The following is a 57,331-nucleotide window of genomic DNA, read 5'->3' on the forward strand; positions in this document are numbered from 1 at the left end:
ACAATAATTATACAAGAAAAAAGTGAAGGCTTCCTCGATGAATCGAGAAAGCCTTCACTTTTTTAAACCACAAGGACTTTTTCAGTGGCCTCGGCTTGCCGAGGAGGCTCAGGTCTCGCCTCATGGAAAGCGAGCATCCTGTAGTGGAAATCAACATCACTTTACTCCTTTACGGATATTTGGTAATTTAATTGACATGGTTGTTTTTCAACACCACAAAAAAAGTTATCCTACCTAAAGGATAACTTCTTTATTTAAATCGTTATTCAGCAGTTTTTTCATCTCGATGAACTACTTCTAAATTTCCTGTATGTGGGTCAATTACTAAACCATGAATTTCAACCTCTTTTGGAACAAGTGGATGGTTTTTAATAATTGAAACACTGTGATTAACACTGTCGTATACATTCGTAAAACCAGTTAACCATTTGTCTAAATCTAGACCTGAGAAGCCTAAAATTTCTATGTTTTCTTCTTTAATTCCTCGTTCAACCATTTTTTCTTTCATTCGTGTAGGATTTGTATTACCCATTCCACACTCATGGTGACCGATTACTAATACTTCTTTAGCTCCAAGTTCATAGATTGAAACTAGAATACTTCTCATAACTGATCCAAATGGATGCGCAATAACTGCACCAGCCGTTTTAATCATTTTCACGTCACCGTTTCTAATATCAAGAGCCTTTGGTAAAAGCTCAACTAGACGTGTATCCATACAAGTAACAACTACAACCTCTTTATTCGGAAACTTTGAAGCTATGTATTGCTCATATTCCTTATTCTCAACAAACTTCTTATTAAAATCTAAAATTTGATCTAACATATATTCCCCTCCAAACAAAAATAAAGAGCATTTTTCCTATACCTATATTGAAGGAAAAGGTCAAAATATACAACCATTTTGCACTCATTCATAGTATTATTCTAAAATTATGTTTTCATTTATACCGTTTTATTTTTATTATTTAGTTCGATAAATACACGTTTTGAACAAATAACCAATCGAATAGCTTTTTTATTAAATTACCATTAATTGCTATCATTTTTTTTTATTTTGAAAGTTTATATTGTACACTAGACTTAGTCTTTAATAAGGAGGGAATTAAAATGAAGTTTGAACATTCTATTGCATTACATAATGGAGTTAAAATGCCTCAATTAGGTTTAGGTGTGTGGCGTGTGTCACCAGAAGATGGTGTAGATGCTGTACGAACAGCTATCGAAGTAGGTTATCGTCATATTGATACTGCAGCTGTCTATCAAAACGAAGAGCAAGTAGGTGAAGCAATTCGCCAATCTGGTGTTTCCCGTGATGAACTTTTTATTACAACAAAGGTTTGGAATGCTGATCAAGGTTATGATTCAACTTTAAAAGCTCATGAAGAAAGTCTAAAAAAATTAGGCTTGGACTATGTTGATCTTTATTTAATTCACTGGCCAGTAAAAGAAAAATATTTAGATACATATAAAGCATTAGAAAGACTTTACGATGAAAAGCTTGTGCCAGCAATTGGTGTTTCAAATTTTCATGTCCATCACTTAGAAGATATTGCCGCTCATCGCAATATTAAACCAATGGTCGATCAAGTCGAATTGCACCCAATGTTTCAACAAAACGAATTACATGAATATTGTCATAAAAACGGCATTGCATTAGAAGCATGGAGCCCTTTAATGCAAGGTGGCGAAGCTTTAACAAATACAGCTATAAAAGAGATTGCGGATCAATATGGAAAAACAACTGCCCAAGTCATCATCCGTTGGCACTTACAACGCAATGTAATCGTTATTCCTAAATCAATAACACCTTCACGAATTCAAGAAAACTTTGAAGTATTCAACTTCGAGCTATCATCAAATGATATGCAACAAATTGCTACACTAGATGCAAATAAACGTGTAGGTCCAGACCCTGATAATTTTGATTTCTAAGAGGCAAGATTAGGGTAGAGGAAATTTATAATAATGAAGATCGAGACGGCTACCAATCTTTTGAAAGGTAGCCATTTTTTTATCTCTTAGATTCCTATAGCAATAACTTAAAGTTCATTTTTACTAACCTTTAAGAACCTCTTTTTAGATCAAATTAAATAAATTTCGATCCGTTCTTTCCCTCCCCCTATATTGTTTCGTTTTAGCTTTATTCCTTTAATTTCTCCTGTGCGCTTAATATGTGTCCCACCGCACGAAACTTTACCAAAGCCTTTGATTTCCCAATATCTTCTTTGATTTTCTGGGTCATCAAACTCACTATTTATTTCCAAATCTGCATCAATCAGTTCTTTTGCTTTTGTTTCTAAAAGTGGGAAAGTTTCTGAGATTTTTCCATCCCAATAAAAATCAATTCTAGCTTTATCACTAGTAATATTTGCGCCAATTTTTTCAGGTTTATCATAGTTTTGATTCATTAGTTCTAAGATGATTTCCGCAGCGAAATGTAGCTTCATAATTCGATATCGCTTCTCCCAATCAATCGCAACCACTACTTCCTGTCCTTTTTGAAGATCATGATTTTCTGGTAAAGTGTAGCGGATTTCTAATCCGTCCTTCTTAGCTTCAATCACCTCATAATTTCCAATTCTCCCTGAGTCCGATTGTTGCCCACCCGAAAAAGCATAAATAATGGTTTGGTTTATTGTGACCCTTTGATCATCTACTTCCGTAACAATCGCAGAGGTTTTTGTAAGATAAGGATCTTCCCAAAAAAGTTTGTTTACCGCCATCGTTTTACTCCTTTTTAGTTTTTGATTTTGAATTCTATTAACTTTTGTTTTCCTTTCATATGATGATTCCCCTTTTTATTTTTATAAACTACGTATTATACTAAATTAGCTCTAACTCAATTTATTTAATATGAAAGGAGTCTAAATGTTTCTTTCAATTGATTATTTAAATAATGGTAGCCTTAAACAACAACATGCATATGTAACATTAGCACGATTAAATATTCTGAATGAACTAAAGGATTTTAATCCTGTACTGTGTGGAACGATTCCAATTGGGATTGACATAGAAGGATCGGATCTAGATATTATTACAGAGGTACATGACTTAAACTCATTTGAAAAACTATTGAAAAATAATTATGAAAAGCAATTTGGACAACCAGTTCCATCTATTAAACAAAATGCTTATCTTCATTTAATAATTGAACATTTTATTTTGAAACAAAGCCTACTATCAAAGATGAAATCATTAAACTTAAAAAAGAAGGCTATAAAACAGAACCAGCGTTTTGTAAAATTTTAGGCTTAGAAGGCGATCCATATGATGAATTAATTAAATACGAGATTAGAATAGGAGCAATATTAGCGTAAGTATAAGATGCAATAATTGAGTAAAAAAAAGGAACAATTTCTATAAATTGTCCCTCTTCTAGTTGCCACTTTTACTTACTTAGTTACGACTTCACTACTTTTGAGTAATTCAATGCGCACTTTTTTAAGCCCGTCTTGTTCATCAACATATGTACTTAATTTCCAGTTTGCTGCAAGTGTATGTTTTACTAGATTAATTGCTTCTTCAGATAAATGAAATCCTTGAATTGCAGTTCCCATATCTTCATAATCTTTTTCAACTACAATTCCAAATTTATATCTTAATAAAGTCATTAATGAGCCTTTTGTTAGAAATTTGATTTGGTAGCCATCATTAACGATTTTATTAAAATTCTCTTCATTACTTTTGTACAGATTAATTAATGTTTCCCAGTTAGGAAAACCATTACCATATTGATTTAAAAACTCGAAATTCTCTTCTTTTACAGCGTTTATTAACTGAATGTTTTCTACACCAGCATGACGTAGACTTTCAATCATAATTGCATTATTTATAGCAATACTAACAAAGCTCATCTCTGTTCTCCCTCCAAATTACAAGAATTTTCTTTTTATTCAACTTTATCATAAAATACCGGACTAAACTATTAAATTGATGAGATTTACACGGAGATAATGAGGATAGGAATGTTTTGTGAACACGAAAAAAATCACAAGATCCTTTAACAGAACTTGTGATTTTACTTCTTTTAGGAGAATTTAGAATCTCCATCTAAACTAAATCGTGTTTAATGTGATGAAAGCAGTTGTGCCTTCTCCATTTTTACTTTTAATTTCTAGATTGCCACCATAATTTTCAATTAAGTCTTTTGCTATTGATAATCCTAAACCATTACCACCGTTAGCTCGACTTCTCGCTTTATCCGCTCGATAAAATCGGTCAAATATATGATTGATATCTTCTTCTTTAATACCGATCCCGTTGTCTTTCACTTTGATTTCGATCTTGTTTGCAACTTGAGCTGTCGTTATATCGATAATGGTGTGTTCTTTACTATATTTAACTGCATTATCAAACAAAATAATTAATATTTGCATTAAATGCTCTCTTGCGATGTTTGCTTTATCGACAATTTGATTAGGAGTATGGAAGTGAATTTCCAAATCTTCATGCAACAGTTGATAATTGTTTATGATCTCATTTAATACTTCATTAATATTTGTTGGAGCATACTGTTCAATCTTTTCGCTATTTTTCTCTAGCTTCGTCAACTGTAGAAGCTCGTTCGTTAAAATAATCATTCTGTTTGCTTCATTAATACATGTGTTTAATGAGTTTTCTAAAACGGTTTCGTCTTTTTTCCCCCAGCGATTAACTAGTGATAAGTGACCATGAATGATTGCTAAAGGTGTTCTTAATTCATGAGAAGCATCTTCAACAAATCGCTTTTGTCTTGTAATTGAAGCCTCTAACTCATCCATCATTTTGTTAAAGAGTAGACCGAGTTCAGATAGCTCATCTTTTGTTTCTCCTACGTAAACACGCTCTTTTAATTGATTATTTTTAATTTTAATCATTGTTTGGTTTAAATTTTTAATAGGATTTAATATTTTTTTAGATAAGAAATAACCGCTTAAAATACTCAAAATTAACGAAATGGTTGTTCCCAAAATAAGAATCATGAAAGATTCTTTAATTAATGTTGAAAAGATTTCTACATTCATTGCAACTTCTAATACACCGTCAAAATTCTTATAATGTAACACCTTACTATTAATTAAAATTTCTTGATTGTTTTTTCTATATTTTTGAATTTCACCGAAGTCTTTTTTATTAATATGAATTTTAGGCATTGTTCTTGAAACTGTAAATTTTTCTTTTCCATCTATATCTATTAATCGAATCATCTCGTTATTTTGAATAATTTTTTCAAAATATTGTTTGTTTTCTGCAAAAGAAGCCGCATTAGGTCGTTTTGTTTTATATTCTTCATCTAAATAAGCTGCCGTATCATTTAATCTTTTTTCAATTCGATGTTGCTGCTGATTCATTATAGACATTTGAATCAAAGCAGATTGAATAAGATTACATAAAGTAAATATGAAAAACATAAGCACAGCGATTGTAATTGTTATTTTCCATCTAATCGAAAGCTTATTTAACAAGGTAAGATCCACCTCTACATCCTCATTACATACCCAGTACCCCTTACAGTGTGAATATAGGTATTATTTTTATCATCCAGTTTTGTTCTTAAGTAGCTAATATAAACATCCACTACGTTTGTTTCAATTGTAGAGCCATAGCCCCATACAGTTTCTAATAAAATTTCTCTAGTTAATACACGATTTACATTGCTCATTAATAAATACAATAAATCGAACTCTTTTTTAGTTAAATCAATGATCGCTTCATCTTTTTTAACAACTCGAGCTGCAGAATCTAATGATAAATCTTTAAACTTTAAGCAGTGTAAATTTGTTGAACGATCAATTCGTCTAAAAATTGCTCGCATATGAGCTAAAAGTTCTTCAATAACAAATGGTTTTGAAATATAATCATCTGCACCACTATCTAATCCAGAAATTCGATCAAAAACACTGTCTCTTGCTGTAATCATAATAATTGGCGTGTCTTTATGCGCTCTAATTCTTCTGCAAACTTCAATTCCACTTAAATTAGGTAGCATTAAATCAAGCAAGATTAAGTCAAATTCTTGGTCGATTGCTAGGTTTAAACCGTCTCTTCCATCATTTGAAATATGAACTTCATTTCCTTCATACTCTAATTCTAAACGTATAAAATTTGCTAATTCTTTCTCATCTTCTATAATTAATATTTTTTTCATTTATTTTATCCCTCATTTTTTTTATAATAACATCTATAAAATTATTATTTGTATTGTATAAGGATATCTGTTTAAGATGAAAATGGCTTTATGAATATTTTAAAATTCAATTAGAGTTTTATTAGAAATTTTTAATAGTTTAACTTAATAATCTCGATATTACTACCTATTGTGTACATTTTCTAATAATTTCACTTAAAAACGATTAAAATTTATTTAAGAATATATTTAATGCTTTCCAAAAGATAAGGTAAAAGTTTTATTAATTCCGCTTATTTTATGTAATTTTTAAAGTTAATTTCTTGAGATTTCAAAAAAAATGGCTTTAGCATTTGCTAAAGTCATTTTCATACTAAAAAAAATATTTGTCAATGAAGTAAATCGAATCAAATTAATTTCCACTTACCTTATTTGTAATTAGGAAACTGAATCGGAATATTTAGTATATGTTCAGGTTGGCCGTCTTTTGCACTTGCAACATATAGAGTAAGTACCCCATTTGGACTAGTAGGCTGGTCATAATTTATCACTAATTTAAAGTTCCCCCATTCTGGAGCACCCATATCAGCCATTGTGTGACCTTCCGCTAATACATTATGACCATCTTCTATTCGATAAAGAAAGGTTGCTTCAAAAACACTAGCCTTCCCTTCAACAATTAACACATTTTTACCTGTTGAGTCATTTACGACTGAAGTAACTTTAAATGCATCGTTTTCAACTGGTGTAAATACTTTTACTGGTGGCTTAGTTTCATCCTTTTTTGGCGGATTATTATTTCCTTTATCAGTATTATTGTCTTTATCTGGTGTAGTACCCTTATCAGTATTTTTATCCTTATCTGGTTTAGTGCCCTTATCAACATGTGATGACTGATCATCTTTTTTGCCATAACCGTAGTCACTTGATTGACAGCTTGTTAAACAGAATATGCTAAAAATTATAAGTCCAATAGATAAAAATCTTTTCATTCTATTAATCACCCCTAAATTAATTTATTGCCATAGATTAAATATTGTTCTGAATCAAACTATTTATTTTTAATAAAAGATGAAATGCATTTTTACCGAGGTGAACTTCTAGGAATAGGAATGAATTTTTAAACACATTAAAAGAACGTACTAGCAAGCTGTATTACGATTGGTAAAGTTAGACTACTTAATATAGTTGAGGTAATAACAGTTTGTGCTGCAAAACTTGCATGCGGACCTTTGAAGGATAGTAATGCGCTGTTTCTTGAACTTGGAAAGGCACTACCTATAAAGAGGGCTTTGGCAATTACGCCTTCAAAACCGAAAATTTTTATAAGAGCAAACGCAATAATCGGACCACCAATTAATCTTAAGAAGTTACTAATCGCTAAATTGTTCCAGCTAATTTCTTTCCCCGATTCAGCTAATTGAGCTCCAAGTGTAATTAACGCAAATGGGGCGAATGATTCAGTAATAGGATTTAAAATGGTAACTAATTCATGATTTAGTTTCACATGAGATATTTGAAGGATAAAACCAAGTGCTACACTATATATGATTGGTAGCTTAAGCATTTTCATAACTGCTTCTTTCATTTGGACCGAAGCCTCTGCATTATATACACCAACAGTAAATGTCATTATATTTTGAAACAAAACGATTAAAACTCCAATACTCAATGCAAAAGGATCATTTTTAAATACTAACGCATTTACTGGTAATCCAAGATTTCCTGAATTATTTAAAGCGATGCTATTAGCAAATGTACCTTGCATAGATTTTTCAATTCCTCTCCATCTGCATATTAATGTTGAGATTAGGGACATGAAGACAAATTGGATAACCAAGTAAAATAAAACACCACCTGCAACTTTACCAGATAACGGACTATCGTATATTTTAATAAATACTGCTACTGGAAGAAATAAATAAACTAAGAGGGTTGTTAAAGTACGTAAGTGAAGTTTAAAAAGACGATTAAATAAATAACCTAATATCACATAAAAAAATAGAGGTAGCATAACTTCTAGTAGTAATTTTATGACCATTTCTTTTCCTTCTTTCAGATGATAAACCGCTTTTTATTTTTTCTACATATCTCGGTTAAAAACTTTTTCCTTTTGTTTCTGAAATTCATTTTCAGTGATCACCCCGTCATTTTTTAATTTATTTAATTTACGAAGTTTCACTTCAAAGTCCTCATTTTCTCTTGTAATATACTCATCAACATTTACTTCATAATTTGATATACCACGATCACTAAAAACGTTATATCCATTAATAATCGTAATCATTAGAGCAATTCCAGTCCATAACAATCCGAACAAACCAGCTTGTGGTATGACAATTGTAAAACCGAGGATGATAAAAATAATGCCAACCATTAAACCAAAAAATGACTGCCCTTTACTTGGCTTAACTCGAATTTTTCTCAAATTTCCACCTCTTTTCATTTTAAAATTACTTTCAGAATGAAATAGAAGCTTTGACCTTTAAATCTGATAAAATATTATTTTGCTTTCGAAATACTATATTCGACAAATTATGTTTAAATACCTATTGCCAAAATAAAAAACCACCTAATTAGGTGATTTTTTAATTTTTTTTATTAACTTATTTACACAATTTTATATTCAACCTGTCAGGTTTGTATAAAATGATTTCACACTACTTTTCATACAAAAATCAAAAGAGTTATTATGAATATTTTTCTTTCCATTCGCTTAAATAGAGAACTTCATTTGTTTTTACAGATTCTCCATCAAGAAGTGAAATAAATTCTAAACTATTTCCATCAAGATCTCGAAAATAAACACTTGCTGCTGGCATCCAAGTATGTACAACTGGTTCAATTGGATTTAGTCCGAAAAAGTTTTCAGTTGGTTGAATCCCTCTCTCTTTTAGCCATTCAATACTATTCTCTAGTTCATGTAGACTTACTCCAAAAGCAAAGTGACCTTTGTGAAATTCCTTACCTTTTTCTACTTCCCATAGACCGAGCATTTGTTTGTCCTCACCAATTAAAAAGAAAGCTACTCTTCTTTCTTCAATTTTATGAGCAAGCCTAATACCTAGTTTTTCGTAAAACATAATGGATTCTTCTAAATTTCTCACTTCTAAATGAGTTTCATATATACTTTTAATCATCACTTTTTCCCCCTCTCATCAAATGAATTAATTTTGGATTACTTTATCCTATTAATCTTTATTTCTCCACGATCACTTACATTAATTATCTTCTCATTATCGACTGTAATGACGACCGGAAAAATTTCAGCCTGCTTATTTGAAAATAACCATTTTCTATTTGGCGGTCCTAAAAGAATGTAACAACCCTTTGCCCCCATAAAATTCAAACTATTTACCATTTCTTTATTATTTCTTACTAAGATACCATTAGAGATTAATTGCTTACCTACTGGAAATACATCAAGTGTAGTTAGGTTTATCTCACTAATATTTATGATTGATTGAATAGAGAATGGTTTAGCACTCTTCGGTGAAATAGAGTGCCTCGAAATAAACTCCACAATATTTCCAGAAGGATCTTCAAAATAAAACGAATGCGCATCTAAAAATTCAAAGTAAATTTCATCAAGTCCATCTTCTATTGTTAAATTTACAAAAGATTGTGCCCATCTCTTTGCTTCTTGAAAGTGATTTGATGAAATATTGAAAGCGAAGTGATAGAAGGGATTAGTGTCTTCATTTGTTTCTACAAACTCTAATAAACTTTCTCCTACTTCAATTGTGAAGCTATTACTCTTCATGCTTAGCCAGTTGAATTTTAAGTGGTTAATATAAAATTCTTTCGTTTTATTTAGTTGGCTAGTTTGTAAAACTACTTTATTGATTATCATATCAATCACCTACTTATTCATTTAAGTATTTATATTTTAGCACTAAGTTCTTTGATTTTAAAAAATTCTGAATTTTTATCTCTCAAGAATATCTCCATGATGATATGATTTAATTAACTTTAACTCCAAATAGAAGGAGGTTTGTACGTGATTTTCCAAAAAAATAATCTTACTATTCGTCAATTAAATGAAAGTGATGTTCAACTACTTGCAAAATGGCTTTCGAATCCTAAAGTTCTTCAATATTATGAAGGTCGTGATAATCCGTTCAACGCTGAAAAAGTTAAAAGTATTTTTTTTACGAAAGATCCCTTTATTCAAATGTCTATTATAGTTTATGAAAATATTGATATAGGCTATATACAATTTTATAAGTTAGACGAAGAATCAAAAATTGATTATGGATATGAAAATACAAGTGAAGTTATTTACGGAATGGATCAATTTATTGGAGAAACTGATTTTTGGAATCGTGGGATTGGGAGTTTACTTGTCTCATCGATGGTGGATTTCTTAGTTAATAATCAAAACGCAAAGAAAGTAGTAGTAGATCCACAAACATGGAATGAACGCGCGATTAAATGCTACGAAAAATGTGGATTTAAAAAAATCCGATTACTTCCGAAACATGAGTTACATGAAGGCGAATATAGAGATTGTTATGTGATGGAGTACAATTAAATTAGAATAAAAGGCTGCCTAATTAAAATTAGACAGCCCTATTTTTATTTATTTAAAAGATGCATACCCTTCGTCTGCCATTACTACACTACCGTTAATTGCACTTGCTTCTTCTAAAGAAAGTAAGTAAACTGTGTCAGCAATTTGCTCTGGCCCTGTTAATTTATTGCCCATTACTTTTGCTTTCATCATATCAATAATTCCTTTGTCTTTATATCCTTGAATGATTGGTGTATCAACTGCTCCAGGTGCAACTGCAACAACTCGTATACCATATTCAGCTAATTCAAGAGCTGCTGATTTCGTCATCATAATTACAGCACCCTTCGTTGCATGATAAGCAAAAGTACCATGTGAAGCTAAAAATCCAAATACAGATGCTGTGTTTATAATCACACCTTTAATCCCTAACTCTTTCATTTTACGTGAAGCAGCCATAATACCATATGCAACACCGTGTTGATTAACGGCAATCGTTTTGTTATAAACGTCTAAATTCATGTCAATTAATGGTGAATTCGCACCAATCCCTGCATTATTAAACATCACATCGATATGGCCAAATGTTTCAACTGTTTTTTCAACTAAGCCCTCAACATCCTCAAATTTAGAAACATCCGTTTTTACGAATATTGCTTCTCCACCTTCAGCTTTAATTAGATCAACTACTTCATTTCCTAGTTCTTCATTGAAGTCTGCAACAACAACTTGGTCGCCTTTTCGTGCAAATTTTAAAGCTGTTTCTTTCCCGATACCACTAGCTCCACCTGTGATTACTGCTACTCTTTTTGTTGTCATTATGTTTTCCCCCTTAAGATCTAATAAATGATTTTTATATGTGTAGAATTTTATTACAACTTAATTGTATCAACGTTTTATATTAAATAAAATTTAGTTATACTTACTAATAATTCACTTAAACTTAATATAGGAGAAAAACATGAATCTTGAACAATTACAATATATTATTGAGGTTTCAAAATCGGGATCACTAACTTTGGCAGCCCAAAAATCACATATCACTTTATCTGCAATTAGCCAATCCATCTCATTGTTGGAGAACGAACTAGGTGTATCCCTTTTCACACGTTCTAGGGGTCAAAGTGCTATACCTACTCGTGAAGGAAAAGTAATTATTGAGAAAGCAACCGAAATTTTAATGAAAGTAAATGAGTTAAAAGAAGAAGCAAATGATTTTAAAAATACTTTATCAGGTGAACTTAGAATTGCAACGATTCCTGGTCCAACTCACTTACTTATTAATACTGTTTCTCGTTTTAAACAAGATTTTCCAAATGTAAAAATAGAAATTTTTGAAAGGGGACCAAATGAAATTATCGAAAGTATTCAGTCCCACAAAATTGACATTGGGTTAATAGTATCCGAGGATTTAATCCCTAAAAACAGTGGATTAGTATATGAAAGATTACTGGAAGGTAGAATGGTCGTAGGGGTTAGCTCAAATTCACCTTTATCTTCTCTAAAATCGCTCTCTCCCGAAAAACTGCAACAAGAAACGCTAATTCTTTATGACGATCCAATTATCAAAAATTTCGTAGAAGAATACATTTCTAAATTTGGGAAGACAAACATTTTATTTACGACGAATAATACTGTCGCTATTGAAAACGCGGTAATGAGCGGTTTAGGCTTAACAATCGGTTTAGACTTTTCATTTTTGAAAAATAATGGCCTTGTTCCAATTGAAATTAAATTACCTAATCCTTTACCTGTTCATTATGGTTGGGTTCGACACGATGGAAAATTTTCATCACAAGCCGCTAAAACATTTTTGAACAGATTATCTTTAGAAATTTAAGGTTCGGTTGTATTATTGGTTTAAAACAGTATGAATAGGAATGTGAATCTAAACTAATCTAATCTTCTATTTGACCACTGGCTAATAATAATAAGGGATCTCTCACTTTTTGAGAAATCCCTCATAATCAACTATTTAAAAGTTATTGAACAAAAACTTGTTTTAAAGGTTGATCGGCTGGCCCTTCTAATACTTCACCATAAATTGAAAATCTTGAGCCATGGCAAGGACAATCCCATGATTTTTCACCATTATTCCACTCGACTTCACAACCCAAATGAGTACAAGTTGTGTCTACACAATGAACTTTACCATTTACATCTTTATATGCTCCAACTCTTTTCCCATCTAGTGTTACTACTGAGCCCTCATCATTGTATAACTCTTCTATTTTTCTAGAAACAGGTTCTAATTTTCCTTCAATTAAGTGTTTAGCTACATCTATGTTTTGCATTAAGAAATGTTTGATACTTGGATCTGCTTGAAATCTCGAAGGAGTGAATACATCAGCATCAACAGCTTCTTTTCCTAAAATTAAATTACTAATTAACTGGGCAGAGACTGTTCCAGTTGTCATACCCCATTTACGGAAACCTGTGGCAACGTAAATGTTTTGATGTTTTGATGATGATGATAGTCTCCCAATGTATGGCATTTTATCTAAAGTGATTAAATCTTGGGCAGACCATCTGAATTTAACATCTTCAATTCCAAAGGTTTCTTCACCAAAGAGCTTTAAATTTTCATAAAAACTCATTGTACGAGTTTCAACACCAGTTTTATGACTTTCCCCACCAATTAGTACTAATTCTTCATTATTATATTTAAATGATCTTAGTGATCTTTTTGGATTTTCCGCACTTATGTACATGCCTCCTGGATAGGCTGTTTTTACTTTTGCAGCTAGGGCATAGGAACGATCAGCATGTAATTTCGTAAAAAACATTTGATTCCCATCGTAAAAAGGAAAATGGGATGCACTAACAACATGCTTACATTTAATTTTTCTTCCACTTTGAGTGACTACAACTGGACAGTTGCCCGTTTCAACATCAATAACTACAGTTTCTTCATAAATCTTTAATCCATTTTCAATTGAGGCTTTTAATAAATGAATCAAATATTTTAATGGATGAAACTGGGCCTGATCCCTCATTGTAATCGAATATTTTGTATCAAAAGGTAATAATGTTTTTACTGCTCCAAATGAGTCAATTCCTAACTTTTCGTAAGCTTTTAACTCATTTTCTAGATTTCTTACATAATCATCTGAAGTCGTATAAATTGTTGCATCTTGGGTCTCATAATTACATTCTATCTGGTTATCATTTGTATATTTCCGAATAAAATCCATTGCATTTTTAGTAGAATGATAAAAGATTTTTGTCTTTTCTAATCCAAAATGTTGAATTAGTTCATCATAAATTAAATCATGCTGAGCCGTTACTTTTGCTGTCGTATGACCAGTTGTTCCATTTATAATTTTATTCGCTTCAAGTAAAGCAACCTTCATTCCCGCTTGCGTTAAAAAATATGCGGTTGAAATTCCCGTTATTCCGGCACCAACGATTACTGCATCAAACTCTTCGCCATCGTTATATGGTTCAAAAGTAGGGATATTTAGTCCACTTCTCCATATTGGCTTTGAGTGTTTCGGCAAGCCATTATAATCAATCTTTTCATTCATCTTTGAATACCTCCATTTTGGTTATGTGGTTATTATTACCAAATTGATGAATGTTAATTAATCTAACTTTTTAATACTACAAATTAGTAAATATTGTTAAAATGGAGATAATGATGAATGCTCATCTAACAAAGTAAAAAAATAGTTAATAATTAGTAAAGAGGGTAATGTACATGGCTTATAGAATTAAAGACACTTTAATTTCCGAAACAGATTTAAGAAATAGAGTAAAATCACTTGCTAAACAAATTGAACATGACTTTAATAACGAACCCCTTATCCTTGTAGTTGTATTAAAAGGATCTTTTGTATTTGCAGCTGATTTAGTTCGTGAAATGAAGAGTAATATTAATGTAGACTTTATTTCTGTCTCCAGTTATAGTAACCAAACTGAATCAACTGGAAAAGTCCGACTACTAAAGGATTTAGATGAGAATATCACAGATAAAAACGTGGTGGTAATTGAAGATATCATTGATAGTGGTCTAACTTTACACTTTTTACGTGATCATCTTCAAATGCATAAGCCAAAATCGATTAAGATTTGTACTTTATTAGATAAACCTGAAAGAAGAAAAATCGATTTACCGGTTGATTATGTAGGATTTGTCATTCCAGATGAGTTTATCGTTGGTTATGGAATTGATTATGCGCAGCAGTATCGAAATCTACCGTATATCGCAACTGTAGAAGAATATTAATTTTAAAAAAACAAGCCGATTGATTTTTAATCAAACGGCTTTTTAATTTATTCCTCGTTAACTTTTTTATTAATTAAGTTTATTATTAAGTTTCGATCCTCCGGAAAACTAAGCTCTAATTCAAGAATTTCCTCTGTTGATTTCCAAGCAATTTCATATATTAATTGATCAGGGTCTTGGATCTTAGCATAACCTCCAATAATTCTAACCTCAAAATAATGTACTTCTACTTGAAAACCATACGAGATATCTTCTTTAATAAACAATTGCTCCATTACTTCAACTTCATATCCTGTTTCTTCGAGTACCTCTCTTTTACAACACTCATCAATCGACTCATTTTTTTCTAAACCGCCTGATGGAACAGCCCAAAGCTTTTTTTCATCAGGTTTTCCTTGAAGAACCATTAAAATCTGCCTTTTACGATTAATACAAATACCCGCTGCCCCAATCCATTTCTCCATGAAAAGCCACCTCTTTTAGTTACTTTATATAACTTAGCTATTCAATCATTTAATGTATTATCCGGCCTGAAAATGATTGACTTAACAATTTCGCCCTTTTGATATTTATATAATTTCTTGGGAAAAATAAATCAAAATAATTAAACGGGGTGAATTTATGAATCGCAAATTTCTACTCTCTTTCTTGATCATTGTTTGTTTAATTTTTCCGAACTTTAGTTACGCCGAAACGACTACTAACTCATTAAAAATTGCGTTTATTCGCGATGGATATGTTTGGATAAAATTAAATAATAAAGAGGAAAAAATAACAAAAGCAAAAGGGGTTTATTCGAATCAACCCGAGTGGTCATTTAATGGAAATTACTTAATGTACCAAAAAGAAATACCAACTGGTCCTACAGCATCTTATCCTACTCGCTCAGAAATATGGATTTATAATATGAAAACAAAAAAAGAACAAAGGATTATTTCCGATGGTGAGAATCCTAAATGGTCCCCTACTAAAAATATTTTTGCTTTTCTAGATAGTGGTGTGTTGAATGTCTCTGATTTTAAAAATTTTTACAATATTGCACTAGGTGTGGATGATTATAATTGGATTCCAAATGGTAAGGGCTTTATAGCTTCATCACCCGCAGCACTAAATCCGGGCGGTTGGACAAATCCAGTTTTATATAAAATCACCTTACCAAAGGATTTAAAAAATATTACTAGCGTAACAAACAATGTTAAACAATTTTTTGTTGTTCCAAAAACTCTAACAAAAGGCAATACTTCCATTCCGTCTATAAATGCGTCAACATTTCAATTTTCACCTGATCAAAAATGGATCTCTTTTATTGTTAATCCAACAGCTTCTTGGTCTATGGATAGTGACATGCTTTGTATCATTTCTTCAGATGGAAAGGTTTTTGAAGTTCAAGCTGAAATTATTTTACATTTAGATAATCCAAAATGGGCTCAAACTAAAAATATATTAGGATACATTGCAGGTGGGGGCAGATTAGTTTTCGGATACAAAAATAAAAAGATGAATATTACTGAAATGCCAGCATTTACATCCACAAATATAACACCACCACATTATGCTGAATTAGGATTTACATGGTGTGATGATACATCGATCGTTGTTTCAAGAGTAAAAGAAAGTGAGTGGTCAAATGATGAAAAGAAACGACCTAAACCATCATTAAATGTGATTAATCTTACTACTCATAAACAATTAAAAATAACTAGTCCACCAATTGGAAAAGGAGATTATAACCCAGTCTACTCTAAGTCATCCAATAAAATAACATGGACTAGAAAAGGCGAATTAGATGTTGTCGGTAATGTATGGATCGCCAATTTGGATGGCAGTAAACCTAAAATTTTATTAAAAAATGTTAGTTCATATTCTATTTTTGAGCGTAAATAAAGGATGAATTAGTTTCATCCTTTTAGAGTGTAGACAAAGTACAAAAAATTTGAGTTTCAGACTGCTTGCAAGCGCTTGTCTTTCGAGGCGCGAAGCCTGGTGAGGAGCGGAGTTACCCTAGACGGTAATGAGCACCGCAGACTGGCGAAGTAACGAAGAAAGCGAGCGTTTGTCAACAGTCTGAAAGATGAATTAGTTTCATCCTTTTTCTATTTAAGACCATTAACGAAGCAATCATTTTGTAAAACTGGAACTACTTTAAAACGGTTTAACTGACTACAATGCGTAACATCATCTTCAAAGCCCCTCATTCTTAACTCTCTTCCACTTCCACATTCCCAAATCAATTCTTTAATTTTATGTTTCGAATGAAGAAACGCACCAATACAGACTTCCGCTTCAGGTGATTTCGTTCCTTCTAACTCTGCTAAAATTGCTCCTGCTCCTAAATAATCTTCAATTGAAGGTCGAAGTGCGTCCTCATTTTCGTGTAAATCATTCCAAACCTCACCGCACGGAATGACTGTTATATTAACTTTGTTTTCGTTTTTTAGGCGATTAGCCAAACTTGCAACCGAAGATGCATTAAGTAAAGAACCAATTAATAGCGCGGGCACCTTTGAAGCGATCCATGAACAAAATGCCCCATTTAATGAACATAAAACGAATTTATTATTGGCATGACTTTTAGTAAATGAGACCGGAGAGAGAGTTGCTTTCCCTAAACTAGCCGCTTCATTTCTTCCTAAAATATACTCCGCTCCGATCTTTTTAGCATAAGCTTTCCCATCTAAATTTGGTGGATATGGGTAGACGATTGCGTTTTGAACTACTGCTGAAACAACAGTCGATGAAAAACTAAGAACATCAACAATAATTGTGATATCCCCTCTTTCCGCTGCTTCCCTAGCCCCCCTTTTTCCCCACTCGACACGGCATTCATAATTAGATTGATTGAACATTTATCCATCCCCTTTATTAACTTTTAAAATCGTCATCCATAGAAAAAGCAATACTCTTTATAAGTATTGCATCAGTGTGTAGACAAAGAATATTTAGACTGATTCCAAGCGTTTAACGTGCTCTGCACCTGAAATTGAAGCAAAATTCATATTTAAACACGCTGATGTTTTAAATATATAAAGACTATGCGGTATATCATTAATACAAAGAATGCATGTTATAACTTCCTCATTTGGAAATTTAATTTATTCAGGAAAAGAGCACACACCTAAACGATTTCCCTCTATATCTTTAAATTCAAACCATTTAAACGTTCCATCTACATTCAATTGCTCTAATTCTACATCGTGTTCTTTTAAATAATTATAAGCTTGTTCAATATTTGGAGTATAAAAATTAAAACTCATATGCGTATTTGGATTTTCTACTTGATTTGTTTTTCTCACAATCGTTAATGGTGTTTCCCCAATATTTAATGCAGCATATCCATTTATCGGATCGTTCCATCTAATCGTAAAACCCAATACCGAGCAATACCAATCTACTGCTTTCTCAAAATCAGTTACTTGCAGAAAAACTGTATCAATTCTTTTAAAATGCTCTGACATAGCTAAGTCCTCCTTTTTTACTACCTACTATTTATTCAACATTTGTAAACTATTTCCTTTTATAATTTCATGCTTAAAATAAAGGGATTTCATTATAAATAGTCAATTATTTATAAATATTGAAACTAAACATTGGAGGAGAAATTTTGATTAAAATCGTTAAGGTAAAAAAAGAAGAGGAATCAAAATTACACAATTTAATGCAATTTTATATTTATGAATTCACTAAATATCTTCCTGAAATTAAACTTGGAGAAAATGGATTTTTTCATAAGTTTAACTTGGAAAAATACTGGCAGGAACAAGATTATCACGCTTTTTTTGTGTTGTATAAAGAAGAATTAATCGGCTTCGCTTTAATTGAAACTACATCAGAATCCACTTCAAATTGTATAGAAGAGTTTTTTATAATTGAAAAATATAAAGGGCATGGTTTTGGCAAAAAAGTAGCAATAGAACTTTTCAATCTGTTTCCTGGAAAATGGAGTATCTCACAAATTGAAAAAAATGAACCTGCTAAAGCTTTTTGGAGAAATGTAATTCATTATTATACAAAAGGAAACTTTACTGAAAGAGTAGATGAGAATAAAAAGACAATTCAAGAGTTTGATACGTATGAAATTATAGAAAATTAATTTAAGTGGTTTATGAGGTAGTACATAGGATATATGTTGATATTTACTACCTCATAACGGGTTCATGAGGTAGTATATTGGCTTAATGTTGATTTTTACTTCCTCATAACGGGTTCATGAGGTAGCATATTAGCTGAATGCTGATTTTTACTTCCTCATAACGGGTTCATGGGGTAGTATATTGGCTTAATATTGAAAATCACTTACTCATAAATAGTACATTACCAATTTAAAGCCACCATATAGGTGGCTTTATTTTGTAATATAGTTAGAATTAATTTGCTTTGAAATTATAAAGTGGTTTAATGACTTTAATAACATCAATCGCATCCTTTGTATTTTCAATGATTTCTTTCATTTCCTTATATGCCATTGGACTTTCATCTAGTGTACTCTCTAAAACTGAAGTACTCCAAACATCCTTCATTGTTTCTTTAAACTCATCAAGTGAAAGAGTTGCCTTTGCCTTTGTGCGACTGAGAATTCGACCTGCACCATGAGGAGCCGAGTAATTCCAATCTGGATTTCCTTTTCCGATTGCAATCAAACTACCATCTCGCATGTTGATCGGAATCAATACTTTCTCACCTTTTTGAGCAGAAATTGCCCCTTTACGCAGAATCATATTTTCGATATCAATATAATTATGAACAGTTGTAAATTGTTCAACCACTGTTAAATCCATATTCTTTACGATTTCATCCATCATTGCCTTACGGTTCCATAAGGCATATTCTTGGGCAATCGCCATATCGTGCATATATCGATCAAACCAAACTCCTTCTAAATACGCTAGATCCTTTGGAATATATAGCGAAGGAAGGTTTTTTAATGCAGCTTCAATTTCTTTTTCACGGCCTTCATCTCTTAATTGCTGAATGACTTTTGAACGATTTTCGGACTGGCTCTTTGATAATTCATACGCCTTTTTCTGATAAAATTCCGCTACAACTTTACCTAAATTTCGGCTTCCGGAATGTATAACAAAATAAATATTTCCGTCCTCATCAGAATTGCACTCAATAAAATGATTTCCACCACCAAGTGAGCCCAAGCTAAGCTTTGTTCTTGTTTCATTTAATTCTTTAAAGCAGTACAACTGTGAAAAATCAATTTTCTTCACAAAATCATGCTTATTATTTCGAATTGAAAACCCTGATGGAACATGTTTACGAATGACAGCATCTAGTTTTTGAAAATCGATATCTTTTTGTGAAACTCTTATTGTTTCCATTCCGCAACCTATATCGTACGTTAACCTCTAATTTCTTAGAGAGTGGACTATACCTTCTCTACAGTCATCGGAGTATGCAGCTCCTTATGTAGGCTCGCCGTGTTAACTATTCCATCCGAGATTAGCAAGTAGAATAATTCTGCACAATCGTCTGCTAACAACGTGCAAGTCTCTGAACCATTTGATTATGTCACCATAACCTCTGGCTGCTGATTGCCCTCGACTATATTTTACGTTAGGGTTTCCAGCAATTGAGCGAGTTTTTTAACGTTGGAGCCGTTTTAGTTAACCCCAACGAGATTTGGAACGATTTTATCTTGAATCGTCATTGTCGTTCCAATCGTGCATCCCTTACCTGCATGAGTATCTGGCATAATTCTAATTTTAGAACTTTTCACGAACTCTTGATTACATAGTTCAATAATTTGCCCAATTGCTCCTTGTTCCACATTATCTGTAAATATTTTAGCTTCATTAAATGAGCCTTTAACTGTAAGCATTGTCTTCTCCTTCAAGTTAGTTTTATTTTAAGGCCTGACTTTATTAAACTATTTTAAAGCATTTGATAATAGTTCTTAAAGATTCTATTTTATTGATTTTCTAAATTTAATGAATACGAAAGAAATTCTTGATCAACTTGATAGCCATTTTTTTCATATAATGCTTGTGCCGATTTATTATCAATCGCAGTTTGTAAATCCAATGCTTTTGCGTTCGATTCGATTGCAAATTTCTTTGCTGCATTTAACAGCAATTGAGCTACTCCTTTTTGCCTTGCTGTTTCGGTTACATATAAATCATTTAAAATCCATAACTTTTTCATTGATACTGAAGAAAATGAAGGATATAACTGAGTAAATCCTATAGATTGATTTTCTTCTTTCACAAGAAAAATAACAGAATCTTGTGTTTTAATTCTCTCGGTTATAAAATCAATCGCTCCAATTAAATTACTTTCTTGTTTATAAAACATTCTGTACTGATCAAATAAATTTGCTACTTCTGAAATATGCTCTAATTTTGCACGAACTACTTCCATCATGTCACCTCTTCTAACTGTTAATTAATCTATCTAGTTAGTTCGGTACATTTCATTAATTTCCTCTAATCAATACAAAGGTTATAAAACCTACGAAAAATAGTAATTTTTAATTGTAAAGTTAATAATATAAAAATGATCTATTAAATTTCCAAAATTTAGGTTTTCATCTGAATTAACTTATAATAATATTGTAGATGAAAAACTAATTTAATTTTTTCTATTATGTGAAAAAATTAACATTCTTATTATTTGGGGTGATTAATAAATGGATAAAAAAGCGCTCATTATTATTGATTATACGAATGACTTTGTAGCTGATGCTGGTTCATTAACTTGTGGTAAACCTGCGCAAGTTATTGAGCAAAGCATTCTTCAATTAACTAAAAATTTCATAGAAAATCAAGATTATGTTGTATTTGCAGTAGACGTCCATGATGAGAATGATCCGTTTCATCCCGAAACAAAATTATTCCCACCTCATAATATTAGACATACTAAAGGAAGAGATTTATATGGTGGATTAATGGGCTTATACAATTCATCAAAGGGCAATTCAACTGTTCAATGGCTCGATAAAACTCGTTACTCCGCTTTTGCCGGAACAGACCTTGAGATAAAACTAAATGAAAGAGGCATAAACGAACTTCATTTAATAGGAGTTTGCACTGATATTTGTGTATTACATACCGCGGTCGATGCTTATAATAAGGGGTATAAAATAGTCGTTCACCAGCAGGCTGTTGCAAGCTTTAATGCAGCTGGGCATGAATGGGCTTTAAGTCATTTCAAAAATACTTTAGGGGCGGAAATAAGATGAATTACAACTTTCAAGATGATAGCCTTGCACTTCATACAGACCTTTATCAAATTAATATGGCTGAAACTTATTGGGGAGACAATATTCACAATAAAAATGCCATTTTTGAACTTTATTTTCGTAAACTCCCATTTGGAAATGGATATGCAATCTTTGCAGGTTTAGAAAAAATAATCAGTTATCTGCAGAATTTTAAATTTAGTAGTTCAGATCTTGACTATTTAAAAGAAGAACTAGGATATAAGGATGAATATATTCAATTTTTGTCTGGTGTAAAATTCACAGGTTCAATTAGATCAATTCAAGAAGGAGAATTAGTATTTGGGAATGAACCAATTTTAAGAGTTGAGGCCCCACTTCTAGAGGCGCAATTAATTGAAACTGCGTTATTAAACATCGTTAATTATCAAACATTAATTGCTACGAAAGCTTCACGAATTAAACATATCGTTGGTACTGATACGTTAATGGAATTTGGAACAAGACGTGCTCAAGAATTTGATGCTGCCATTTGGGGAGCAAGAGCCGCTTATATTGGTGGATTCCATGCGACTAGTAATGTTCGTGCTGGAAAACTATTTAACATTCCTGTTTCAGGTACACATGCACATGCGCTCGTGCAAGCATATCGAGATGAATACATAGCTTTCAAAAAATATGCGGATCGTCATTATAACTGTACATTCCTAGTTGATACATACGATACACTAAAAAGTGGAGTGCCTAATGCGATTAAAGTCGCAAAAGAACTAGGTGATAAAATTAACTTTGCAGCCATCAGACTAGATAGTGGTGACTTAGCCTATTTATCGAAAGAAGCTAGAAAAATGCTCGATGAAGCTGGTTTCGTAAATACAAAAATTGTTGCTTCGAATGATTTAGATGAATATACAATTTTAAATTTAAAATCGCAAGGAGCAAAAATTGATTCTTGGGGAATAGGAACAAAACTTATTACAGCATATGATCAACCGGCCCTTGGAGCTGTTTATAAATTAGTAAGTATTGAAGATGAAAATGGGAAAATGATCGATACAATAAAAATTTCTCAAAACCCTGAAAAAGTAACAACTCCTGGACTAAAGAAATTGTATCGAATTATTAATACAGTGAACCATCACGCTGAGGCTGATTATATTGCCCTTGAAGATGAAGATCCAGGGTCTGAGGAAAAAATAAAGTTATTCCACCCAATCCATCCATATATCAGTAAGTTTGTAACTAATTTTGAAGCTAGAGAACTTCATCACCAAATCTTTACTAAAGGTGAATTAGTCTACAAAGTTCCTGCAATTAAAGACATTCAGGATTTTGCTGAAAACAACTTAAGTGTACTTTGGGAAGAATACAAACGTGCATTAAACCCTGAAGAATATCCAGTAGACTTAAGTCAAAAATGTTGGGATAACAAAATGGAAAAAATAGCAGAAGCTAGAAAGAAAACAGAGGAAATGAAAAATGGCTAAAATTGGGATTTATGGCAGTTCGTTTGATCCGATTACAAACGTTCATTTATGGACTGCAAGTACGATTGCTCATCGTTGTCAATTAGACAAAGTTATCTTTTTACCATGCTCTTCAAAAAGAAGAGATAAACAATTACATAATACTGATGAACATCGTTGGAATATGTTAAAACTGGCAATTCAAAACAACTCAAAGTTTATTGCAGACGATTATGAAATGAGTAAAGAGGCTTGGGAAGTTTTCACTTACTATACAATGAACCATTTTAAAGCGAAATACAATGAAGATGAAGTTTATTTCATAATGGGAGCTGATCTCCTAGAAGATATTGCAGAAGGAAAATGGAAATACGGGGACCAATTAGTTTCCGAAAATAAATTCATTGTAATGGCTCGTGATGGAATTGATATGTTAAAAACCATCTCTCGTTCTCCCTTATTAAGAAACAATGATAACGGTTCAAGATTTCATCTAATTGATAAAGGATTAGCGATGGAAATTAGTTCAACATATATCCGAGAAGAGTTTGCAAAAGGTGGCGAGCCAAGATATTTATTACCTGAGGATTGCTACGCTTATATAAAAAAATACAATCTGTATCAAAAGGAGAATGAAGATTGAACAGTTTACAAAAAGAAATTGTCGAAGAAATGAAAGTAAAGCCAGTTATCGATCCTAAAGAGGAAGTAAGAATAAGTGTTGATTTCCTAAAAAGCTATCTTAAAAAACATCCTTTTTTAAATGGATTTGTATTAGGTATTTCAGGTGGTCAAGATTCAACTTTAACTGGTAAGCTTGCACAAATCGCAATAGATGAATTAAATAGTGAGCAATCAGAAAAAAACTATCTATTTATCGCAATTCGATTACCATATGGCGTTCAAATGGACGAAGAGGACTGCCAGGAAGCGTTAAAGTTTATCCAACCAACTAAGACCTACACAGTGAATATTAAAGCTGCTGTAGATGCTAGTGTTAACACATTAAAAGATATTGGCGTAGAACTTACTGATTTTGCAAAAGGTAATGAAAAGGCTCGTGAAAGAATGAAAGCTCAATATAGCATTGCTGCTATGAATGGGTGTGTTGTCTTAGGCACTGACCATTCCGCTGAGGCTGTTACTGGTTTTTACACTAAATTTGGCGATGGTGGTTCAGACCTTTGTCCGATCTTCCGTCTAAATAAACGACAAGGAAAGATGCTGCTAAAAGAATTAAATTGCCCACCAAAGCTATATGAAAAAGTTCCGACTGCTGACCTTGAAGAGGATCGTCCACAATTAGCAGATGAAGTCGCACTTGGTGTTACATACGATGATATCGATGATTACTTAGAAGGCAAAGAAATTAATAGTGACTCTCAAGCAAAAATCGAATCATGGTTTAATAAATCAAGACATAAGAGACAAATGCCTTACACTGTTTTTGATAAATTTTAATACATTTCAGACAGCCCGAAAAAGCTACCTATTTTGGTAGCTTTTTCACTTTTGTGCTCAATAAATGGATATGAAAGATAAAATTGGAGAACGTAATAATACAGTCATCAAGAAAGGAATGTTCATATTATGTGGATTTTATTTTTTATTCTTTTAATCTTATGGGTATTAGGTTTTTTTACTTTCCATATCGCAGGCGGTCTAATTCATATTCTATTAATTATCGCAATTATTGTATTTATCGTTAACCTATTTAGACGTAAAAAGTAGCAAATTTTTAGGGGAATTTTCTACAAACCGAGAGCTTTGATTTTTCAAGCTCTTTTTCTTATGCCATTTCTATTCCTAATCCTGCTTTTAACCTCTTCTATATTCTTCTATTTTTGAATAAACTTCTATGAATGTCATAAATATAGAGGAGCGAAATTATGCCAGTTAGTATGGAGCCTCCTATATCAATGGAAATAATGCTTCAAACAATTCGTACAGGACTACCAAAAACACTTGAGCCTAAAAATATTATTATTGTAGGTGCTGGGATATCAGGTTTAGTAGCTGCTTCACTTTTAAAAGGAGCAGGACATGAAGTAACAGTTCTCGAAGGAAATGATCGAATTGGTGGTCGTATTTTTACTAATCGTAATTTTTATGCAGGACAGTATATGGAAAATGGTGCAATGCGATTACCATCTATTCACTTGCTTGTTTTAGAATATATTAAGAAATTTAACCTCCCTTTAGAAGAATTCATTAATAGTACTCCAAACGATATTATATACGTAAACAATGTAAGAACCATTCAAAAGCTGTATGAAGAAAATCCCGACATTCTTAACTTCCCTACTTCACCATCTGAAAAAGGTAAAACAGCTGAATATTTGGCTCAATACGCCATGCAACCTGTAACTGACTTTATTAAAAAGAATCCAAAAAAGAATTGGGAAATCGTTATTAAATTACTTGATCGTTATTCAATGGAATATTATTTAAAATACAATCCATATGGTAGAACATTATCAGTTGGAGCCATTGATATGATTAAGGTTATGCTTGGGATGGAAGGCTTTCCTGAGCTTTCATTCACTGCCTTACTTCGAGAAGTAATGATTCTATTTACTCCTGGACTAAAATTTTATGAAATAAAAGGTGGAAATGATCACTTACCGTATTCATTCCTACCTGAATTAAAAGAAAATATTTTTTTAAATCAAAAAATGAAAAAAATTGAACAACACGATTCTTCTGTAACGATTCATACAGAGGATACACAAACCTCGCAGGCATATACTGTAACTGGAGACTTAGCCATCATTACCATACCTTTTTCTTTACTAAACTTCGTTGAAATCATTCCACGCGATTTATTTTCTTATAACAAATATAAAGCAATTCGACAATTACATTATGTTCCTTCGACTAAAATTGGATTACAATTTAAAACTAGATTTTGGGAGAAAACAGGTAATATTGGTGGAAAAATGATTTCTGATTTACCTGTTCGTTATTCCTATTTCCCAAGCCAATCCGTTGGCTCAGAGGGCCCAGGCGTCATATTAGCTAGCTATACATGGGAAGATAATGCATCAATTTGGGATAGCTTAACTGAAAAAGAACAAATAGAGAATGCGCTAGAAGATTTATCCAGAATTTACGGTAAAGAAATATATAATGAGTTTATTACTGGTAATACATTTAGTTGGTCAGAAAATCCTTTTTCAGGTGGAGCTTTTGCTATTTTCAAACCTGACCAGCAAACAGAGATTGCTCCATATATTTCAACTCCAGAAGGACTAATCCATTTCGCTGGTGATCACACTTCTACAGCGCCAGGTTGGATTCAAGGCGCAATCGAATCTGGAATAAGGGTGGCTTATGAGGTTAACGATTTACCTAAATCAACGGCAAATGAGAATTTTGAGGCACATAATCAAGGGTAACCATCAGAGTTTTGGATTTCTAACCTTAGAAAGTGAGCATTATGGCTTTATGTACAAAATACTATGGCCAATTAATTGAACCCCTTATACCAAACGCAATTCAAGAAAAACATAAAACCCACAAGGAACATAACCTTGTGGGTTTTCATTATAATTTTATCCAATTTTCAAATAACCTACTGAAGGAACGAAAGAATATCCTTGATTTATAACCATATCTGTTATTTCTGTCGTTTCAGTATCTCTGACTTGATGAAACAATTTATATTTTATTGATTTTACTTTCTTTCCTCTTAAGACATTATTTAAATAAATTAACTCAATTTCTAAAAAAGGTATTCTGTACTTTAAATTATTCGTGATTCTATTTGTGATTAGTTCATTAAACTCAATATCGGCATTATTAACAGAATTTATTTTCATATCCCCTACTAATTTATTCTGTTTATCAGTAAACTCACTAATAATATATTCGATTTCCACTTTTGATAGGGAACGAGTTTCTTTTAATGGCAATGTAACTTGATTTGTTTTTTCTTTACTAAATAGTCGTTTAAAAAATTTAATCATAGTCCCGTCCTCTTCAATTTTTCTTATTTATATTTTGTCATGATTAAACAAGATTGTAAAAATAATTTTTTAGGCACTAATACTATTCTATTATTAAACCGAAAATCCTTTGTAGAATTGCTGCTCTTTTAAAATTTTTAAGACAAAACTTAATAATTCCAAGACTCAGGGATTTAATTCGAAAATAACAGACCTAATCAGATAAAAAACACCTAGTAATAGGTGTTTTTACTCTGTTTTTACTCTGTTTCACACGCATAATTATCATGATCACGATCCAGTTGTGCTTGGTACGCTTTATTCCCTTTTGGTACTCCATTTGGATAGATTTTTCTTAAGTCCGTGCAATTTTTAAAATACTGTTTATTATTTTTAGACGAATTATTCGTTTTTGTTTGATTGGTTTTATTTTTGCTCCATAAACCAACACCCAGCTGCTTAGCAGTTGCTTGTAAGCTTCTTAGCTCTGCTTCATAGGAATAATTACCATAATCTTGAACTACTCACCACTTAACACCTTTACTGGTTGTTTGAAGTGGGAGATTCTTGGGAACTGAGCATACTTGCAAGTGTTATTTCTTTGCCAGCAGAGGTTTCTCATATTTGCCAAGCTATCCCCGTAGATTCCTACGGTTCTATGGTTATTTATGCCATAGCCAATGCTCGTAAGCCTTCAGCTAGGATATTTTTACTGGCATTTATATCTCGATCGTGATGTTGATAGCAAATAGGACAGGTCCATTCCCTGATTGCAAGAGATTTCTTGCAATCTTGGTGCCCACAATCAGAACATATTTGGCTGGATGGAAACCATTTACTTACTTTCATGATTGTTTTACCATACCATATAGCTTTGTATTCTAATTTAGATACAAATGCAGACCATGATACATCAGAGATAGATTTGGCTAATTTGTGATTACGTATCATTCCCTTAATTTTCAAGGTTTCAATACAGATTATATCGTGGTTTTTGATGATTTCTGTACTCAACTTGTTAAGGAAATCATCACGTTGATTCATTACTCTTTCGTGTAATCTAGCGACTTTTCTTTTTTGTTTCTGATAGTTTTTTGCATAAAGAAGATTAACCCCATTCTTTTTAGCATGTAAAGCACGTCCTGAAAGTTTTCGCTGTTCACGTTTTAGTTTCTTTTCCATTTTGGCAGTAAATTTATTGTTGTCAATTTTTCTTCCGTCAGACAAAATGGCAAAATCAGTAATGCCTAAGTCGATACCAATCGATGATTCAGCTTTCACCAGTGGTAGTACGTCTACTTCTACAAGAATGGATACAAAGTATTTACCACTTGGAGTTCGTCTAACGGTTGCATTCAAAACACGACCATGTACTTCGCGACTTTTAGCAAAGCGAACAAGACCAAGTTTAGGGAGTTTTATTTTGTTTTCGACAACGGCAATATTTCCATTCGTTTCTTTTGTTGTATAGGATTGAACTTGATTCTTTTTAGACTTAAAGCGTGGTGCGTTATTCTGCTTGTTGAAGAATCGTGAATAAGAATCGCTAAGGCTTTTCAGTGAGGATTGAAGAGCAATGCTGTCAACTTCTTTTAGCCATATTAACTCTTTTTTCAACTGTGTTAATTCAGCAGAACAAGAATTGTATGTTAATCCTTTGCCAGTTTCTTTGTATGCATCTTTCCATTGACCTAAAAAGCGATTGAATATAAAACGACTACATCCGATTGTTTTAACAATTAGGGTTTCCTGTTCTTTAGTTGGATATATACGGAATTTATATGCTTTATTGACTAGCATTGTTTTCACCTCACTTCATTACAACTAACACAAGATGGTAATATATTAAGAATACAGATTATCGCTATCTAAAATCATTGTAACCTCAGCCCTTATCTTACTTAAGACTGAATAGATCATTGAGATATGAAACGGGCAACAAAAAAAGCCTTTAAGCATACGCCTAACCGACATTCAACTACCACCTATTACTGGTGATGTTATCACACCTTCACGTAATTGAGGAAGGAGTCTTCTTTCGGAAAATGATAAAATAAGTCTTTTCATGCTTTTCCCCCAATTATTCTTGTTAACATTATTTTAACAATAAATACCAATTATGTATCGGAATATAGGGGGATTTTTCAATTTTAGTGAACTTTACTTTGTATTATGTATTTAGGAATATAATGATCTCCATAAATAAAACGTTACGTAAGCCTCCCAGCCCTTCCATTTTGTAGCCATCTTCTTAATTTCTTCAATTGAAGGTTTTTTCTCTAATGATAGTTGATTTTTTAATGCATTATGTATTCCTACATCGGCAATTGGAAACGCAGATTTCTCTTGTAAACATTTCATCAAAACGTAATCAGCAGTCCAGTTCCCAACTCCTCTAATTTCTAATAACTTATTTAACTTTTTCTCGTATGAAATTAAACGATTGAGAGATTCTTTTGAAATGAATCCTTCTGTCATTAATTTTGCAATCCCAATCACATATTCCGCTTTTCGTGTTGTAAATTTCAGACTAGTTAAATCAGAAACTTCAAGTTTGGATATTACATCTGGAGTTGGAAATAGCCAAAAAATTTCATCATTCCATCTAAAGCTTTCTCCATATTTTTCAACAAAGCTTCTTTTCAGAGAAAACGCAAATGACAGATTGATTTGTTGCCCCATAATTGCCCATGTAAATGCTTCAAATAAATCCGGAATTCCAATTATGCGAAGGCCAAAATGCTGTTCAATTAGCAACTGTAACATCTGATTCTCTTTACTTAATTGATAGAATTCGGTTAGGTCTCTGTTTAAATCAAATAATTCCCATATAAAGGCTGCTGAAGCTACTTTTATTTCTTCATTTGGATTTTGGTCTGGAAATTCAATTAATAATTGGTTATGTACACTACTTACTTTTAGTAAAATTAATCTATTTTCTATTTTAATAAGTTTAAAAAAATATTCCCCATTAACTTGATGGACTACCTCATTTTTTGATCTTGCCAAAAATACTAAGCATTCTTTAAAACTAAAATCTTTTGGTGTTAAGATGGATACTGAATTCTTATTTTTATCTAATACAAGTGATTCATTGAATTCTTTATACATATTAATCACCTCTTTCCACTAGGTTAGTCATTCAAAAAGTATATACTTGAAGTTTTTTCGTTAGTTGAATTTCATTGAATAACGTTTCATAAATTAACAGTTTCCCTATCTTGCTGTACGGACTTACCCCTCTGTGATAGATAACTATGTAAAATCATGCCAATCATTATAATAACCATTCCAAACCAAGAAATAATTGATGGAGATGCTGATGATAAGAAGATCATTTCACCAATTACCGTGAATAATACTTCCATGGATTGGGTTGCTTCTACTGCACCTAATTTTTGCATATTTCCCCTTACTAAATCAGTAGCTTGAAAAAATAATACAGTAGCAATTACTCCCGATGAGATCGCTACCATTAATGATTGTGATACTTGGTTTTGACTTGGTAGTCCTACAGTATGTAAACCATAGATTGATAGGATGATCCAAAACGGTAAACTTGCTAAAGTCATTCCTAAAACGCGTTGATATACATCCAGCTTGCCATCACATATTTCCATCATTTTCCGATTGCCAAGTGGGTATGCAAATGAGGCAATAATAACTGGTAAAATACCTGTTAAAACTGTTGAAATAGCTATTTTTGTAGCTAACTCAACTTGCATTAATAAAATACCAAATATGATTAGTAAAGACATTCCCAATCCTTTAAAAGGAATTTTCCCACGTACCTTTCGGGTTCCATTTGATGTTTGAACTGATATGAAGAAAAATGGTGCTAATAGAGACCCAGATAAAATCGTTATCTGCCATGAACTAGCTATTAGCCATCCTGGAGAATAAACTGCTGCAAGACATATTGGTGCATAAAATAAACCGAAGCCAATTGTTGACCATATAATCCAACTTTTTAATTTCCCTCTCATTTCTTTCAATAATTCATAAAAATTTCTTCTAGCTATTACAATGATCAATAAAAAAGGAACCATAAAAAAGTATCTTAAAGATGCGCTCCAAATCCAACTTCCACCGGATAATTCCATCGAGCGGTTTAAAATAAATGTGATTGAAAAGAAAAATGCCGCTAATACTCCTAATAAAATCGGGCGCATATTACCACCTCTATAACGTTTTCAATTATCTTAAAGACCAACTTCGTGAATATCATTTCCTTTATAAGAAAAGAAATTTTCTACTGTCCACATCATCCGATCAATTTCAACTTCAATTCCTAATTCTTCAATAAACTCCCTTTTTAAGCTTAAATGTGATTCCTCATTGAATTGTATTCGCCCACCAGGTAAAGACCAAATTGTGTCAGTTGCTAGTCTATGAATTAAGACATGACCATTTTCAATCCAAATACCCGCAACCCTTAAATTAAATACTCTGTTCTCTGATTTAAATACAACATCCATGATTAATACCTGACCTTACATATTTTGTTTAGAGGATTTTTCAACTAAATGTACTCCTCCAACCCACCAGTCTATTCCAACTAAATTCATTCGATTTGTTCTTCCCGTTAGTACGTCTAATCCCCATCTAGTTAAACCAATTTTTGCTTTCGGGTTATGTTGTTTATAACTTGGTAATTCACTGTCACTACTTATTAATGGGTAATCACCTTTCATTAATTCATTTAGAATGGCTGCAAAATATAAATCGCTTAATCCATCATTTGTTCTTTGTCTTACGAGCTTATTAAATAGTTCTGCAAAAGAGTTGATACCTTCATTGATCATTGATAATGCTAAAAATTCTATTTCATTTAATCCATTTTGTTGAGAAGGAAAATATGTCATATGACTTAATAATGCGTGCTTTAAAAACGGAAGCGCATGACATTTTTGAATAAATTCATTCAGTTCATCTAGATTATCTGAACAATAAGCTTTCCATCCAGCACATGCTTCTTCTATTTGTACGTTTGTAATTTCCTGTCTAGTTGGAAGTAATTCAATTAATTGTTCTGTTGATAATTGACCTAATCCGTGAAATGGTACAATGCCTTCATATTCATTTATACTAACCATCGAAATTTTTTGAAATCCTAGTGCCGATAATTCCGATAATAAATAGAGGATCGTCACCTGATCGTATCGATCATGTTCGAACCATAGAACAACTTCCTCAGAACGAGATAGTTCATTTAATAATTGATATTGGCTTTTGCAATTTTCAATAAAAAAACTCAAAGGAATTTGTAGTTTTTGTTCAAAGAATTCTGCTCTTCTTTTATATGTTTCTTCTAAAGTCCAATCTTGATGAAGTGGTCCAAAATCATACATTTCTCTCCATACGACCATATTACCATTTAAAGATTTTAGTTTTCCTCCAACAACATCACCATTTACAATATGATTCATCTATTCATCTACTCTCCCCAATAGTTTAATTAAAAAGAAAATACATTACTTTATAATTGATGTAATGTATGATAACAAGATCATTTAATTAAGTTCTTAATTCTTCTTACCAATCGTAGATTCCTCTTATCTATTTTATTTTTTATCAAAATAAAAAACCACCTATAAATAGGTGGCGAGACATCTTCTTATTAAATAGTTTTTTTAGTCAGATTACTTTGAATGTCATTGCAACATTTGAATTCTGACCAATAGTCTTTATTTAATCTCTCTTTTTTGTTTTTTTCTACTAGAAGACATCTCAACACCAGTTTCAGATGTTGTAGTCCCTTGACCTTGTACATTTGGTGATCCTAAGCCTACTCTAGATGGATCTTTTTTAGTTTTTCCCATATTAATCACCTCCATCTTTACTTTTTCTAAACTTAAACTTCTTTATTCAAAGAATATTTTTCCTGTAAATTGCCAATCTTATATATCTGAGGAGGTGTTTTTTATGGCTAGAATCGGAGTAGAACAATCTTTAACGAATGTCCAAGAAGCATTACGTTCAGCGGGACATGATGTTGTTGAATTAAAACAGGAATCAGATGCAAATGGTTGCGATTGCTGCGTAGTAACAGGACTTGATTCAAATGTAATGGGAATGCAAAATGTAGCTACACAAGGATCAGTAATCGAGGCAAGTGGCTTAACAGCTGATGAAGTTTGTCAACAAGTTGAAAGTAGATTACAATAACAAATTACAACAAAAGTTATATCTTAAACATTCTAAAAAACTCGCCAATTGGCGAACTTTAAAGTGATGACAAAAAGCGCAGTTGCACTTTTACATAATTCCAAAATATGCAACTACTTCGAGTCCCCTTCGTCGCTTTAAATTTTAGCTTTCTAATGTGCAAAAAAGGGTAAGCCTTGCTCACCCTTTTTTCAAATTATAAATTTAATCCACCGTACAACAAATCTCCCATTACAATAAAAGCCGGATGAAGCTTTACTTTCTCCATTAATATGTAACTGATCACTGCTAAAAACAAAAACTGTCCAATACCAATTTGAATGAATGCACAACTTTAAAAACCTTACCGTATTTCGATAAGGTTTTAGCTTTGCCTTTTAAAGTTTCTCACTTGAATTAATAAACATTAAAAAAAGAAATTATGGATGTATCAATCCCTTTATTAATGTGAATGATAAAAATTAAGGGAGGTGTCTTATAATGGCAAAAGATGTACTTTGCGAAGTTGATAACTGTAAATTTTGGGCTTCTGGAAACAAATGTAGTGCAGATTCCATTTATGTTGTGAGCCATAAAGGGAAACAAGCTAAAAACAATGCTGAAACAGATTGTAAAACATTTGAAGCTGGAATGTAATTGTCCTTAAGGGTAACCTATTTAGAAGGTTGCCCTTTCTTATTTATAGTATTGATAATAACTATCATTTTCATTCAAATTTATTCCAATTATTTAATATTTTTTACATCTACACCACCAATTACTGACTACATTTCAAAAAAATTATCCCTTTCAACTTTACTCACTCTTAATGCGAAGGATTCATACCAGTCTTTTTTTCCACGTTCTTGAGCAACCTTGTGAGTTGCGTGCTCTTTCCATGTCTTAATAGCATCCAAGGAGTCCCAATAAGAAACCGTTATCCCCATATCATGATCACGTGCGCTTTCAACTCCTAGGAATCCTTGTTGACTCGATGCTAATTCAACCATTTTTTCAGACACCTTACTATACCCATTATCTCCATCCGTTCTTTTAGAACAAAAAATAACTGCATAATATGGAGGTTTTGGCGTTTTTGCAAATGAACTCATTTTTATCCCTCCTTCTTCTAATAATCATATTTGATGAAAGAGTTAAATAACATAGTCAATTCAAAAAATGCAAATAAAAAAAGCGATACCAATTGTATCGCTTTCAAATCTTACTCAAAAAAATAAGGATTTCCGCTTATGTTATTTCTCATTTCTTCTGTTACTTGATAATCCTCTTGTTGGTAATTTTGATCTAATGCTTCTTCATTAATTCCGCTGCCATCAAAATGTGCTGGTTTATTTTCCATACAAATCACCTTCTAATTAAGATTAGTTTTATGCCGCAAAACTATATTTTTAGAATGTCCAATTCTGAAAAATAAATTAGAAAAAACGATGCAATAAAAATCGCATCGTTTCATTTTTTATATTAATTTACTCTCATTCACTTTATTTGTTAGAGCAAAAGAATAAATCGCAGAAAATAAAGCAAAAATAACAATAATTCCTCCTACTAATGCGTTCATTGTTACTGCATACTGAGTAATTAGGATTCCACCTAAACTCGAACCTAATGCAATTCCCGTATGAGAAAAAGAATTGTTTAATCCAACTTGGATATCAGCCGAATCTTTTGCCACTCTCGCTAGACTATCTTGAACTGCTGGACTAATTGACCAAGATACAGTTCCCCAAAGAACAACTATAATAAATAAACTAATAATTGAACTAGGAGCGAATGTTAAAGTTAAAATAGAAATAGCTAATAACCCTAAATTAAACACTAATGTCTTACTTCCACCAAATTTATCAGTAGACCAACCACCTAACCATCCACCTAAAATTCCTGCCATTCCAAATACTAGTAAAACAATACTAATCATATTAGTAGATAATCCCATCGTTTTCATTAAATATGGTGTAAAGTAAGTATAAATTGTAAAATGTCCTGTTAATTGTAAAAAAGAAATTAGTTGAATCGATAAAATACGTTTATTTTTAAGTGTTGCTACTTGCTTGATCAATGGGATTGTTGGCTGACCTTTAACTTTCGGTAAGAATTTATAAATCCCTAACATAGCCAATAAGCTTAATATACCGACTAAAACAAATGTCATTCTCCAACCGAAGTTTTCACCGATAACTGTACCCAAAGGGACACCAAAAACTAGAGATGAACTGATCCCCATAAAAATAACTCCAATTGCTCTACCTCTAATTTCAGGCGAAACGATGTTTGTTGCAGTCGTTATTGAAACGACAATTACAACCGAGCAACTTGCTGCAAGTATAATACGTGCGATTAATAATACAGCGAAATTCGGACTAATGATGGAAAGAATATTTCCAAAGAAAAATACTGTTAATGCGATTAATAGTAATTTTTTACGTTCTATTTTTGAAGTGATCGCTATAAAAATAGGAGCTCCAAATGCAAATACTACTGAAAAAATTGAAACTAGCTGACCAACCGCACCAACTGAAACATGTAAATCCCCTGCAATCATTGACAGTAAACCAGTAATAATAAACTCAACGGTTCCTGCGACAAAGGTTGCAATAGCTAAAATATATATACCTTTATGCATTGCTTAACTCCTCAAGTATGAAACTATTTTTTCATAATAATTTTTTGCCACATTAGTTTATTATATAGGTATAACTAAAAATGTCTATGCAAAAAAAACGAACCTACTTTAGATTCGTTTTGACATTACTCTTCATTATTATCTTTATTTGATTTAACTAGTTTTATACTTTGATCTTCTTTATTTTCAACTAGATGTTGTAAGATCGATAATTTATTTGCCCAAAATTGCTCGTAATATGCTAACCATTGTTTAATCTCTAAAAATGCTTCTGGCTCTAATCTGTATCTTCTTTCTCTGCCAACTTTTCTTCCACTTATTAATTCAGCTTCTGAAAGTATATGGAGATGTTTTGCAATTGCTGTTCGACTCATCGGAAAATTACTTGATATCTCTGAAATCGGCAATTCTTTATTAGCTAATAATTTAAGTACTTCTCTTCTAGTAGGATCGGCTATCGCTTGAAATACGTCATATTTTTGTGCAGAGCTGGACACTAGTTTTCAACAACCTTTTTAAGCTTCTGAACAATACCAACCCAACCACCATTCATATTGTCGCGGACAACACCACTTTTTTGGTTTGGTTTTGGAAGAATTTCATCAGCAGTTTTCCATCCACTATGGATTAGCGTAAATTCAGTTTGATCCCCTAAATCTTTTAAAATAAATGATACTACCCATCCATCAACATCCCAAGTAAACGATACTCGATTTGGTTCATCAATTTCTAAAACTTTACAAGGTGATGGACCAAATGGACCTTGCAAATGAAACTCGTGACCTACTACTGGTTTAAAGTCATTTGGCATGAACCATGCAGATATACCTTCTGATGTTGATACGACCTCCCAGACTTTTTGAATAGGTGCATTATATATTAGAGTTTGTTTAATATCTTCAACTTGATTTTGTACGCCCATTTCAATCCTTCTTTCAAGTTAATATAAAACCTTTTGGTTATATTTAAAATTATATACAACCATTTGGTTTTATGTCAATCTAATTTTGCGTACTTATTTTTTCCTTAAGTTACTAAATTATGATGAATAGGTAAACTATTTTACATTACGGTATTTTCCTTCATCACCGATAATATGTTTTCTGTTGCAAAACGCTTTCATAAATACTAAACTAATAAAACAGGCTATGACTCAGCTTCCTTCTACATTCCTGTTAGAATTTATCTAGCGAGTCTCTTTCCTGTATTCCTTATCAGAATTGATAAGGTTACGAGGCTATATTGAATCTTCCTTCTATTAGGTTTGTACTCTAAGTACTTTTTCTAGATTCAATAATTTCCTCGTTTTTTTATTATAAAATTTGGAGGCCATACATGAATCAAACAAACATCCTTTTCCGAAGAAAAAATTCCCTCTATATCGAAAAACAAGAAAACAACCTCCCAAAACCATTACTTGCAACAGCCTTGAAGCAACTAGAAGCGTTCGGTTATACTTTTTCACTTGAGCTTATTGAAATTTTACAAACATGGAACGATCAAGAATTTATAGCTTGGTTTATAGATTTCAAGGAAACGATCAGTAATGAATTAGGCTATAATGTTGACCACATTCCTTTTTACAAAAACTTTCCTAATGACGTAATGAAAATTGATGAAGCAGAGTTATATATGAATAGCTTATTGTATTATATATTCGGAGTTCAACCACTTACTCTAATTAAAAAACGACCACCTCTTAGAAATAAAAAAAATCTAAAAATAATTAATCTAGCAAAACAAGATGATTTAATTCAAATTATTAAAAGATTAATTGATAGTACTGGTTCTTTTAAGTCCCAAGACATTGAGGATATTCAATATGTACTGCTAACTCAAAATAAACCACTAAACTTATTACCAGAACTATTCTTATCAAAAGAAAAAATGGCTATAGTCCTCAAACTATTGTATCAATCTAAAAAAATAAGCGAAAATGAAATCGCAAATTATTTAAAAACGGCAACAGATATTTTACGCTTTTGTGCTGCATTAAGTGAAGGCGATCCTTCTTTAAGCATGAATACTAAATTTATATCATTTAGTAGAAAAGAGCGTAAATTAATCCTTTCATTATTAAATGAAATCCCTCACGCAATTGAGGATATGGTTAAAAGACGAAACGTATGGATAAGAATTGGAGAAAAACTACATCCTGGTGAATATTCGAAGCGTTTTCCACATACTGAAAATTTATTCAATATCCTTAGAAACGAAAAAAAAGTAAGTACATACCAAAGTAAAATCACTGAATACTTAAGTAAAAAAAATCTCACTAAATTAACAAGTGAATTAATCAAACGTCCTGGTGAGTTTGCTAGAAAACTAGATTTTGTTTTACGTTCATTTACTGAAGAAAATGATCAGCTATATATTGTTTCACAGTTTTCAATCGTTTGTAAGGATGTTTCAACTCCGGTTCTATTAAGTCTATGGAATCATTTTAATAAACGAAATGATGAGAGAAGAATTCGCACTTTTTTTCCTAAAGGAAATATTGCGAAACTCTATGCTATTGAAAATAAAATAACAAAACTTAGTGAAGTTATAATCGATGATGTTTTAAATGTTGTTAAAAAAACTTTATACGCACGTTTTTCTGTTAAAGAATCTCTTGGCAAAGTATGGATCGATGAATCATATCACAACTTTACCTTGCCTAATGGATTGCGCTCTGCAAGTAAATCACTTAGAACAATTCCTCGAGGCTCCACTATTCCGATTGGTGAAGGAGATATAATTAGATTCTTTCTTTATTGGAAAGAAGGAGATGTAAATGGCGTACATACTGGAACTGTCGATATTGATTTAAGTGCAGTATTTTACGATGATAATTTTAATTATATAAGTGATATCTCTTACTATGAACTAAAAAATAAACAGCTTAAATGCTATCACAGTGGTGATTTCACAAGTGCTCCTAAAGGGGCTAGTGAGTTCATAGACTGCCATATTCCTACTCTTAAAAATAATGGGATTCGTTATGTTGTATTAAGTGTAAATAGTTATTCAGATCATTCATTTTGTAATTTACCTAGCTGTTTTGCTGGATGGATGCTACGAGACGATTTCAAGTCTGGTAAAGTCTTTGAACCTAATACTGTTATGGATCGCTTCGATTTAGCGAATGATCAAAAAATAAGTATTCCACTAATTTTTGACACTTTTGAACAGAAAGTTATTTGGTGTGATTTAGGTTTACAAGACAATATTGATTACTATAACAACGCAAAAAGTAATTCGAATAGTTTAGCAATACTAACTGAAGCTATGTCTGAAAAGAATAGTATTTCACTTTATGAACTATTAGAGTTACATGCAGTTGCTCGTGGTGAGCTTGTAACAAATAAAGATGAAGCAGATACCGTGTTTTCATTTAATGAAGAAGTTACACCATACCGTTATGATTTAATAGTAAGTGAGTTTATGAGCTAAAAATTACCCCAGACAATTTAATAGAGTCTGGGGCTATTTAGTTTCCACTGATCATTGTTATAAATTCAGCACGCTCAGTATAAAACTCATTCTCCACTTTAAAACCAAAATTTTCATACAGCCGAATCGCTCTTTTATTAAACTTAGCAACTGTTAATCTATATGTAGAAAGATTAGTCGTCTCATGTATTTTTTCAAGAATAAACCTGAAAATTCCACTCCCAAAACCTTTCCCCATTAAATCTGGTCTAACTCCTAATCCGATGTCAATCATCCTTCTTTCATAAACACCAAACTCGTTCCCTTTTGGTACTTGAGCTGACTGACCAATACAATAAAAGCCGATTAAGTTCTCATATTGGTCAATAACTGCTAAATACTGATTATTTAATAGTTCCTCTAGTCCCTCTTGACTTAATTCATTATTATAAAAATCGTAAGGGGGAGCATAACTCCAACTAAGTATTTCAGTAGCGTAAGATTCTGTCATTTTACTAATGTATAATTCCATGATTTCTCCTCATTTTTGTATTTGTTAAAACTGCAAATATAAAAAGCATTACTCATTTTAAATAGAGTAATGCTAGATTTAAATTAAAGTCTATCTAAACTTAAACTACCTGTTCGAGCATAATAAATTTACGAAACTACCCTATTTCTAACAAAGAAGAATACTCCGATATTAATTAATAAAATTCCAAAAAATGCTGCTAATAATAACTGAATACCCAAAATCAGGCTTGCATTATCACTAGAATTAAGGATCCACCAAATACTCGCAATGCCTAAGATGAATAGGTTAATATTAAATGCAATCGACATTGTAGCTAATACATTGTGTGTTTTATTTTGCATTTTAACCTCTACCCACACAGATAAAATCAAGGATACGAAAATAATACTAAGGAATTCAATAAACTGTAGATTCATTTCTTATTCCTCCTAAATTTTATTTGGCAATCAACTTACTATTAGGTTATTCTTTTGATTCGTTAAAAAAGAAGAAATTCCTTCCAAAATATAGCATTATCATTTTAAATAAGGACTTTTACCTATAACTTTTGGTTAAAAATCCATCGTATTTAAAAAAGCAACCCTTTAATGGATTGCTCAGGTTGTTGAAAAACAAAGTTGTAATTAAATAACCAGATTTTCGTAAAAGGAGTAGAGTGAGGTTGATTTCCACTACGGGATGCTCGCTTTCCATGGGGCAAGACCTGAGCCTCCTCGTCACGTTCGTTCCTGTGGGGTCTCAGCCTTCCCGCATTTCCCATAGGAGTCGAGCAACCCTCCGTTCCAATCAACTTATTCAAAAAAAATGGTTACACTAAAAACCTACTTTAATATCCTTTACTTAGAGTAGCATAACAACTTGTTAAACAGTTTACAGTTCAATTAAGTAAGAACATCAACGTATAATAATAATCATTTGAACTTGTTAATCTAAAATTTAGCAATTAAATATTTTTAACTTCTCTAAAATAAACAATTACTAGAGTTTGTTGTTATTATAAAACCACCCAAAAATTTAACATTAGATCAGAAAAAATTATATTAGCATTAAGATTCACTTAAAGTACGTTTGACCATTTTATAATTCAACACGCAAAAAGCAATCCTTTAAAGGATTGCTCTCTCTTATCTTATTATTTTTCGTATTGAGTCCAACTAGATCCGTGAATCTTATTTGAAGCGTCAATGATTTTTTTCTTAACTCTTTGTTCTTCAGAACCTTTTAGAAATAATGGTTGGTAATTATTTCGGCTAGATACTGATGAAATTGAGAATGGTACAACTTTTATTTCTTTTTGATTTGTGAGTTTTCCATTATTTAGATGAAAAGTTTGTTGGAAAACAAATGTATCTTTATCTTTTGGATTTTTATTTCCGCCGAACATAAAATTTCCTAAACTATATACGATAAATTTCCCTTTATACTCTTCAATTCCTTGAACAACATGTGGGTGGTGGCCGAGTATTAAATCCGCTCCATGGTCGATTGCATAATGGGCTAAATTTTTTTGAGTACTATTCGGTACGTAATCTCGCTCGATTCCCCAATGGAAATGGATTAGAATAATTTTCACACCATTTTTTCTTAGATTTTGTATATCATTATTAATTTTAATCCTTAATTCAGGTGAATCATTCCAGCCTTCATAGCCTAGTGCAGCAACTTTAACACCTTTAATCGTTGTTACATATTGGTCGTTATAGCCAAAATAACCTATTTTTTCTTTTTTCAAATTGTTAATCGTATCTTCAAAACCTTTTTGCAAATAGTCATGACTATGGTTGTTAGCTAAATTTACCGCTTCAATACCACTTAAAGTTAATATTTTGGCATAAGAAGGATTACCTTTAAAGCGGAATGTTTTAGTTGCTCTTATTTTTGCATTCGTTAAAGTCGTTTCTAAATTAACAGTTGATAAATCATCTTGTTTAAAGATATTATTTAGCCCTTTTGTAAAATAAGCTAATCCATTTTTATTTGCTTCTGCTGGAAAAGAATTAATATATTGAAAATCCTCATCTGATCCAAGTGTAAAATCGCCAGCGGCACTAATTTTAATAGTCGTTTCTACATTTTCTGGTTTTGCCGTATTGTTATTTTCTGGCTTTTGAATTGGTGGCTTTTGAACTGGCTTTTTAATCGATTTTGTTTCATCTACTACTTTATTTTTAGCTTTATTTTTAGTGTCACTTTTTACTAAATTGCTTTCTTCATAAACTTTCTTATAAACAAAATAACTAAATCCTGATATACAGCCAAATAGAACTAAGATCAAAATCCATATAAATATTTTTTTACTATTTCTTTTTTCAGTATTTTTATCCTTCCGACTCCTCATAAGTTTTTATATCTCCTTTTAATATCTTTGCTAGAAATATATTTTCGATTATTAGTAAAAAAATCTATTTCTTTTTAGTACGGATACCTGAGCCTCCCCTACTACATTTAGACAAAGATTTTACACAAAATATTGATAAAGAAAACGCGACGACTGACGAGCAAAACGAAGGTAGAGGCGTAGTTGCACTTATACTTTATTCCTAAAATTGGTTACCACTTTGAGTACGACTCTTTGCTGCCAATTTATACTTCCTAAAGTGAAAAAAGAGAAAGTGAGTTTTTCTCTTACTTTCTTATAGAAGAAACTAATTCGTTTCTTAATTTTTCAACGTTAATACATATGTCACAAACTCATTTAGATTATCTTTTAACATCACTTTAGAAACCAATATTTTTTTACCAGATGGACTCCAAGTTATTGGCCCAGCAATCTCGTCTAAATCAGTCGATAATTGTGTTATCTTTCTAGATTTGACATCGATCACGTATAATCCTCTTTCTCCCTTATCTTCCGAAATTACGGAAAAAGCTAATGTTTTGGAGTTTGGCGACCAACCTGCACCGAAAATTTGAGTTCCAGTAGCTAAAGATACGGTTTTTCTTCCATTTTCATCGGTTATAAACAACTCTCTTTTCGTTGCTGCAATTTTTCTAACAATAGCGAATTGCTTTTGATCTTGAGATGGAATAACCCATTCAACTTTTTGCTCGTTGTATTTTTTCCTTATTAAATTAACTTTATCAGAATTAGGATCAATCCTTTTTACTTGCCCATTTAGATTAGCTGAATACATTTGGTTAAATATCGTTGAATAAATGATTGTTTGATTATCGATCCATCGTCCTTCTGTCGCAAATGCATAAATGGCATCCGGCTCCGACACTTTAACCTTTTCAGTTCCTTCAGAATTGATAATATAACCTGTACCAGAATTTCCATCCTCTGTTTGCTTATAGAAAATATGCTTTTTATCGGGTGAAATAACGGCCCCTACTTGATCATGCTCCTCACTTGCTAATACTTGCGATTTGTTCGTGTTCAGATCATACGAGAATAAATTAATGTGATAAGTATAATCACCATTATCTGTCATAACTGATTTTGGTAATTTCATATTTTTTTGTTCAGTTAAAATCGTATGACCATCCAACCAATCCGTCCCACGAATACCTTCATAGCGATCTATTTTCTCAAGGGCTAACTCGTTTGTTACAACCTCTTCATTTCCTGTTAATACAGTAATTTTTTTATGTTTTTTTTCAATTACTATATCTTCATTTTGGCTTTGGCAACCTGAAATTAATAGAAATGTACTAACTAGAAAAAACACTTTAATCATACACTTGTTAAACATCACATCACTCCCCTACATTCGTACAAATTTATGATACGTATAGGATGTTTCAATTTTTAACATATCATGTTTCCAATTTGTAAACTTTTACTTTGCCAACGGAAATGTAATGATAAAACTTGACCCGCTACCTTCTATAGATTCAACACGAATCGTACCATTTTGCTTTTCAATTAAATCCTTTGTTAAGGCAAGCCCTAAACCCGATCCTCCAGATTGACGAGAACGATCCTTATTTACAGTAAAAAATGGTTCAAATATTTTATCCACTAATTCCGAAGATATCCCAATACCCGTATCAGATATTTTAATAACTAAATAATTATTTTCAATTTTATTTGAAACGTTGATCTCACCATTTGTTTTATTATATTTAATGGCATTATCTAATAAATTCATAATAATTAATGTAAAGCTTTCTTTATCAATAAGGATCGTCGCATGTTCAAAATTTGTACGGATCGATAAGCCAAACTTAGTCATTTTCCCTTTCATTCTTAAACAGATATCTTCTAAAAGGGAATATACATCGACTTTTTCTTTTACAATTTCAAAGTCATACTTCTCAAGTTCTGCTAGCTTTAATATTTTTTCTACCATATCGTAAAGACGAAGTGATTCTTTCCCTATATTGCTAATTGCTTCTTCTAATAATTTTGGGTCATCCGAATACATGTCTAATAAATCAATATAAGCCCTAATTACAGTCAGTGGGGTTTTAAACTCATGAGTAATCGATCCAATAAATTGCTTTTGTTGTTTTTCTAAAACTTTTAGCTTTTCAACAGCTAATTGGAGATTTTCTTTTTCTTGTTGAATGCCTTTTATATTATTTTGAATTTCATTACTCATGTAGAAGATTGCTTGGCTTAAATAGCCCAATTCATCTTTTCGACTTAAAGTAGAACGGTCTGGATAGTTTCCTAATTTAATTTCCTCCGTTACTTTTCTGAGTTTTAAAATACTCATAACAAGAGAATTAAAAAAGAAATATCCAATAATAAAACTAAGAATTGTAGTGATTAAACCAATTTTAATAAATAGTTTAGTTGTATTATCATAAAACTTCTGATTATTAATTAATGAATAATCGAACTGAACAACTCCAATTTGATTATTAGCATTATAAATCGGTGCAAAATAAGATAATATTTCACCGCTCTCTTGGTATGCAATTTTACCTTTTAACGCATAACTTAAAGTATCTCCTACATCTCTTGTAGATTCTAAAGGAAGCGAATCTCCAACAACTTTTCCAGACATATTAAAAATTGTGACATGAAGACTACTAATGATCCCAATCTGTCTAGCAATTTCCCGACCATATCGTTTAAAAAAATCTTGAGGATTTTCTGATGTTTGACTTAAATAAACTTGCTTTACATATACATTTGCTAATTTACTTTGTCTAGCAAGTGTTTCTTCAGTTTGATTTTGCTGGTTTTGTTTGATACCTTGTAAGACTAATATACTTAATACAATGACCGTTCCGATTAAAAGCATGGCTAAAAATAAGCTCGACTTAACTTTAATACTCAGTTTCATTTATTTTCACTAGATATCTTATATCCGACTCCAAAAACAGTTTGAATTAAATGTTGATAAGAATTACCTAGCTTTTTACGTAAACGTTGTATATGAATATCGACCGTTCTTGTTCCACCGATATACTCCATTCCCCATACTAAATCTAATAATTCGTCTCTGCTAAAAATTCGATCCATATTTGAAATTAATAAAACAAGAAGGTCGAATTCTTTAGGAGTTAATTCTAGACTTGTTCCATCAACTGTAACTTTTCTTTGAGCAGGAATTACTTGTAGCTTATTAATTGAAATGCTCTTTTTTTCATCAGGTGTTGATTGTTTTTTTAATCTCCTGAGTAAAGATCTAGTTCTAGCAAGTAATTCTCTAATATCAAATGGTTTTGTTATATAATCATCCGCTCCAAACTCTAATCCTAAAACTCGATCAATAATATCATCCTTAGCAGTAAGTAAAATAATCCCAAGCCCTTCTTTATTTCCTATTTGTTTACATAGGTCCAAACCGTTCATTACAGGCATCATAATATCCGATATTAAAATATCTGGATTAAAATCTGGAATCTTATCTAATGCTTCTTTTCCGTTAAATGCGTTTTCTACGATAAAACCTTCTCTACGAAATGCGTAAGTTAATGGATCTACAATACTTTTTTCATCATCTACAATTAATACTTTCCCTTGCAATTACCTCACCTAAATTCATAATTTATGTTTTTTCTCTTTAACTAAACTTTATTAATATTTTCCTTAGGAAAAATTATAGATGGCTCATTACTGAATTACTAAACGTTTTTTATGTAAATACAAAAAATTTACATCTTTGAAACATCTTGTTCTCTTTTTTTCGTTTTCTTATCATTTAATTAGTTTGGACAATATTCTAGTACTTTATCTGAAATCATACATTAAGTACTGAGGACAAATGGGAGGGATTTCATGGAACATCCACATGTTCGAAATATGCAAAATAAGTGTAAAAAATATAAGTACTGCCATGTAGTCTTTCAAACCAACGAAAGAGCTTTATTAGAGGGTATTTTATTAGATAGCGACACGAATAGTGCGAGCTTGCTTGTCCCAGAAGACCTCGCCGCACCTGAATCGCGTTATTTTGAAGTAAGACAAAGCGGTCGAGAAACTTTTAGCCCTAGATACCGCATCTATAAAAAGATCACTGTACCACTTACTTCAGTTTCAGCAATCTACTTGTATCCGTATTACTACCCAAGTTATCCTTATATTTATCAAAGAAATTATCATCCTCAATAGTAAAAAAAGCATCTAGTAAAAATAGATGCTTTTTTTTAAAAAGTTTTATTCCGCTACAAATGCAAATATCGATAAAGGTTTGATTTCATTGGAAGAAATAGACTCTTCTAGCATTTTTACTTCTGATCGAATCAGTCCATTTAATTTACTAGGCATATTCTCAATATTATTGAGTTCAATATCGATATCTGCCAAAGTCTTATTAATCTCCCATCTAGCATCCTGTAATTTTGGAGAGAATATAGATGTTTCATTCATTATGTTCCAGCCTGAAGCTTCACAAATATTTTTAATATCATTTGGATTAAAAAGGGTGCGAATGTTTGATTCACTATTTTGTTTTAATGCCTCGTACTGAGCTTGAATTAAAATAGATAGTAAATGCGGGTACTGCTCAATTGAGCTAATTCTTGTATCCCATTCTGCAAAGCATAATTTTTTACCCCATTTTTTAATCTTTTTTAAGACTGCAATAAATTCTTCATGTGATTTTAAGTACCATGAACAGTGAGATATAACAATATAATCAAACTCATTTTCATGAAAATTAACAGTTGGTGATAATATGTCAATTTCAAACTCCATCTTTAATTGTTTACCTAAATTCGATTGTAATAGGAAGTCTGCGGAATCTCCTAATGAAATTGGACTGCCGTATGTTGGTGGGCCAATATCGATTCCATGAACAAATCCATTTTCCCCGACTGTATATGCTAAAACGGCAGTCGTATCTCCTTGACCACAACCTATTTCTAATACTTTACTTCTTTCTTCTATATTCCAAAACTCAACTAATTTAAAACGATGTTCTGTTTGAATTCTTTGTATATCAGACATCCCCTTACCTGATGCCATACAATCAATAACTGATTCAACTGCATCTTTTAGCATTGAACCCCTCCTTAGAGATAAAAATTTCATGAAACTTTTTTTCTATAACTTTTAAATTGATTTTATATTAATCTAATTTAAAGTTTACCTCTCCTACACCTAAATCCATATTTATTGTTATTTTAACATTAGCGTTTTCGTACGCTTCATTAACATAAACACCGTTACCTTTCGAAATTAAATCGATTACATTTGCCTTGCCAATTCCCTTACTTAAATTGATTTTCACACCCACATCGGAAGGTAGCACGATGGTCGTTTTCCCAACCCCAGTTTCAATATTTGCTTCGAAACTTTTATTCCAGTTTCCACCTAAATTTACATTAAGCTCTCCGACACCACACTCAATATCCAATTCATCTAAATTCAGGCCACGTAAATCAAGATTAGTTTTTGCTGCGCCTGTATTAACATCTAAATCAATCGGAAGTTTATTCGAAAGCTTCAAATTCCATTCATTCTTTAATTTACCAATTTTCACTTTTGGAAAATGCTTTTTAGATTGATCAATACTTACTTCTCCTGTGGAGTCTTTAAGCTTATATGATACATCTGGAGTCAAATATTTATTGTTATATTCGATCGTTCCATCTACCCAATTTTTTGTACCTTTTGAAACGTTCATTACTCCTGCACCTAAATCTAAACTGACATCCAATTTTTTAGCTTGATCTTTATGAATAGAAACAGTTTCTTCTTTTACCTTTTCATTGTTAAAAATTGAACAACTAGTAAGAACGAATACCGAGGAAATCATTAATAAAGCAGAAATAAATAATTTTTTCATTTTTTTAACCTCCAATTAAAAACTTCTAATAATCACATTTTATGGAAATTAAAAAATCTAGATAACATCCTGCAGTATCAATCCGTCTACGACCAAAGTATGAAAGTAAATTAAGGACGAGATATCCAATAATAACTATTAGATTTTTTGACAGAATACTCCTTTAATTTTAGAAAAAAAGATTAATAATACCAACTAAAACTAGCTATTCCTTCAAATTCAAATCAATTACATACGATTTCTTCTATGTGAATAAAATGAAATGAAGGAATTGTAAAGGAGGAGAATCTATGACAAGTTCTCCACTAACAACTGAACGAATGATTTCAATCATTCGAAACGGCCTTAGAAAAACTCAATTCTCAAAAAAAGTAGTTATTGTAGGCGCTGGAATGGCCGGTTTGACCGCGGCTTCATTATTAAAGGATGCAGGACATCATGTCACAATGATCGAGGCAAATGATCGAATTGGAGGTCGTGCTTATACTTTGCGTGAGCCGTTTAGTGATGGGCTTTATTTAAATGCTGGTCCATTACGAATCCCAAATGTCCATCTTTTAACTTTAGAGTATATTAGAAAATTCCATTTGCCAGTAAATGAGTTTATTAATGAAACGCCAAACGATATCATTTATGCAAATGGAATAAAAACGAATCAAGCTAACTATAAAAGCAATCCCGACATATTAAATTATCCAGTAGCACCAAACGAAAAAGGAAAAACTTCAGATGTGTTATTAGATCAAGCATTACAGCCATTTATCAATTTTATTAATCAAAATCCATTAACTAATTGGGAAATAGTCGAAAAAAATTATGGTAATATTTCATTTGGTTCTTTTTTAAATTCGTACTTTTCAGTTGGTGCAGTTGATATGATCGGTGTGCTCCTTGATTTTGAAGCATTTATGGGAATGTCCTTTTTAGAAGTTTTAAGGGAACAGGTCACTTTTAAAACAGCAACGAAATTTTATGAAATAACAGGAGGAATGGATCTATTACCAAAAGCGTTTCTTCCTCAATTAAAGGATAATATTCTATTAAATCAAAAACTGACGAAAATTATTCAAAATGGTAATTCACTAACAATCCAAACAACTGACAATAAAACCTCAAACCAATACACTATAAACGCAGATCTTGCCATCATAGCTATCCCATTTTCACTTTTAAGATTTGTGGAAATTGAACCATTCCATTCGATTTCTTATTACAAACGAAAAGCAATTCGCGAAATAAACTACATGTCTGCAACGAAAATTGGAATTGAATTTAAAAGTAGATTTTGGGAGAAATATGGTCAATTCGGTGGTATGTCCACAACCGATTTACCTACCAGACTTTCACTCTATCCTAGTACTGGAATTGGTACCACAGGACCAGCTGTTGTCAAGGCAAGCTATACGTGGGCAGATGAGGCGCTAACATTGAGTGCCTTAACTGAAGAAGAGCGTATTCATTATGCTTTACGGGACTTGTCTAAGATTTGGGGCAACCAAGTTTATTCTGAATATGTAACTGGAACGTCCTTTAACTGGAGCCAAAATCCATTTTCTATTGGTGCCTTTACATTTTTTGAACCTGGGCAAGAGGAAGAACTAAATTCTTATATAAGTAGTCCTGAAGGAAGGTTACACTTTGCAGGGGAGCATACTTCTCGTTCCCACGCCTGGATACAAGGTGCTATTGAATCTGGAATACGGGCTGCATATGAGATTAATAATCTATACTAAACTACTTAAAAGTAAAGACCGGGCAATCACTGCCCGGTCCGATCTTAAACTAACAAATATTTTTCTGTTATACTTCGTTTTAATTATTTATCTAATGAATTAGTTCACACCATAGGTTTTGTATAAGCTCCGTTCAACTTGCCCAAACAAAGCATGATTACTAACTATTATTATTGAATCAGACCATCTGGCCTAAATCGACACATCATAATTTCATCAACAAATCGGCCATTCGCTTTTATATTCCCTCTTTTGACACCTTCAACTCTAAACCCAAACTTTTCATATAACGCTTGTGCCCTAGGGTTTGTTTCTAATACTCCTAGTTCTACTCTTTCTAGCATTAGCCAATGATCTGCCAAATCTAATACTTTCGTAAGCAAAGCTTTTCCAATTCCTTTATTATGATGATTACCATCAGTCGCAATAAATAAATCTCCTACATGAGACCTGCGACCAGTTCTTTGCGCTAAACCAACTAACCCTACTACATCTCCATTACATTCTGCGACAAATTCAAATTCGTTTGCTTGTAAGTTTCTAATTCGATTTTCCATCATGTCTACTCGCATACTAGGCAAAAATATCATATAAGGAAAAACATTTTCTTGGGTGCATATACGATGAAGTGCCTTGGCATCATTTATTTCTACTGGTCTAATCAATACTTCCATCTATGCTCACTCCTACAACTTTTTTATATTAAATCTTCAAGCCATTCATGATTAGGATGATGGATCATGATTGCTTCACGTAACCATGCTTTTTTGTGAAAGGACAAATAATCTTTCACGTTTTTAAAGTCCTGATGATCCTTTTCTCTTGTATTTCTAACTTTATATAAAAGCACTATTTCTGGACTCAAGTAAGGAATACCTTTATTTGTAACACGATAAAATGAGTCAAGCTTACAAGTAATCGATTCATCTCTTCTAAACTTCCAATCATTGAACTCGATTTCATTTAATAGAACTTCTAATTCATCGTTTGTTTTATCATTTTTACCATGTATTTCATGAATAGGCAGTTCTAAATATTCATTCTCCCAAAATGATAATTTCCCTTTAATGACTTTATTAAACGTCCAATTATGTAAATACTCTTTAAGATATAGTTGATCATTACGCGCAATGGCGATTTCAATATCATGATGATTTCTCGTTTGTTTTTCTAAGAAAAGGTCAATCGCCCACCCACCAGCTATATACCAACCTTTATTAAAATCCTTCATTTGTTTATAAATTTTATAGCATTGTTCAAGAGACATAGCTTCCCTCCTTCCTAATTAAAAAAGTACCACACAAAACGTATGATACTTTTAATGTTTTTATTTAGTTCTTATAAATAATTGTCTTTCTACTTTAGGATGAATTGGCTCATCTACATAAGAACGATTTGTTCGATCATATGGTTGAAACCCTTTATCTGTAGACTCACTTTGATCAATATCATTAGAATAAAATTGTGTTCCTGGATTATCTGAAACAATTGAGGTCTGCGAACCATCAGAAACTAAATTAGGACCATAATTAATAGATAGGACAGTGAACAAACACAATATGGTTATAATGTTGGATAATCTTTTCATCATGTTATTTCCTGCTTTCGATAATTTTTAATAGAGTGCTATTGTATTCTTTATATAACATGTTTTGTTTTTCTAATGATTCGTGTTTTTCATAGTAATCTGTAACAACATCATAGTATTTGATTAATTTTTCATGATCATTGGTTTGAACCCATAATGGCAGGCCAACTTCACGTAAATATGTCACTAAATTTGCCTCGTCCTTTTTTGCCTCTAGTAATAAAACCTTCATTCGAATATAGGATGCACTATTTTTATCCTTTATTTTGGAGAGATTCTTACATAACAACTTAGTAGCAGTCTCGTAATCATTAATGATCATCATATTATTCGCTATATTTGAAATGACTAAAAAATACTCTTCAGTATCCTCCTGTATATTAGATAAATAGTCTTGATAATACTTTATTGCCTTTTTATGTTGATTTGAATGGTAATATAAATAGCCTAAATTATGTAAAGCACTCATATGTATTGTTTTATCACTTAATATGACAGAAGAATCTAGTATTTCAATTAGAAATTGCTCGGCTCGATCTAAAAACTTGCTCTTTATTAATTGAAGTGAAAGTAACATTTTTGCATCAAGAATCCGCTTAATATTATTATTTTGTAAAAAAATAGGAATTGCTTTATTACAAAAATACATAGATAAGGAAGTCTGATTTATAAAGCTATATACTAAAGCTCTATAGAAGCAATATTCCTGGAAATCGATCTCAAGGTTTGGTGTAATTTCTTGTACCTCATCCATTATTAGAAGAGAGTCATTATATCTTTTTTCTTTTATGTAATATATTGATAGTGTAAACAAATATTTTATCGTTTCATATTGGGAAAATTTCTTCTTTTTTGCCTCAAGTTGTTTCCATTTTTTCTTTGCCATTTTAAGATCTTCAATAAAAATATAATATCTCCAAATTGTAATACAAAAGTCATTTGATATATTAGTATAATTTATACTTTCCTCTTTACCAATCAATTCTTCAAACACCATTTTACTAGAATCATAGTCAGCTCGTTCAATCGAGTTCCATAATCGTTTAAGTTGACCAGTCACCTCATCTATATTATTATTTTCATCTATTTCAACTTGCATTCTCTTTAAAAGCAATTCAATCGTTTCTATACCAGCCTCTTTTGTACCGTTTTCAATTTTACTTAAATGCGAAACAGAACATATTCCTTCACATAATTTCTCCTGGGTCCATCCTAATTTTTTTCGATGATGAAAGATCATCATGCCATAATCCATAATAATATCTCCTGTTCACCTTTATTTGAAATAGATATATATATGACTAGTAACTAATAATTTCCTATATTAATATTTTTAATCTTCTCTTAATAATTAAATTCTATTAGATTTTCCGACACATTAATATACTTTTTCGATTTTTTTCAGACAAATTATATTCAAAAAATTTTCCCAATACAAAAAAATCAAACTGAATGGTATGATTTTAGTACAAGCAGTTAAACGATACTAACGACTAATAACTTCATTAGTATTATTTAAATGCACCCCCATTTAATAACCAGTTTTAAAGCAAGATGTAATCATTACATCTTGCGATTTTTTTGATTAAAGCCATTTATATCTCAATAAATAATTTAAATATAGTTTTATAAAATTCAAGCTAGTAATCTTCCAAATTAATTAATACTTGTAGAGGTCCCATATGACTAAAAAACCACTCACCTTATATTTGGTAATTTTTGGAATAATCGTCATTATTATATTAACATTAAAACTATCGATTGAAAAAGAAAAACAGAAGAGATTGGACGATGAAGCGTCTACAGAATTAATAATTGAACAAAATGTTCAAAACTCTGTAAGAAACTATATTACAGCTTTAAAGTGGAAAGATGTTGAGATTTATAACTCTGTTGTAGTAGATTCATTAAAAATCAGCAATCATTCTTACTACTTTACTAAGATCATGTCTAACGTAATTGATGCAAAATTCATCGGCGATAATTTATCTGTCATCCATTTAAAAAAGAAAGATCATAAAGCTACCGTACATATAAAATACGAAATAACATTTGTTGACGGGATAAAACCTGAAGGAAATTATAAAAACGGTAGAAATATATGTAATGTAACATTGGATCTTGTTAAATTAAAAAATAAATGGGTCATTTCAAGTATTTATGATTTAAATGTTATCTAAATAAAAATATGTTCTCAATAAAGACCGTGATAAATGAAGAAAATCCACTAGGTAAATAATTTTCCTTGTGGTTTTTTTATGTATAATCTTCATTTTTGTTCGCTTTTCGTAAATCTTTTTAAAAAATTAATACAAAAAAGGGGGTCTCAAAAGTACTCTGACTTTGAGACCTCCTTTTTAAGTCATCTGTAGATTCTTCCCAAATCAATTAGCCTAATTACTAAAACAAAACGGATTAAATTGTATCCAAATCTTTCAGCAACAACTCTTTACTTTCTTCAAACTTTACATCATTTACATATTCATATGCTTTAGCTTTAGCAGCTAAGCTTTCTGGAGACTGATTTAGTTTTGCATACGCTCTTGATAAAGCTTCATATGCATATGCTATGTAGAACGGCTCAACTTCATTTTCTAAACTAACCTTGACACATTTTTTTGCGTAATCTAAAGCCATTTCTCCTTGCCCTACAACAGCATACACTCGTGATAATTGCCAATATCCAATCGAAATGTTTCTTGGTGTATGGCTCTCAACTTTTGTCCAATGCCAAAAAGAGCTATGACATAAATGAACCATTTCTTCTGATTCACTTTCAGATCTATTTTCTAATTCAAGTAGATCCCAGACTTTATTAAAACATGAAGCAGCAAGCTCCCTATGAGTGAAGCTATTTTGTTTAATCGTCTCTTCCATAATTTACTCCTCCATAAATAAAATCAAGAATTATTACCCCAAAATCTAGGAATGCAAAATAATTTTAATCACATACCGAGTTTGAGTCAGCATCACAGGTAGCTGCGGATTCAAAGCCTGTTGAGCTATTTTTAATTTGAATAACCTCATTTCTTCGTTGCTCTTCTAGCTTCAATCCTTTTTCGCCAACGGATTGTTCATAATAATTTATTTCTTGTTCTTGTCGCTCATCGGCATTAGCATTAAAGCTCATTAAAATACCTACTGGAGTTGCTAAAACTAACAAAAATACACCAATTCTTAGAGCCGTGTACTTAAATGCTTTGTACCCGTTTTTTAATAATTTATCCATATGTATAGATCTCCTCAAATTGAATATGATATTCGATAATTCTTTAGCAAATCTTGACTAACAATACTATTCTCTGTACTATTCATATTTTCCTGTCTGCCACTTATGGATCATAAAAATTCTATGAGCAAATGTTATTTCAAAAAACAAAAAATGCGTTCATACAGATGAAAATTAATTCATCTATATGAACGCGTTGATCTTACTTCATTGTGTTTATTGTTTTCTATTCACCTAAATCTAAATTGTGGTAAACACGTTGAACATCTTCTGTTATTTTATGAAAAACGTTGAAACACCAGTATTTTCAATCATTGTTTTCCTGTCTGAATCGCTACATTTATCATAAGCTGAGCGCCTACATAAATCTATATTAAAATTATGATTATCATAATTAAATAGATACTTTGTATGTATCTGCCACCAAATAAATGTATTTAAAGTATGTATGATTGATACAGGAATGACGATCATGTTGCTCAACTAACGCATTGCGTTAGTTGTATTAATTAATTTAAATTGGAAATTTGTTATTTACTATTTATAAGTACTTATATTGTCATAATAGCTAACCAAATAAAAAATAATCCAAATAATATAGTTATCACCTTTACAATATGCCAAGGTAAGAATCCAATAATTATATAAACCAATTCAACTAAAATGCTACTCCCTTCTCTACCCTTTTTGTTTCCTTTTTTAATTACATCATGTTTAGACTTATTAAACAGAATGCCTAATATTACAAAAAAACCTCCAAATATAAACGGTATATACGCACCTGTATCAATAATATTTTTAATCAAAATAGTACTCCCAACATGTATACTTCATCAAAAATTATAACATTCCTTATGCAACTAATCTGCCATTTACTTTAAGTGTAAACCTTCACAATTTCACCTTAATTGTAACTTAATTATTAAATTTCTTTTCAAGCAAAAAATCCTTAATACTTTCGCATTTTGCCATTTTAAATTTATAATTGTCATATAAAAAAACAGCTTGCTAAGATTTTGTTATCCAGCAAGCTGTTTTTTATATACTTTAATTAATTGGTTTTCATATTACTATATGCTCATCTATTTCACTTACATGAAAATCTTCTTTTGTTGGTATATTTTCATTTTTCAAAACGGGTCATTATTTCCAACTCGCAGTCTTATTTTTTTCAAATTAACTTTTTTGTAAACAAAATAGTTTTTTTTGTAATTCATCAACTGTTCGCGAACATTAATGTTAGTAACAAAAAAGCCTATATTTATGGTTTTTTTGTTACTTTTGAATGAACCTCAAAATCCATTCTAGTTGGTAACCATATCTTTACTCTAACATTTTTGCTAATTTTGGTGAGATAGCAAGTAAGATTAAACCTATTCCAACAGCTACAGCACCGATATACATGAATACTTCAAGCATACCTAAACTTGTTGTTAAAGCTGCTAATTGACCAGCTAATGTGTTTGCTACGAAGCTTGATAAGGTCCATACACCCATTAAAAGTGAAGCATATTTTAATGGAGCGTATTTACTTACTGCAGATAATCCAACTGGTGATAATACTAGTTCACCTAAAGTATGGAAGAAATAAGTCATAACCATGAAAATGATGTTAGCTTTTACAGTAATGTGATTTGGATCTGAACCAGTTTTCATAACAGCAAGAATTACGAAAATGAACCCACAGCCTAATAGAATAATACCCATTGCCATTTTAGCAGGAATGCTAATGTTTTTACCAGAACGTGCTAATTTAATCCAGAAAGAAGAAAGGATTGGTGCAAGTATAATGATAAAAAATGGGTTAATTGATGCGAACCATTCTGTTGGAACAGTAAAGCTTCCAATTTGTCTGTTAATAAATTTATCAGTATAAAGTGTTAAAGATGAACCTGCTTGTTCAAATCCTGCCCAGAAGAAAACAACAAAGCAAGTTAAGATAACAATAACAAGCGTTCTTTGTTTTTCTTTTTTCGTTAAAGGAATTTTTTTATCAATTGCTGTTGCATTTTCTTTTAGAACCTTAACATTAGGTTTTGTACCTTTATCCCCTAAAAATTTATTGCCAAGTACATTAAATAATACTTGTCCAAAAATCATACCAATTGCTGCAGCTAAGAAGCCATATTTATATCCAAATGTTGTTACTCCACCAGAATGTGTAGCAAATAAGCTTGAAGATAAATAACCAACCACTAGTGGAGCAAAGAAAGAACCAACGTTAACTCCCATGTAGAAAATTGTGAATGCTGCATCACGACGATTATCGTCTTTATCGTATAATTCACCAACAAGAGTAGAAATATTTGGTTTAAAGAATCCATTACCAATAATTAATAGTGTTAATCCAATATATAAACCGGTAGCACTATTAATTCCGAAAAGAACGATATTTCCAGTTGCCATTATGATACCACCAATTGTAATAGC

General features: G+C 31.7%; 64 protein-coding genes and 2 pseudogenes (1 of these 66 cut by a window edge). 19 read left to right on the top strand and 47 right to left on the bottom strand.

What is annotated here, in order from left to right; translation table 11 throughout:
• Positions 1-262 precede the first annotated feature (262 nt).
• On the bottom strand, positions 263-826 hold the full coding sequence (locus ACFWM3_RS21565; RefSeq protein ID WP_390312880.1) for a beta-class carbonic anhydrase: 564 nt from the start codon (positions 824-826) through the stop codon (positions 263-265).
• Positions 827-1,110: 284 nt separating this feature from the next.
• Between ACFWM3_RS21565 and ACFWM3_RS21570 the strand changes: the two genes are divergently transcribed.
• A complete protein-coding gene (locus ACFWM3_RS21570; RefSeq protein ID WP_390312881.1) occupies positions 1,111-1,935 on the top strand; it encodes an aldo/keto reductase in 825 nt (274 codons plus the stop codon).
• A 149-nt stretch (positions 1,936-2,084) separates the two neighbouring features.
• On the opposite strand, the gene ACFWM3_RS21575 is transcribed toward ACFWM3_RS21570, so the two are convergent.
• Positions 2,085-2,726 (bottom strand): alanyl-tRNA editing protein, encoded by a 642-nt coding sequence (locus ACFWM3_RS21575; RefSeq protein WP_390312882.1) that lies wholly within the window; start codon positions 2,724-2,726, stop codon positions 2,085-2,087.
• Positions 2,727-2,871: 145 nt separating this feature from the next.
• Here ACFWM3_RS21575 and ACFWM3_RS21580 point away from each other — a divergent pair.
• Positions 2,872-3,320, top strand: a pseudogene (locus tag ACFWM3_RS21580) (DUF4269 domain-containing protein).
• A gap of 75 nt (positions 3,321-3,395) precedes the next feature.
• Here the strand turns inward: ACFWM3_RS21580 and ACFWM3_RS21585 are convergent.
• From ACFWM3_RS21585 to ACFWM3_RS21620, 8 genes are all read right to left on the bottom strand, one after another.
• Entirely contained in the window at positions 3,396-3,857 is a 462-nt protein-coding gene (locus ACFWM3_RS21585) for a hypothetical protein (protein ID WP_390312883.1), read from the bottom strand.
• A 201-nt stretch (positions 3,858-4,058) separates the two neighbouring features.
• On the bottom strand, positions 4,059-5,447 hold the full coding sequence (locus ACFWM3_RS21590) for a sensor histidine kinase (protein ID WP_390312884.1): 1,389 nt from the start codon (positions 5,445-5,447) through the stop codon (positions 4,059-4,061).
• A 14-nt stretch (positions 5,448-5,461) separates the two neighbouring features.
• A complete protein-coding gene (locus ACFWM3_RS21595; protein WP_056471929.1) occupies positions 5,462-6,130 on the bottom strand; it encodes a response regulator transcription factor in 669 nt (222 codons plus the stop codon).
• Positions 6,131-6,537: 407 nt separating this feature from the next.
• Entirely contained in the window at positions 6,538-7,101 is a 564-nt protein-coding gene (locus ACFWM3_RS21600) for a Gmad2 immunoglobulin-like domain-containing protein (RefSeq protein WP_390312885.1), read from the bottom strand.
• A 137-nt stretch (positions 7,102-7,238) separates the two neighbouring features.
• Complete coding sequence (locus ACFWM3_RS21605; RefSeq protein WP_390312886.1) at positions 7,239-8,150, bottom strand: AEC family transporter; 912 nt, start codon at positions 8,148-8,150, stop codon at positions 7,239-7,241.
• A gap of 42 nt (positions 8,151-8,192) precedes the next feature.
• On the bottom strand, positions 8,193-8,537 hold the full coding sequence (locus ACFWM3_RS21610) for an SHOCT domain-containing protein (RefSeq protein ID WP_390312887.1): 345 nt from the start codon (positions 8,535-8,537) through the stop codon (positions 8,193-8,195).
• Between the two features lie 262 nt (positions 8,538-8,799).
• Positions 8,800-9,249, bottom strand: coding sequence for a VOC family protein (locus ACFWM3_RS21615; RefSeq protein ID WP_056471919.1), 450 nt, complete (start codon positions 9,247-9,249; stop codon positions 8,800-8,802).
• A gap of 38 nt (positions 9,250-9,287) precedes the next feature.
• On the bottom strand, positions 9,288-9,962 hold the full coding sequence (locus tag ACFWM3_RS21620; RefSeq protein ID WP_390312888.1) for a glyoxalase: 675 nt from the start codon (positions 9,960-9,962) through the stop codon (positions 9,288-9,290).
• A 147-nt stretch (positions 9,963-10,109) separates the two neighbouring features.
• Between ACFWM3_RS21620 and ACFWM3_RS21625 the strand changes: the two genes are divergently transcribed.
• Positions 10,110-10,643: a GNAT family N-acetyltransferase gene (locus ACFWM3_RS21625; RefSeq protein ID WP_390312889.1), complete on the top strand. Its 534-nt coding sequence runs from the start codon at positions 10,110-10,112 to the stop codon at positions 10,641-10,643.
• A 48-nt stretch (positions 10,644-10,691) separates the two neighbouring features.
• Here the strand turns inward: ACFWM3_RS21625 and ACFWM3_RS21630 are convergent, their stop codons facing one another.
• Positions 10,692-11,441, bottom strand: a complete 750-nt coding sequence (locus ACFWM3_RS21630) for an SDR family NAD(P)-dependent oxidoreductase (RefSeq protein ID WP_390312890.1) — start codon at positions 11,439-11,441, stop codon at positions 10,692-10,694.
• A gap of 142 nt (positions 11,442-11,583) precedes the next feature.
• Here ACFWM3_RS21630 and ACFWM3_RS21635 point away from each other — a divergent pair, with 142 nt between their 5' ends.
• A complete protein-coding gene (locus ACFWM3_RS21635; protein ID WP_390312891.1) occupies positions 11,584-12,462 on the top strand; it encodes a LysR family transcriptional regulator in 879 nt (292 codons plus the stop codon).
• A 142-nt stretch (positions 12,463-12,604) separates the two neighbouring features.
• Here ACFWM3_RS21635 and ACFWM3_RS21640 read toward each other — a convergent pair whose 3' ends face one another.
• Positions 12,605-14,149, bottom strand: coding sequence for an FAD-dependent oxidoreductase (locus ACFWM3_RS21640; RefSeq protein ID WP_390312892.1), 1,545 nt, complete (start codon positions 14,147-14,149; stop codon positions 12,605-12,607).
• A 173-nt stretch (positions 14,150-14,322) separates the two neighbouring features.
• Here ACFWM3_RS21640 and hpt point away from each other — a divergent pair, with 173 nt between their 5' ends.
• Positions 14,323-14,850, top strand: a complete 528-nt coding sequence (gene hpt, locus ACFWM3_RS21645; RefSeq protein ID WP_056471903.1) for a hypoxanthine phosphoribosyltransferase — start codon at positions 14,323-14,325, stop codon at positions 14,848-14,850.
• A gap of 47 nt (positions 14,851-14,897) precedes the next feature.
• Here hpt and ACFWM3_RS21650 read toward each other — a convergent pair whose 3' ends face one another.
• The gene (locus ACFWM3_RS21650; RefSeq protein WP_390312893.1) at positions 14,898-15,314 is read right to left on the bottom strand and encodes an NUDIX hydrolase; all 417 of its coding nucleotides are present in this window, start codon (positions 15,312-15,314) and stop codon (positions 14,898-14,900) included.
• A 157-nt stretch (positions 15,315-15,471) separates the two neighbouring features.
• On the opposite strand from ACFWM3_RS21650, the gene ACFWM3_RS21655 reads away from it, so the two are divergent.
• Positions 15,472-16,734: a TolB domain-containing protein gene (locus ACFWM3_RS21655; protein ID WP_390312894.1), complete on the top strand. Its 1,263-nt coding sequence runs from the start codon at positions 15,472-15,474 to the stop codon at positions 16,732-16,734.
• Between the two features lie 209 nt (positions 16,735-16,943).
• On the opposite strand, the gene ACFWM3_RS21660 is transcribed toward ACFWM3_RS21655, so the two are convergent.
• Together ACFWM3_RS21660 and ACFWM3_RS21665 are read right to left on the bottom strand one after the other, a co-directional pair.
• Positions 16,944-17,696: a 2-phosphosulfolactate phosphatase gene (locus ACFWM3_RS21660; RefSeq protein WP_390312895.1), complete on the bottom strand. Its 753-nt coding sequence runs from the start codon at positions 17,694-17,696 to the stop codon at positions 16,944-16,946.
• Between the two features lie 246 nt (positions 17,697-17,942).
• Entirely contained in the window at positions 17,943-18,305 is a 363-nt protein-coding gene (locus tag ACFWM3_RS21665; RefSeq protein ID WP_390312896.1) for a VOC family protein, read from the bottom strand.
• Between the two features lie 146 nt (positions 18,306-18,451).
• On the opposite strand from ACFWM3_RS21665, the gene ACFWM3_RS21670 reads away from it, so the two are divergent.
• Positions 18,452-18,940 carry a GNAT family N-acetyltransferase gene (locus ACFWM3_RS21670; RefSeq protein WP_056471888.1) on the top strand — a complete coding sequence of 163 codons (489 nt, stop codon included), beginning with the start codon at positions 18,452-18,454 and terminating at the stop codon, positions 18,938-18,940.
• 274 nt (positions 18,941-19,214) lie between these two features.
• Here ACFWM3_RS21670 and ACFWM3_RS21675 read toward each other — a convergent pair whose 3' ends face one another.
• The 3 genes and pseudogenes from ACFWM3_RS21675 to ACFWM3_RS21685 form a co-directional block, all read right to left on the bottom strand.
• On the bottom strand, positions 19,215-20,174 hold the full coding sequence (locus ACFWM3_RS21675) for an RtcB family protein (protein WP_483867285.1): 960 nt from the start codon (positions 20,172-20,174) through the stop codon (positions 19,215-19,217).
• A 284-nt stretch (positions 20,175-20,458) separates the two neighbouring features.
• A pseudogene (locus ACFWM3_RS21680) lies at positions 20,459-20,674 on the bottom strand (RtcB family protein); the annotation flags it as partial.
• A gap of 89 nt (positions 20,675-20,763) precedes the next feature.
• Positions 20,764-21,213 carry a GNAT family N-acetyltransferase gene (locus ACFWM3_RS21685; protein WP_056471880.1) on the bottom strand — a complete coding sequence of 150 codons (450 nt, stop codon included), beginning with the start codon at positions 21,211-21,213 and terminating at the stop codon, positions 20,764-20,766.
• Positions 21,214-21,481: 268 nt separating this feature from the next.
• Between ACFWM3_RS21685 and ACFWM3_RS21690 the strand changes: the two genes are divergently transcribed.
• From ACFWM3_RS21690 to ACFWM3_RS21715, 6 genes are all read left to right on the top strand, one after another.
• Positions 21,482-22,033 carry a cysteine hydrolase family protein gene (locus ACFWM3_RS21690; protein WP_056471877.1) on the top strand — a complete coding sequence of 184 codons (552 nt, stop codon included), beginning with the start codon at positions 21,482-21,484 and terminating at the stop codon, positions 22,031-22,033.
• Entirely contained in the window at positions 22,030-23,499 is a 1,470-nt protein-coding gene (locus ACFWM3_RS21695; RefSeq protein WP_056471875.1) for a nicotinate phosphoribosyltransferase, read from the top strand. The genes ACFWM3_RS21690 and ACFWM3_RS21695 overlap by 4 nt, the downstream gene beginning before the upstream one ends.
• On the top strand, positions 23,492-24,121 hold the full coding sequence (gene nadD, locus ACFWM3_RS21700; protein ID WP_069033280.1) for a nicotinate (nicotinamide) nucleotide adenylyltransferase: 630 nt from the start codon (positions 23,492-23,494) through the stop codon (positions 24,119-24,121). The genes ACFWM3_RS21695 and nadD overlap by 8 nt, the downstream gene beginning before the upstream one ends.
• On the top strand, positions 24,118-24,939 hold the full coding sequence (gene nadE / locus ACFWM3_RS21705; protein WP_390312898.1) for an ammonia-dependent NAD(+) synthetase: 822 nt from the start codon (positions 24,118-24,120) through the stop codon (positions 24,937-24,939). The genes nadD and nadE overlap by 4 nt, the downstream gene beginning before the upstream one ends.
• Positions 24,940-25,068: 129 nt before the next feature.
• A complete protein-coding gene (locus tag ACFWM3_RS21710; protein ID WP_216600079.1) occupies positions 25,069-25,209 on the top strand; it encodes a lmo0937 family membrane protein in 141 nt (46 codons plus the stop codon).
• Between the two features lie 158 nt (positions 25,210-25,367).
• Positions 25,368-26,876 carry a flavin monoamine oxidase family protein gene (locus ACFWM3_RS21715; protein WP_056471865.1) on the top strand — a complete coding sequence of 503 codons (1,509 nt, stop codon included), beginning with the start codon at positions 25,368-25,370 and terminating at the stop codon, positions 26,874-26,876.
• Between the two features lie 156 nt (positions 26,877-27,032).
• Here ACFWM3_RS21715 and ACFWM3_RS21720 read toward each other — a convergent pair whose 3' ends face one another.
• The 8 genes from ACFWM3_RS21720 to ACFWM3_RS21755 all read right to left on the bottom strand — a co-directional run bounded on the left by ACFWM3_RS21720 (position 27,033) and on the right by ACFWM3_RS21755 (position 33,247).
• Positions 27,033-27,446, bottom strand: coding sequence for a hypothetical protein (locus ACFWM3_RS21720; RefSeq protein ID WP_056471864.1), 414 nt, complete (start codon positions 27,444-27,446; stop codon positions 27,033-27,035).
• A 239-nt stretch (positions 27,447-27,685) separates the two neighbouring features.
• Complete coding sequence (locus tag ACFWM3_RS21725; protein ID WP_390312922.1) at positions 27,686-27,880, bottom strand: excalibur calcium-binding domain-containing protein; 195 nt, start codon at positions 27,878-27,880, stop codon at positions 27,686-27,688.
• Between the two features lie 211 nt (positions 27,881-28,091).
• Positions 28,092-29,225 (bottom strand): IS200/IS605 family element RNA-guided endonuclease TnpB, encoded by a 1,134-nt coding sequence (gene tnpB / locus ACFWM3_RS21730; RefSeq protein WP_390312899.1) that lies wholly within the window; start codon positions 29,223-29,225, stop codon positions 28,092-28,094.
• 378 nt (positions 29,226-29,603) lie between these two features.
• Complete coding sequence (locus ACFWM3_RS21735; protein ID WP_390312900.1) at positions 29,604-30,536, bottom strand: DNA-3-methyladenine glycosylase family protein; 933 nt, start codon at positions 30,534-30,536, stop codon at positions 29,604-29,606.
• Positions 30,537-30,622: 86 nt separating this feature from the next.
• Positions 30,623-31,597, bottom strand: coding sequence for a DMT family transporter (locus tag ACFWM3_RS21740; protein WP_390312901.1), 975 nt, complete (start codon positions 31,595-31,597; stop codon positions 30,623-30,625).
• 30 nt (positions 31,598-31,627) lie between these two features.
• Positions 31,628-31,903: an NUDIX domain-containing protein gene (locus ACFWM3_RS21745; protein WP_390312902.1), complete on the bottom strand. Its 276-nt coding sequence runs from the start codon at positions 31,901-31,903 to the stop codon at positions 31,628-31,630.
• Between the two features lie 15 nt (positions 31,904-31,918).
• A complete protein-coding gene (locus ACFWM3_RS21750; RefSeq protein ID WP_390312903.1) occupies positions 31,919-32,854 on the bottom strand; it encodes a DUF1835 domain-containing protein in 936 nt (311 codons plus the stop codon).
• A 258-nt stretch (positions 32,855-33,112) separates the two neighbouring features.
• Positions 33,113-33,247, bottom strand: coding sequence for a YuzL family protein (locus ACFWM3_RS21755; RefSeq protein ID WP_082459488.1), 135 nt, complete (start codon positions 33,245-33,247; stop codon positions 33,113-33,115).
• 103 nt (positions 33,248-33,350) lie between these two features.
• Between ACFWM3_RS21755 and ACFWM3_RS21760 the strand changes: the two genes are divergently transcribed.
• A complete protein-coding gene (locus tag ACFWM3_RS21760) occupies positions 33,351-33,593 on the top strand; it encodes a YkuS family protein (protein WP_056471845.1) in 243 nt (80 codons plus the stop codon).
• A gap of 480 nt (positions 33,594-34,073) precedes the next feature.
• Complete coding sequence (locus tag ACFWM3_RS21765; RefSeq protein ID WP_069033300.1) at positions 34,074-34,229, top strand: DUF1540 domain-containing protein; 156 nt, start codon at positions 34,074-34,076, stop codon at positions 34,227-34,229.
• Between the two features lie 128 nt (positions 34,230-34,357).
• Here ACFWM3_RS21765 and ACFWM3_RS21770 read toward each other — a convergent pair whose 3' ends face one another.
• From ACFWM3_RS21770 to ACFWM3_RS21790, 5 genes are all read right to left on the bottom strand, one after another.
• A complete protein-coding gene (locus ACFWM3_RS21770; protein WP_390312904.1) occupies positions 34,358-34,684 on the bottom strand; it encodes an antibiotic biosynthesis monooxygenase family protein in 327 nt (108 codons plus the stop codon).
• Positions 34,685-34,794: 110 nt separating this feature from the next.
• Positions 34,795-34,932, bottom strand: a complete 138-nt coding sequence (locus ACFWM3_RS21775; protein WP_172795413.1) for a hypothetical protein — start codon at positions 34,930-34,932, stop codon at positions 34,795-34,797.
• A gap of 117 nt (positions 34,933-35,049) precedes the next feature.
• A complete protein-coding gene (locus ACFWM3_RS21780; protein ID WP_056471798.1) occupies positions 35,050-36,213 on the bottom strand; it encodes an MFS transporter in 1,164 nt (387 codons plus the stop codon).
• Between the two features lie 125 nt (positions 36,214-36,338).
• A complete protein-coding gene (locus ACFWM3_RS21785; protein WP_056471797.1) occupies positions 36,339-36,710 on the bottom strand; it encodes an ArsR/SmtB family transcription factor in 372 nt (123 codons plus the stop codon).
• A complete protein-coding gene (locus tag ACFWM3_RS21790) occupies positions 36,710-37,135 on the bottom strand; it encodes an SRPBCC family protein (protein WP_056471795.1) in 426 nt (141 codons plus the stop codon). The genes ACFWM3_RS21785 and ACFWM3_RS21790 overlap by 1 nt, the downstream gene beginning before the upstream one ends.
• A 413-nt stretch (positions 37,136-37,548) precedes the next feature.
• On the opposite strand from ACFWM3_RS21790, the gene ACFWM3_RS21795 reads away from it, so the two are divergent.
• Complete coding sequence (locus ACFWM3_RS21795) at positions 37,549-39,648, top strand: TerD family protein (RefSeq protein WP_390312906.1); 2,100 nt, start codon at positions 37,549-37,551, stop codon at positions 39,646-39,648.
• A gap of 37 nt (positions 39,649-39,685) precedes the next feature.
• Here ACFWM3_RS21795 and ACFWM3_RS21800 read toward each other — a convergent pair whose 3' ends face one another.
• From ACFWM3_RS21800 to ACFWM3_RS21825, 6 genes are all read right to left on the bottom strand, one after another.
• Positions 39,686-40,159, bottom strand: coding sequence for a GNAT family N-acetyltransferase (locus tag ACFWM3_RS21800; protein WP_390312907.1), 474 nt, complete (start codon positions 40,157-40,159; stop codon positions 39,686-39,688).
• A 128-nt stretch (positions 40,160-40,287) separates the two neighbouring features.
• On the bottom strand, positions 40,288-40,578 hold the full coding sequence (locus ACFWM3_RS21805; RefSeq protein ID WP_056471787.1) for a hypothetical protein: 291 nt from the start codon (positions 40,576-40,578) through the stop codon (positions 40,288-40,290).
• A gap of 716 nt (positions 40,579-41,294) precedes the next feature.
• Entirely contained in the window at positions 41,295-42,500 is a 1,206-nt protein-coding gene (locus ACFWM3_RS21810; RefSeq protein WP_390312908.1) for a CapA family protein, read from the bottom strand.
• Positions 42,501-42,819: 319 nt separating this feature from the next.
• A complete protein-coding gene (locus ACFWM3_RS21815) occupies positions 42,820-43,857 on the bottom strand; it encodes a TolB family protein (protein ID WP_390312909.1) in 1,038 nt (345 codons plus the stop codon).
• 87 nt (positions 43,858-43,944) lie between these two features.
• Positions 43,945-45,402 (bottom strand): sensor histidine kinase, encoded by a 1,458-nt coding sequence (locus ACFWM3_RS21820; RefSeq protein WP_390312910.1) that lies wholly within the window; start codon positions 45,400-45,402, stop codon positions 43,945-43,947.
• Positions 45,399-46,088 (bottom strand): response regulator transcription factor, encoded by a 690-nt coding sequence (locus tag ACFWM3_RS21825; protein WP_056471774.1) that lies wholly within the window; start codon positions 46,086-46,088, stop codon positions 45,399-45,401. Before ACFWM3_RS21825 ends, ACFWM3_RS21820 begins: the two co-directional genes overlap by 4 nt.
• Positions 46,089-46,340: 252 nt before the next feature.
• Between ACFWM3_RS21825 and ACFWM3_RS21830 the strand changes: the two genes are divergently transcribed.
• Complete coding sequence (locus tag ACFWM3_RS21830; RefSeq protein ID WP_056471771.1) at positions 46,341-46,673, top strand: hypothetical protein; 333 nt, start codon at positions 46,341-46,343, stop codon at positions 46,671-46,673.
• A 45-nt stretch (positions 46,674-46,718) separates the two neighbouring features.
• Here ACFWM3_RS21830 and ACFWM3_RS21835 read toward each other — a convergent pair whose 3' ends face one another.
• Positions 46,719-47,564 carry a class I SAM-dependent methyltransferase gene (locus tag ACFWM3_RS21835; RefSeq protein WP_390312911.1) on the bottom strand — a complete coding sequence of 282 codons (846 nt, stop codon included), beginning with the start codon at positions 47,562-47,564 and terminating at the stop codon, positions 46,719-46,721.
• A gap of 67 nt (positions 47,565-47,631) precedes the next feature.
• Positions 47,632-48,351, bottom strand: a complete 720-nt coding sequence (locus tag ACFWM3_RS21840) for a toast rack family protein (protein WP_390312912.1) — start codon at positions 48,349-48,351, stop codon at positions 47,632-47,634.
• A 290-nt stretch (positions 48,352-48,641) separates the two neighbouring features.
• Here ACFWM3_RS21840 and ACFWM3_RS21845 point away from each other — a divergent pair, with 290 nt between their 5' ends.
• Positions 48,642-50,084, top strand: coding sequence for a flavin monoamine oxidase family protein (locus tag ACFWM3_RS21845; protein WP_390312913.1), 1,443 nt, complete (start codon positions 48,642-48,644; stop codon positions 50,082-50,084).
• Positions 50,085-50,254: 170 nt separating this feature from the next.
• On the opposite strand, the gene ACFWM3_RS21850 is transcribed toward ACFWM3_RS21845, so the two are convergent.
• Genes ACFWM3_RS21850 through ACFWM3_RS21865 form a run of 4 tightly spaced genes read right to left on the bottom strand, consistent with a single transcriptional unit; the run spans position 50,255 to position 52,927 of the window.
• Positions 50,255-50,758 carry a GNAT family N-acetyltransferase gene (locus ACFWM3_RS21850; RefSeq protein WP_390312914.1) on the bottom strand — a complete coding sequence of 168 codons (504 nt, stop codon included), beginning with the start codon at positions 50,756-50,758 and terminating at the stop codon, positions 50,255-50,257.
• A gap of 23 nt (positions 50,759-50,781) precedes the next feature.
• On the bottom strand, positions 50,782-51,351 hold the full coding sequence (locus ACFWM3_RS21855; protein ID WP_390312915.1) for a nucleotidyltransferase domain-containing protein: 570 nt from the start codon (positions 51,349-51,351) through the stop codon (positions 50,782-50,784).
• A gap of 60 nt (positions 51,352-51,411) precedes the next feature.
• Positions 51,412-51,675 (bottom strand): hypothetical protein, encoded by a 264-nt coding sequence (locus ACFWM3_RS21860; protein WP_056471757.1) that lies wholly within the window; start codon positions 51,673-51,675, stop codon positions 51,412-51,414.
• Position 51,676: 1 nt separating this feature from the next.
• Positions 51,677-52,927: a helix-turn-helix domain-containing protein gene (locus ACFWM3_RS21865; protein ID WP_056471754.1), complete on the bottom strand. Its 1,251-nt coding sequence runs from the start codon at positions 52,925-52,927 to the stop codon at positions 51,677-51,679.
• Positions 52,928-53,354: 427 nt separating this feature from the next.
• Between ACFWM3_RS21865 and ACFWM3_RS21870 the strand changes: the two genes are divergently transcribed.
• Positions 53,355-53,852, top strand: coding sequence for a hypothetical protein (locus ACFWM3_RS21870; protein ID WP_390312916.1), 498 nt, complete (start codon positions 53,355-53,357; stop codon positions 53,850-53,852).
• Positions 53,853-54,087: 235 nt separating this feature from the next.
• On the opposite strand, the gene ACFWM3_RS21875 is transcribed toward ACFWM3_RS21870, so the two are convergent.
• From ACFWM3_RS21875 to ACFWM3_RS21890, 4 genes are all read right to left on the bottom strand, one after another.
• Entirely contained in the window at positions 54,088-54,549 is a 462-nt protein-coding gene (locus tag ACFWM3_RS21875) for a hypothetical protein (protein ID WP_390312917.1), read from the bottom strand.
• Between the two features lie 64 nt (positions 54,550-54,613).
• The gene (locus tag ACFWM3_RS21880; RefSeq protein ID WP_390312918.1) at positions 54,614-54,901 is read right to left on the bottom strand and encodes a hypothetical protein; all 288 of its coding nucleotides are present in this window, start codon (positions 54,899-54,901) and stop codon (positions 54,614-54,616) included.
• A 551-nt stretch (positions 54,902-55,452) separates the two neighbouring features.
• Entirely contained in the window at positions 55,453-55,707 is a 255-nt protein-coding gene (locus ACFWM3_RS21885) for a hypothetical protein (RefSeq protein ID WP_390312919.1), read from the bottom strand.
• A gap of 517 nt (positions 55,708-56,224) precedes the next feature.
• Positions 56,225-57,331: the 3' portion of a peptide MFS transporter gene (locus ACFWM3_RS21890; protein WP_390312920.1), read on the bottom strand. 282 nt of this gene lie beyond the right edge of the window; 1,107 of the gene's 1,389 nt are visible here — the last part of the coding sequence; its start codon lies beyond the right edge, outside the window; it ends in the stop codon at positions 56,225-56,227.

This window comes from Gottfriedia sp. NPDC058432, assembly GCF_042721555.1.
Taxonomy (GTDB): Bacteria; Bacillota; Bacilli; order Bacillales; family Bacillaceae_G; genus Gottfriedia.

Coding starts and splice junctions, on each gene's coding strand:
- ACFWM3_RS21565 (WP_390312880.1), bottom strand. CDS start 826: ATGTTAGATCAAATTTTAGATTTTAATAAGAAGTTTGTTGAGAATAAG.
- ACFWM3_RS21570 (WP_390312881.1), top strand. CDS start 1,111: ATGAAGTTTGAACATTCTATTGCATTACATAATGGAGTTAAAATGCCT.
- ACFWM3_RS21575 (WP_390312882.1), bottom strand. CDS start 2,726: ATGGCGGTAAACAAACTTTTTTGGGAAGATCCTTATCTTACAAAAACC.
- ACFWM3_RS21585 (WP_390312883.1), bottom strand. CDS start 3,857: ATGAGCTTTGTTAGTATTGCTATAAATAATGCAATTATGATTGAAAGT.
- ACFWM3_RS21595 (WP_056471929.1), bottom strand. CDS start 6,130: ATGAAAAAAATATTAATTATAGAAGATGAGAAAGAATTAGCAAATTTT.
- ACFWM3_RS21600 (WP_390312885.1), bottom strand. CDS start 7,101: ATGAAAAGATTTTTATCTATTGGACTTATAATTTTTAGCATATTCTGT.
- ACFWM3_RS21605 (WP_390312886.1), bottom strand. CDS start 8,150: ATGGTCATAAAATTACTACTAGAAGTTATGCTACCTCTATTTTTTTAT.
- ACFWM3_RS21615 (WP_056471919.1), bottom strand. CDS start 9,249: ATGATTAAAAGTATATATGAAACTCATTTAGAAGTGAGAAATTTAGAA.
- ACFWM3_RS21620 (WP_390312888.1), bottom strand. CDS start 9,962: ATGATAATCAATAAAGTAGTTTTACAAACTAGCCAACTAAATAAAACG.
- ACFWM3_RS21630 (WP_390312890.1), bottom strand. CDS start 11,441: ATGACAACAAAAAGAGTAGCAGTAATCACAGGTGGAGCTAGTGGTATC.
- ACFWM3_RS21635 (WP_390312891.1), top strand. CDS start 11,584: ATGAATCTTGAACAATTACAATATATTATTGAGGTTTCAAAATCGGGA.
- ACFWM3_RS21640 (WP_390312892.1), bottom strand. CDS start 14,149: ATGAATGAAAAGATTGATTATAATGGCTTGCCGAAACACTCAAAGCCA.
- hpt (WP_056471903.1), top strand. CDS start 14,323: ATGGCTTATAGAATTAAAGACACTTTAATTTCCGAAACAGATTTAAGA.
- ACFWM3_RS21650 (WP_390312893.1), bottom strand. CDS start 15,314: ATGGAGAAATGGATTGGGGCAGCGGGTATTTGTATTAATCGTAAAAGG.
- ACFWM3_RS21655 (WP_390312894.1), top strand. CDS start 15,472: ATGAATCGCAAATTTCTACTCTCTTTCTTGATCATTGTTTGTTTAATT.
- ACFWM3_RS21660 (WP_390312895.1), bottom strand. CDS start 17,696: ATGTTCAATCAATCTAATTATGAATGCCGTGTCGAGTGGGGAAAAAGG.
- ACFWM3_RS21665 (WP_390312896.1), bottom strand. CDS start 18,305: ATGTCAGAGCATTTTAAAAGAATTGATACAGTTTTTCTGCAAGTAACT.
- ACFWM3_RS21675 (WP_483867285.1), bottom strand. CDS start 20,174: ATGGAAACAATAAGAGTTTCACAAAAAGATATCGATTTTCAAAAACTA.
- ACFWM3_RS21685 (WP_056471880.1), bottom strand. CDS start 21,213: ATGGAAGTAGTTCGTGCAAAATTAGAGCATATTTCAGAAGTAGCAAAT.
- ACFWM3_RS21690 (WP_056471877.1), top strand. CDS start 21,482: ATGGATAAAAAAGCGCTCATTATTATTGATTATACGAATGACTTTGTA.
- ACFWM3_RS21695 (WP_056471875.1), top strand. CDS start 22,030: ATGAATTACAACTTTCAAGATGATAGCCTTGCACTTCATACAGACCTT.
- nadD (WP_069033280.1), top strand. CDS start 23,492: ATGGCTAAAATTGGGATTTATGGCAGTTCGTTTGATCCGATTACAAAC.
- ACFWM3_RS21710 (WP_216600079.1), top strand. CDS start 25,069: ATGTGGATTTTATTTTTTATTCTTTTAATCTTATGGGTATTAGGTTTT.
- ACFWM3_RS21715 (WP_056471865.1), top strand. CDS start 25,368: ATGCCAGTTAGTATGGAGCCTCCTATATCAATGGAAATAATGCTTCAA.
- ACFWM3_RS21720 (WP_056471864.1), bottom strand. CDS start 27,446: ATGATTAAATTTTTTAAACGACTATTTAGTAAAGAAAAAACAAATCAA.
- tnpB (WP_390312899.1), bottom strand. CDS start 29,225: ATGCTAGTCAATAAAGCATATAAATTCCGTATATATCCAACTAAAGAA.
- ACFWM3_RS21735 (WP_390312900.1), bottom strand. CDS start 30,536: ATGTATAAAGAATTCAATGAATCACTTGTATTAGATAAAAATAAGAAT.
- ACFWM3_RS21740 (WP_390312901.1), bottom strand. CDS start 31,597: ATGCGCCCGATTTTATTAGGAGTATTAGCGGCATTTTTCTTTTCAATC.
- ACFWM3_RS21745 (WP_390312902.1), bottom strand. CDS start 31,903: ATGGATGTTGTATTTAAATCAGAGAACAGAGTATTTAATTTAAGGGTT.
- ACFWM3_RS21750 (WP_390312903.1), bottom strand. CDS start 32,854: ATGAATCATATTGTAAATGGTGATGTTGTTGGAGGAAAACTAAAATCT.
- ACFWM3_RS21755 (WP_082459488.1), bottom strand. CDS start 33,247: ATGGGAAAAACTAAAAAAGATCCATCTAGAGTAGGCTTAGGATCACCA.
- ACFWM3_RS21760 (WP_056471845.1), top strand. CDS start 33,351: ATGGCTAGAATCGGAGTAGAACAATCTTTAACGAATGTCCAAGAAGCA.
- ACFWM3_RS21765 (WP_069033300.1), top strand. CDS start 34,074: ATGGCAAAAGATGTACTTTGCGAAGTTGATAACTGTAAATTTTGGGCT.
- ACFWM3_RS21770 (WP_390312904.1), bottom strand. CDS start 34,684: ATGAGTTCATTTGCAAAAACGCCAAAACCTCCATATTATGCAGTTATT.
- ACFWM3_RS21775 (WP_172795413.1), bottom strand. CDS start 34,932: ATGGAAAATAAACCAGCACATTTTGATGGCAGCGGAATTAATGAAGAA.
- ACFWM3_RS21780 (WP_056471798.1), bottom strand. CDS start 36,213: ATGCATAAAGGTATATATATTTTAGCTATTGCAACCTTTGTCGCAGGA.
- ACFWM3_RS21790 (WP_056471795.1), bottom strand. CDS start 37,135: ATGGGCGTACAAAATCAAGTTGAAGATATTAAACAAACTCTAATATAT.
- ACFWM3_RS21795 (WP_390312906.1), top strand. CDS start 37,549: ATGAATCAAACAAACATCCTTTTCCGAAGAAAAAATTCCCTCTATATC.
- ACFWM3_RS21800 (WP_390312907.1), bottom strand. CDS start 40,159: ATGGAATTATACATTAGTAAAATGACAGAATCTTACGCTACTGAAATA.
- ACFWM3_RS21805 (WP_056471787.1), bottom strand. CDS start 40,578: ATGAATCTACAGTTTATTGAATTCCTTAGTATTATTTTCGTATCCTTG.
- ACFWM3_RS21810 (WP_390312908.1), bottom strand. CDS start 42,500: ATGAGGAGTCGGAAGGATAAAAATACTGAAAAAAGAAATAGTAAAAAA.
- ACFWM3_RS21815 (WP_390312909.1), bottom strand. CDS start 43,857: ATGTTTAACAAGTGTATGATTAAAGTGTTTTTTCTAGTTAGTACATTT.
- ACFWM3_RS21820 (WP_390312910.1), bottom strand. CDS start 45,402: ATGAAACTGAGTATTAAAGTTAAGTCGAGCTTATTTTTAGCCATGCTT.
- ACFWM3_RS21830 (WP_056471771.1), top strand. CDS start 46,341: ATGGAACATCCACATGTTCGAAATATGCAAAATAAGTGTAAAAAATAT.
- ACFWM3_RS21835 (WP_390312911.1), bottom strand. CDS start 47,564: ATGCTAAAAGATGCAGTTGAATCAGTTATTGATTGTATGGCATCAGGT.
- ACFWM3_RS21840 (WP_390312912.1), bottom strand. CDS start 48,351: ATGAAAAAATTATTTATTTCTGCTTTATTAATGATTTCCTCGGTATTC.
- ACFWM3_RS21845 (WP_390312913.1), top strand. CDS start 48,642: ATGACAAGTTCTCCACTAACAACTGAACGAATGATTTCAATCATTCGA.
- ACFWM3_RS21850 (WP_390312914.1), bottom strand. CDS start 50,758: ATGGAAGTATTGATTAGACCAGTAGAAATAAATGATGCCAAGGCACTT.
- ACFWM3_RS21855 (WP_390312915.1), bottom strand. CDS start 51,351: ATGTCTCTTGAACAATGCTATAAAATTTATAAACAAATGAAGGATTTT.
- ACFWM3_RS21860 (WP_056471757.1), bottom strand. CDS start 51,675: ATGATGAAAAGATTATCCAACATTATAACCATATTGTGTTTGTTCACT.
- ACFWM3_RS21865 (WP_056471754.1), bottom strand. CDS start 52,927: ATGGATTATGGCATGATGATCTTTCATCATCGAAAAAAATTAGGATGG.
- ACFWM3_RS21870 (WP_390312916.1), top strand. CDS start 53,355: ATGACTAAAAAACCACTCACCTTATATTTGGTAATTTTTGGAATAATC.
- ACFWM3_RS21875 (WP_390312917.1), bottom strand. CDS start 54,549: ATGGAAGAGACGATTAAACAAAATAGCTTCACTCATAGGGAGCTTGCT.
- ACFWM3_RS21880 (WP_390312918.1), bottom strand. CDS start 54,901: ATGGATAAATTATTAAAAAACGGGTACAAAGCATTTAAGTACACGGCT.